The sequence below is a fragment of the Lutibacter sp. genome, from assembly GCF_013041805.1.
In the GTDB taxonomy this organism is placed as follows: Bacteria; Bacteroidota; Bacteroidia; order Flavobacteriales; family Flavobacteriaceae; genus Lutibacter.
This window is the reverse complement of the sequence record NZ_JABDRI010000042.1, coordinates 1-43,641: the sequence shown is the minus strand read 5'-3', so window position 1 is coordinate 43,641 and position 43,641 is coordinate 1. Positions and strand designations below refer to the sequence as shown.

Annotated in this window: 39 protein-coding genes; 28 read left to right on the top strand and 11 right to left on the bottom strand. The window is 30.7% G+C overall.

Going from position 1 to position 43,641, the window contains the following annotated elements; translation table 11 throughout:
* Positions 1–866, bottom strand: an 866-nt coding sequence (locus tag HKP59_RS06260; protein ID WP_291804606.1) for a DUF1028 domain-containing protein, incomplete at its 3' end; no start/stop codon positions are given.
* A 60-nt stretch (positions 867–926) separates the two neighbouring features.
* Here HKP59_RS06260 and HKP59_RS06255 point away from each other — a divergent pair.
* From HKP59_RS06255 to HKP59_RS06170, 18 genes are all read left to right on the top strand, one after another.
* Entirely contained in the window at positions 927–1,070 is a 144-nt protein-coding gene (locus HKP59_RS06255) for a hypothetical protein (RefSeq protein WP_291804604.1), read from the top strand.
* Positions 1,071–1,128: 58 nt separating this feature from the next.
* Positions 1,129–1,662: an adenylosuccinate lyase gene (locus HKP59_RS06250; protein ID WP_291804601.1), complete on the top strand. Its 534-nt coding sequence runs from the start codon at positions 1,129–1,131 to the stop codon at positions 1,660–1,662.
* 55 nt (positions 1,663–1,717) lie between these two features.
* Entirely contained in the window at positions 1,718–3,061 is a 1,344-nt protein-coding gene (gene purB / locus HKP59_RS06245; RefSeq protein WP_291804599.1) for an adenylosuccinate lyase, read from the top strand.
* Entirely contained in the window at positions 3,062–3,427 is a 366-nt protein-coding gene (locus tag HKP59_RS06240; RefSeq protein WP_291804597.1) for a hypothetical protein, read from the top strand.
* 8 nt (positions 3,428–3,435) lie between these two features.
* Complete coding sequence (locus tag HKP59_RS06235; protein WP_291804595.1) at positions 3,436–4,206, top strand: TerC family protein; 771 nt, start codon at positions 3,436–3,438, stop codon at positions 4,204–4,206.
* Positions 4,207–4,378: 172 nt separating this feature from the next.
* Positions 4,379–5,689: a TolC family protein gene (locus HKP59_RS06230; RefSeq protein ID WP_291804594.1), complete on the top strand. Its 1,311-nt coding sequence runs from the start codon at positions 4,379–4,381 to the stop codon at positions 5,687–5,689.
* 54 nt (positions 5,690–5,743) lie between these two features.
* The gene (locus HKP59_RS06225; protein WP_291804593.1) at positions 5,744–6,820 is read left to right on the top strand and encodes an efflux RND transporter periplasmic adaptor subunit; all 1,077 of its coding nucleotides are present in this window, start codon (positions 5,744–5,746) and stop codon (positions 6,818–6,820) included.
* Between the two features lie 48 nt (positions 6,821–6,868).
* Complete coding sequence (locus HKP59_RS06220) at positions 6,869–10,060, top strand: efflux RND transporter permease subunit (RefSeq protein WP_291804591.1); 3,192 nt, start codon at positions 6,869–6,871, stop codon at positions 10,058–10,060.
* Positions 10,061–10,117: 57 nt separating this feature from the next.
* Entirely contained in the window at positions 10,118–10,423 is a 306-nt protein-coding gene (locus HKP59_RS06215; RefSeq protein WP_291804590.1) for a hypothetical protein, read from the top strand.
* 11 nt (positions 10,424–10,434) lie between these two features.
* Positions 10,435–10,620, top strand: coding sequence for a DUF2892 domain-containing protein (locus HKP59_RS06210; protein WP_291804589.1), 186 nt, complete (start codon positions 10,435–10,437; stop codon positions 10,618–10,620).
* A 28-nt stretch (positions 10,621–10,648) separates the two neighbouring features.
* The gene (locus tag HKP59_RS06205) at positions 10,649–10,984 is read left to right on the top strand and encodes a hypothetical protein (RefSeq protein WP_291804588.1); all 336 of its coding nucleotides are present in this window, start codon (positions 10,649–10,651) and stop codon (positions 10,982–10,984) included.
* A 40-nt stretch (positions 10,985–11,024) separates the two neighbouring features.
* On the top strand, positions 11,025–13,229 hold the full coding sequence (locus tag HKP59_RS06200; RefSeq protein ID WP_291804587.1) for a TonB-dependent receptor: 2,205 nt from the start codon (positions 11,025–11,027) through the stop codon (positions 13,227–13,229).
* Positions 13,230–13,538: 309 nt separating this feature from the next.
* A complete protein-coding gene (locus tag HKP59_RS06195; protein WP_291804586.1) occupies positions 13,539–15,257 on the top strand; it encodes an NAD(P)H-dependent oxidoreductase subunit E in 1,719 nt (572 codons plus the stop codon).
* A gap of 11 nt (positions 15,258–15,268) precedes the next feature.
* The gene (locus HKP59_RS06190) at positions 15,269–16,531 is read left to right on the top strand and encodes a 2Fe-2S iron-sulfur cluster-binding protein (protein ID WP_291804585.1); all 1,263 of its coding nucleotides are present in this window, start codon (positions 15,269–15,271) and stop codon (positions 16,529–16,531) included.
* A 17-nt stretch (positions 16,532–16,548) separates the two neighbouring features.
* Positions 16,549–18,000 carry a Ni/Fe hydrogenase subunit alpha gene (locus HKP59_RS06185; protein WP_291804584.1) on the top strand — a complete coding sequence of 484 codons (1,452 nt, stop codon included), beginning with the start codon at positions 16,549–16,551 and terminating at the stop codon, positions 17,998–18,000.
* Positions 17,984–18,427, top strand: coding sequence for a hydrogenase maturation protease (locus tag HKP59_RS06180; protein WP_291804583.1), 444 nt, complete (start codon positions 17,984–17,986; stop codon positions 18,425–18,427). Before HKP59_RS06185 ends, HKP59_RS06180 begins: the two co-directional genes overlap by 17 nt.
* Positions 18,428–18,459: 32 nt before the next feature.
* On the top strand, positions 18,460–20,124 hold the full coding sequence (locus HKP59_RS06175; protein ID WP_291804582.1) for a SulP family inorganic anion transporter: 1,665 nt from the start codon (positions 18,460–18,462) through the stop codon (positions 20,122–20,124).
* Positions 20,125–20,248: 124 nt separating this feature from the next.
* Positions 20,249–21,880, top strand: coding sequence for a M1 family metallopeptidase (locus tag HKP59_RS06170; protein WP_291804581.1), 1,632 nt, complete (start codon positions 20,249–20,251; stop codon positions 21,878–21,880).
* On the opposite strand, the gene HKP59_RS06165 is transcribed toward HKP59_RS06170, so the two are convergent.
* The 4 genes from HKP59_RS06165 to HKP59_RS06150 all read right to left on the bottom strand — a co-directional run bounded on the left by HKP59_RS06165 (position 21,877) and on the right by HKP59_RS06150 (position 25,699).
* Positions 21,877–22,299 carry a secondary thiamine-phosphate synthase enzyme YjbQ gene (locus HKP59_RS06165; RefSeq protein WP_291804580.1) on the bottom strand — a complete coding sequence of 141 codons (423 nt, stop codon included), beginning with the start codon at positions 22,297–22,299 and terminating at the stop codon, positions 21,877–21,879. The genes HKP59_RS06170 and HKP59_RS06165 overlap by 4 nt on opposite strands.
* A gap of 6 nt (positions 22,300–22,305) precedes the next feature.
* Complete coding sequence (gene lhgO, locus HKP59_RS06160; protein WP_291804579.1) at positions 22,306–23,511, bottom strand: L-2-hydroxyglutarate oxidase; 1,206 nt, start codon at positions 23,509–23,511, stop codon at positions 22,306–22,308.
* Positions 23,501–24,805 (bottom strand): MFS transporter, encoded by a 1,305-nt coding sequence (locus HKP59_RS06155; RefSeq protein ID WP_291804578.1) that lies wholly within the window; start codon positions 24,803–24,805, stop codon positions 23,501–23,503. Before HKP59_RS06155 ends, lhgO begins: the two co-directional genes overlap by 11 nt.
* 90 nt (positions 24,806–24,895) lie before the next feature.
* Positions 24,896–25,699, bottom strand: a complete 804-nt coding sequence (locus tag HKP59_RS06150; protein ID WP_291804577.1) for a M48 family metallopeptidase — start codon at positions 25,697–25,699, stop codon at positions 24,896–24,898.
* Between the two features lie 74 nt (positions 25,700–25,773).
* Here HKP59_RS06150 and HKP59_RS06145 point away from each other — a divergent pair, with 74 nt between their 5' ends.
* From HKP59_RS06145 to HKP59_RS06125, 5 genes are all read left to right on the top strand, one after another.
* Positions 25,774–26,655, top strand: a complete 882-nt coding sequence (locus HKP59_RS06145) for an alpha/beta hydrolase (protein WP_291804576.1) — start codon at positions 25,774–25,776, stop codon at positions 26,653–26,655.
* 1 nt (position 26,656) lies between these two features.
* On the top strand, positions 26,657–27,133 hold the full coding sequence (msrB, locus tag HKP59_RS06140; RefSeq protein WP_291804575.1) for a peptide-methionine (R)-S-oxide reductase MsrB: 477 nt from the start codon (positions 26,657–26,659) through the stop codon (positions 27,131–27,133).
* A 348-nt stretch (positions 27,134–27,481) separates the two neighbouring features.
* On the top strand, positions 27,482–28,813 hold the full coding sequence (gene ffh / locus HKP59_RS06135) for a signal recognition particle protein (protein ID WP_291804573.1): 1,332 nt from the start codon (positions 27,482–27,484) through the stop codon (positions 28,811–28,813).
* A gap of 66 nt (positions 28,814–28,879) precedes the next feature.
* Positions 28,880–29,248, top strand: a complete 369-nt coding sequence (locus HKP59_RS06130; protein WP_291804572.1) for a four helix bundle protein — start codon at positions 28,880–28,882, stop codon at positions 29,246–29,248.
* Positions 29,249–29,279: 31 nt separating this feature from the next.
* Positions 29,280–30,152 carry a tetrahydrofolate dehydrogenase/cyclohydrolase catalytic domain-containing protein gene (locus tag HKP59_RS06125; protein ID WP_291804571.1) on the top strand — a complete coding sequence of 291 codons (873 nt, stop codon included), beginning with the start codon at positions 29,280–29,282 and terminating at the stop codon, positions 30,150–30,152.
* A 137-nt stretch (positions 30,153–30,289) separates the two neighbouring features.
* On the opposite strand, the gene HKP59_RS06120 is transcribed toward HKP59_RS06125, so the two are convergent.
* Both HKP59_RS06120 and HKP59_RS06115 read right to left on the bottom strand, forming a co-directional pair.
* Positions 30,290–30,715 (bottom strand): VOC family protein, encoded by a 426-nt coding sequence (locus HKP59_RS06120; protein ID WP_291804570.1) that lies wholly within the window; start codon positions 30,713–30,715, stop codon positions 30,290–30,292.
* Positions 30,712–31,071 (bottom strand): cupin domain-containing protein, encoded by a 360-nt coding sequence (locus HKP59_RS06115; protein ID WP_291804568.1) that lies wholly within the window; start codon positions 31,069–31,071, stop codon positions 30,712–30,714. Before HKP59_RS06115 ends, HKP59_RS06120 begins: the two co-directional genes overlap by 4 nt.
* A gap of 141 nt (positions 31,072–31,212) precedes the next feature.
* Between HKP59_RS06115 and HKP59_RS06110 the strand changes: the two genes are divergently transcribed.
* A complete protein-coding gene (locus HKP59_RS06110) occupies positions 31,213–32,571 on the top strand; it encodes an MBL fold metallo-hydrolase (RefSeq protein ID WP_291804567.1) in 1,359 nt (452 codons plus the stop codon).
* Between the two features lie 43 nt (positions 32,572–32,614).
* Here HKP59_RS06110 and lon read toward each other — a convergent pair whose 3' ends face one another.
* Positions 32,615–35,068: an endopeptidase La gene (gene lon, locus HKP59_RS06105; RefSeq protein WP_291804565.1), complete on the bottom strand. Its 2,454-nt coding sequence runs from the start codon at positions 35,066–35,068 to the stop codon at positions 32,615–32,617.
* A gap of 237 nt (positions 35,069–35,305) precedes the next feature.
* Here lon and HKP59_RS06100 point away from each other — a divergent pair, with 237 nt between their 5' ends.
* From HKP59_RS06100 to HKP59_RS06085, 4 genes are read left to right on the top strand one after another with little or no spacing between them, the layout of a single operon-like run.
* On the top strand, positions 35,306–35,848 hold the full coding sequence (locus HKP59_RS06100) for an RNA polymerase sigma factor (protein ID WP_291804563.1): 543 nt from the start codon (positions 35,306–35,308) through the stop codon (positions 35,846–35,848).
* A gap of 1 nt (position 35,849) precedes the next feature.
* Complete coding sequence (locus tag HKP59_RS06095; protein WP_291804561.1) at positions 35,850–36,386, top strand: hypothetical protein; 537 nt, start codon at positions 35,850–35,852, stop codon at positions 36,384–36,386.
* Positions 36,379–37,446: a hypothetical protein gene (locus HKP59_RS06090; protein ID WP_291804559.1), complete on the top strand. Its 1,068-nt coding sequence runs from the start codon at positions 36,379–36,381 to the stop codon at positions 37,444–37,446. The genes HKP59_RS06095 and HKP59_RS06090 overlap by 8 nt, the downstream gene beginning before the upstream one ends.
* A gap of 23 nt (positions 37,447–37,469) precedes the next feature.
* The gene (locus tag HKP59_RS06085; RefSeq protein ID WP_291804557.1) at positions 37,470–38,195 is read left to right on the top strand and encodes a head GIN domain-containing protein; all 726 of its coding nucleotides are present in this window, start codon (positions 37,470–37,472) and stop codon (positions 38,193–38,195) included.
* A gap of 42 nt (positions 38,196–38,237) precedes the next feature.
* Here HKP59_RS06085 and HKP59_RS06080 read toward each other — a convergent pair whose 3' ends face one another.
* The 3 genes from HKP59_RS06080 to nifJ all read right to left on the bottom strand — a co-directional run bounded on the left by HKP59_RS06080 (position 38,238) and on the right by nifJ (position 43,530).
* A complete protein-coding gene (locus HKP59_RS06080; RefSeq protein WP_291804555.1) occupies positions 38,238–39,413 on the bottom strand; it encodes a GlmU family protein in 1,176 nt (391 codons plus the stop codon).
* A 64-nt stretch (positions 39,414–39,477) separates the two neighbouring features.
* Complete coding sequence (locus HKP59_RS06075; RefSeq protein ID WP_291804552.1) at positions 39,478–39,852, bottom strand: HEPN domain-containing protein; 375 nt, start codon at positions 39,850–39,852, stop codon at positions 39,478–39,480.
* Positions 39,853–39,999: 147 nt separating this feature from the next.
* A complete protein-coding gene (nifJ, locus tag HKP59_RS06070; RefSeq protein ID WP_291804550.1) occupies positions 40,000–43,530 on the bottom strand; it encodes a pyruvate:ferredoxin (flavodoxin) oxidoreductase in 3,531 nt (1,176 codons plus the stop codon).
* Positions 43,531–43,641 lie beyond the last annotated feature (111 nt).

Genomic DNA, 43,641 nt, shown 5'->3' with positions numbered 1-43,641 from the left:
TTAGCTTCAACTAAATCTCCATTATTTGCCAAAGTTACTGCATACCAGTATTTCATTTCTAAATTATCTGGATTTAATTTTTGAGCATTCATATAATGCTCTTTTGCCAACACATTATTTCCTGTTTCGACAGCCAAATCGCCTTGATTCATATATTCATAGGCCTTGTGAATTGTTAATAGTCTTCTCATTTCCTTTAAAGGGTTCTCACTATCTTCAACGCGTAAATCAACTACTTTATCTTCCCAAGCATTACCAGAACTCTTAGCTTTAACGACTAAAATGGCTACAGATTGTTTGCCTCTAATATCACCACCTTCATTTTGAGCTGCTTCCATTGCGATTAACATTCTTTCTGCTAAACTTCCTGTTGAGTTTTTAAAAGCTTCTGCCATTGCTGGCCAAACCGTATTTTTCTCCATTAAATTTGCTTGCACTGAGAAATTATCTCCAATAATATGTCCTGCAGCTTCAATACAATTTTTACCTGTATATGCGTGCACATTTCCCTGAACATCTAAAATTGCTAATTGCCTAACGTCTCTCCCTTCGTCCAAATCCAATAATGTTTGTATTGCTAATTTTGGAGATAAACCATTTTCAAGCAAACTTAAACCTCTTGGTCCAAATGAAGGATTTATAAAAGATTGTGTTGCTACAACTCCCACTCCTGCTTTTCCCCAAGCTACTAAACTACCAACAGAAAACCAGTGAGATTGAACTGCAACACCCATATCACCTGTTATTGTATCTCTTGCCACTATTGAATACGTATGTGCAAAAGGTTCCTTTTTGGAATATACTTGCTGTGAAAAAGAGTTTATATTGAAAAATAGTATAAATAGTAAAACAGCTGATAATTTCATAATTTCGTATTTTAAAAAATAAAGATACTATTCTTTTCATATATTTAAATACACATTAGTATGGGAATGTCAAATTTTTGGTTTTATACCATTATGATTATTGTTATTGGTCACGTAATTGCTGGCTTTGTATATTTAATATATATACTATCACCTAAGAAAAAGAAAGACCTAGACGGAAACAAAGACCTAGAACAAAACTAAAACCAATACTAAAATTGTGATAGCGTCTAAAACATATTTAATTAATCAACTCACTGCAATGGAAAACGCAAAACGAGTAAATCGTTTAAGAGTTGCTAATATGGTTTTAGAAAATCCATCACTTTTTAAGCATTTACTAGATCTTACTTTTGAAATTAACAGCAAATTATCTATCAGAGCTGTCTGGGTGTTAGAATTTGTTTGTGAAAAAAAACTAGATTGGTTAGCACCGTACCTCAACTATTTTACTAAAAATATAGGACTTTTGAAGTTCGACAGTGCCGTAAGACCAGCTTCCAAGATTTGTGAATTTTTAGCAAAGGCTTATACCTCTAACAATACATCATTCATTCAATCTCAACTAAAAACTAACCATATTAATACGATTATTGAAACTTGTTTTGATTGGTTAATTGGAAATCAAAGAGTGGCAGTAAAAGCGTATGCTATGGAGACGTTATTTCTTTTTGGCAAAAATGAAGAATGGGTACATCAAGAGTTACAATTAATTCTGCAGCATAATATGATAAATGAAAGTGCTGCATACCAAGCTCGTGGAAAGAAAATTTTAAGCTGGATTCGCAAAAAATAAATCGGAGAATTCAGGTTAATTTCATTAAATTTGCAAAACATTTCAAACTAAAAAAATGCCTTTAACCAATTTAAATGCCATTTCTCCAATTGATGGTAGATACAGAAATAAAGTAGAACGTTTAGCTGATTTTTTTTCAGAAGAAGCCTTAATTAAATATCGGGTAAAAGTTGAAATTGAATATTTTATTGCTTTATGTGAAATTCCTCTTCCTCAATTAGCAAATTTTGATGGGTCCCTTTTTGAACAATTAAGAGCTATTTATAAAGATTTCTCATCAGTAGAAGCTCAAAAAATTAAAGACATTGAAAGTATTACCAATCACGATGTGAAAGCAGTTGAGTATTTTATCAAAGAAAAATTTGACGCGCTACATTTACAAGAATATAAAGAGTTTATCCACTTTGGATTAACTTCACAAGACATTAACAATACTGCAACTCCGTTATCTATAAATGATGCTTTTGATGCTGTTTATTACCCTGAACTTGCATCATTATTAGAAAAGTTACGACAATTATCAATAGATTGGTCAGATGTATCAATGCTAGCTAGAACTCACGGTCAGCCAGCATCCCCGACAAGATTAGGAAAAGAAATTCAAGTTTTTATTGAACGTATTGAACAACAAGTAAACCAATTACAAAAAATTCCATACGCTGCTAAATTTGGTGGGGCAACTGGTAATTTTAACGCGCACAAAGTAGCTTACCCTTCAATAGATTGGAAAGTTTTTGGAACCCATTTTGTTGAAAAAGTATTAGGATTGCATCACTCATTTCCAACAACACAAATAGAACATTACGACCATTTAGCTGGTATTTTTGATGCTTTAAAAAGAATCAACACAATTTTAATTGATTTTGATAGAGACATGTGGACTTATGTTTCTATGGATTATTTTAAGCAAAAAATTAAGAAAGGTGAAGTTGGCTCATCAGCAATGCCACACAAAGTAAATCCTATAGATTTTGAAAATTCAGAAGGTAATTTAGGGATTGCAAATGCTTTATTTGAACATTTGTCGGCGAAATTACCTATTTCACGTTTGCAACGTGATTTAACAGATTCTACTGTATTAAGAAATGTTGGTGTTCCATTTAGTCACACAATTATTGCGTTTAGTTCTACGTTAAAAGGATTGAATAAATTATTAATTAATAGAGAGAAGTTTGCTGAAGATTTAGAGAATAATTGGGCAGTAGTTGCAGAGGCCATTCAAACAATTTTACGCAGAGAAGCATATCCAAATCCATATGAAGCGTTAAAAGGGTTAACTAGGACCAACGAAAAAATCACCCAAAAATCTATGTCTGATTTTATTGAAAGTTTAGAAGTTTCTAACGATATAAAAAATGAGTTAAAAGCAATAACGCCAAATAATTATACAGGTATATAAATGAAAAAAATTGTTCTAATATTCGTTTTATTAGTATCACTGTTCTCTTGTGAAAGTGATGAGCTAAATCCAGATAGATTTAAAACAGGAATTTTTGAAATCCCTGAAGGAAAAGGGTATGAAAAAACCATCATTATTAGACAAGATTCACTTCAAATTGAAAAATATGAAGATCGAATAGACTCGTTATCAATAGTTTGGAAAAACAATTTTAATTATACGCTTAAAATGTTGCATCCAAAAACAGCAATTGACGAAGAACCAATGTATGTTAAGATTACAAATTTAAATAAAAACTCATACGACTTCGAGATTAGAATTGGACATTCTAACTTCATTCAAAAAGGGACACTCTATAAAAAATAAATTATACAATGGAAATTTTCTTGCAAGCTGACACTTGGATAGCGTTATTAACACTTACATTTTTAGAAATTATATTAGGTATTGACAATATCATTTTTATTTCGATTACAGCTGGAAAACTACCACCAAACCAAGTAAAAAAGGCAACTAGAATAGGTTTACTTCTTGCACTTATCTTTAGAATTATATTACTACTTGGGGTTTCGTATTTAATTTCTATGAAAGAACCTTTCTTTTCTTTTGATTTATCTTGGTTTAAAGCTGGAATTACCGGTCAAAGTGTAATCTTAGTTCTAGGAGGAGTATTTTTACTTTATAAAAGTACAAGTGAAATTCACCATAAAGTGGAGGGAACAACCACAGAAAAAAAATCTAATACTGCTAAAATTGCGTCAACTTTAGGAATGGTTATTTTTCAAATTGTTATGATTGATATTGTATTCTCATTCGATTCTGTTTTAACAGCTGTTGGTATGACAAATGGTATTGATGGAGCTTTAATAATTATGATTATTGCAGTAATTATTTCAATAGTTATTATGATGATCTTTGCGACACCGGTTGGAAATTTTGTAAATGAACATCCTACAATTCAAATGTTAGCATTATCATTTTTAATTTTAATTGGTTTTATGCTGGTAACTGAAGGTGCTCACTTATCCAATGCTGTCATCTTTAATCAGCACGTTGGCGCCATACCTAAAGGCTACTTATACTTTGCTATTGCTTTTTCATTGGGTGTTGAGGCTTTAAATATGAAAGTACGCAAAAAAAAGTAATTAAATAGTTTACAAAACTTCACAATTTGCAAGGGTTATAAAATTTAACCAATTGTTTATTATGTATTTAATTAAAATTTACTGTAACAATCATTACAGAAGTCTGTAGTATTTATTACTGTTTTAAAAAAACTCCTCAACTACATTTGCAGCGTACTAAAAAACAAAAACTATGCGAATTAAAAATAGCTTATTAATTTTATTTTCTCTTTTTAACATTTTGATAATCAATGCACAAAATGAAAAGTTAATATCTTTAGAAGAAGTAATTACTAAAGTGAGAGAAAACAATCATACTATTAAAATATCAGAACAAGACTTTAATGCTGCTAAAGCAGATTTTAATCAAACCAATTCGATATTGCTTCCAAACATCTCCGTATCGCATTCAGCGATTTCAACTACAAATCCATTAATGGCATTTGGATCTAAATTGAATCAAGAGATTTTAACCCAATTTGATTTTAACCCTGATCTTTTAAATGACCCAGATGAAATTCAAAATTTTGCAACCAAAATTGAAATTCAACAACCAATTTTTAACGCAGATGGTTTATATATGCGAAAAGCTGCAAAAGCTAAAATGAATGCTTTTGAATTACAAACTGAAAGAACTACAGATTATATTGAATTAGAAGTTCAAAAAGCTTATATGCAATTACAAATTGCGTACAAAGCAGTGGAGGTTTTAGAAAAAGCGAAAGAAGCTGCTTTAGAAAATAAAAAAATTGCCGATAACAACTTTAAGAATGGCTATATGCAAAAAGCGGATATTTTATCTGTTGAAGTACATGTTACCGAAGTTGAAAATCAATTAATTACAATAAAAAGTAATGTTAAAAACGCTTCAGATTATTTGCAGTTCTTAATGGGAGAAACAAGTGCTGAATTATTAAAACCTTCCACAAAATTAGAGGCTTTGGTAAACACTGGTATTTATGATGATGAACTTTCTTCAAACAGGGCTGATATTGAAGCCATGGAGAAAAGCACTGAGGCTTATTCAAATATGCATAAAGCTAATAAAATGAGTTATTTACCAAGATTAAATGCGTTTGGAAGTTATGAGCTATATGATGATAAATTATTTGGAACAAATGCAAAAGGATATCTTGTTGGAGCGCAATTATCATGGAATGTTTTTGAAGGGTTTAAACGTGTTGGTAAAACTCAAAAGAGTAAAGCTGAATTAGACAAAGCTGAATTAAGTTTAGATCAATATAAAAATCAAAGTGAGCTTGAATTTAGTAAAGCAAAACGTCAACTTAAAGATGCTGAAAACAAATTAAAGCTAACACAATTAGCAGTAGATCAATCGAACGAAGCTTTAAGAATAAGAACCAATAGGTTTGAGCAAGGGTTAGAAAAAACTTCAGATTTATTGATTTCTGAAACTCAATATTTACAAAAACAATTAGAATATTTACAAACAGTTTTTAATTACAACTTTACAAAAGCTTACGTAGAATTTTTATCAAAATAATAAAGCTTACAGCTAAAAATAATCAAAAAAAATAGGTTTTAAAACACTCAAAAAATGAAAAAAATAGTAAAAATAATAGCAATAACAACATTAATTTTTGCAACAAGTTGTGGAAAAGATGCAGCTTCTATAGTTGATAATAGAACGACTGTAAATGTAAAAACAAACACCCCAACTTCTTCGAAAAATAATTTATTTATTTCTGCAAGTGGAAAAGTTGAAGCAGTTCAAAATGCCAACTTAAGTACACGTATGATGGGTTATGTAGACAACATTTATGTGAATGTTGGAAACAAAGTAACAAAAGGAGATTTACTATTAAGTATAAATAGTGCAGATATTAATGCGCAAAAAGCACAAGTTAATGCTTCAATTACTGAAGCTACTGCTGCATTTAAAAACGCTGAAAAAGATTACAATAGATTTACTGCTTTATTTAAAGAGAATAGTGCTTCCCAAAAGGAAATGGATGATATGACTGCACACTTTGAAATGTCAAAAGCGCGATTAGAAGCGGCAAACCAAATGAAAAACCAAGTAAACGCACAATTATCATATTCAAATATTAAAGCTCCATTTAGTGGTGTAATTACAGGTAAATTTGTAAATAAAGGAGATATGGCTAACCCAGGAATACCTTTAATTAGTATTGAGACTCCAGGAAAATATCAAGTTATTGCAATGGTTCCTGAATCTGAAATAACTTCTATACAAAAAGAGACTTCAGTAAATGTAATTATAAAAACAACTAATGAACTTTTAAAAGGTAAAGTAACCGAAGTAAGTTCATCTGCACAAAATACTGGTGGTCAATATTTAGTAAAAGTAATCTTAGATAAAACCGATGCAAATATACTTTCAGGAATGTTCACATCAGTACAATTTCCAATTGAGAAAAATGTAAACAAAAACAGCTTATTGCTGATTCCTGAAAATGCGTTAGTTAAACAAGGTCAATTATCTGGTGTTTATACCATAGGCGAAGGAAATGTAGCTATTTTAAGATGGCTAAGAATTGGTAAAACTTTTGGCAATCAAGTTGAAGTGTTATCAGGGTTATCAGCTGACGAACAGTACATTGTCTCAGCAGATGGAAAATTGTTTAATGGAGCAAAAATAAATGTTCAATAAACAGCTATTAATCGTAAATTTTTAGTTTAAAACTTTAAACAAATTAAAATGCAAGAAGGTATATCAGGTAAAGTAGCCAATGTTTTTATTAATTCGAAATTAACAATTCTGTTAATGGTAGCGTTAATGGCCATTGGTATCTATAGTTCATTTTTAATTCCAAGGGAAGAAGAGCCACAAATTATTGTTCCAATGGCCGATGTTTTAGTTGGTTATCCAGGAGCAAGTCCAACAGAAATAGAAAGTCGTGTTGTAAAACCATTAGAAAAAGTAATTTCAAATATTAAAGGTGTTCAGCATGTACACAGTATAGCCATGAACGGACAATCTATGATGATTGTGCAGTTTTACGTTGGTGAAAATACTGAAGATTCATATGTAAAATTATATGATGAATTAATGAGACATCAAGGAATGTTTCCTTCAGGAGTTACGCAACCATTAGTAAAAACAAGGTCTATTGATGATGTACCAATGCTAGGACTAACCTTTTGGAGTGAAAATTATGACGATTTTCAAATTCGCCAAATTGCTGAAGAAGTTACTTCTGAAATTGAAAAGGTTAAAGATGTTTCCATAACTAAAGTTATTGGTGGAAGAAACCGTCAATTAAAAGTTGTACTTGATAAAGATAAAATGGCTGAGAACGGTGTTGATGCACTTGGTATTATGCAAATGATACAGGCCAACAATAGTAGTTCACAATCTGGTAGCTTTACCAAAGATGATCAAGAATATTTAATAACAACTGGTAAATTTTTAACTTCAGCTGATGATGTTAAAAACCTAGTAGTTGGCGTATACAAAAATATGCCAGTGTACTTAAAGCAAGTAGCTGAAATTCAAGATGGTCCATCAAGACCTGCTAATTATGTATCATTTGGTTTTGGAAAAGCCAATGACAATTTCAATGCAAACCCTGCTGAATATTCTGCAGTAACAATTTCCGTAGCAAAAGTAAAAGGTGCTGATGCTATGAAAATTTCAGAGAAAATTTTAACTAAAGTTGACCAATTAAAGTTAAACTTAATTCCTTCTGATGTTCACGTTGATGTAACAAGAAATTATGGTGAAACAGCTTCACATAAAGTGGGCGAATTATTGCTACACCTAGGTGTTGCTATATTAGCGGTTACTATTTTAGTAATGCTTGCTATGGGTTGGCGAGGAGGATTAGTTGTTTTCTTTTCAGTTCCATTAACATTTGCTTTAACCTTATTTAGTTATTATTTGCTCGGATACACTTTAAACAGAATTACATTATTTGCATTGGTTTTCGTGGTTGGTATTGTTGTAGATGATAGTATTATTATTGCTGAAAATATGCATAGGCATTTTAAAATGAAGCGATTACCTTTTAAACAGGCAGCAATTTATGCCATTAACGAAGTTGGTAATCCTACAATTTTAGCAACCTTTACTGTTATTGCAGCAATATTACCTATGGCATTTGTATCGGGTATGATGGGACCTTATATGAGTCCTATGCCTATTGGAGCTTCCATTGCAATGATACTTTCATTATTTGTAGCTTTAACAGTAACACCTTACTTAGGTTACCACTTATTGCAAGAAAAAGACAATGAAAAACACAAGGAAGAAGAAGGATTTGACACTGGATGGATTTATAAAATTTATAAAAAAACAGAACAACCACTTTTAGATAGTAAAAGAAACCGTTGGGTAATGTTAGGAATCACAGTGGTTTTATTATTTGGATCGATATTAATGTTTTTTACAAAGTCTGTTGCTGTAAAAATGCTTCCTTTTGACAATAAAAATGAGTTCCAAGTAGTAATTGATATGCCTGAAGGTACTACTTTAGAAAGAACAGCTGCTGTTACCAAAGAAATAGCACAATACTTATCTACGATTCCTGAAGTAACAAACTATCAAAACTATATTGGTACCTCTGCTCCTATTACTTTTAACGGATTAGTTCGTCATTATGATATTCGTGGAGGAAGTAATATGGCAGATATTCAAGTTAATTTATTACCAAAAGGAGATAGAAAATTACAAAGTCATGATATTGCTAAGATAGCCAGACCAGAAATTCAAAAAATTTCAAAAAAATATGGAGCTAATGTAAAATTAGTTGAGGTTCCACCTGGACCACCAGTTTTATCTACGCTAGTTGCAGAAGTATACGGACCTGATTATAAAGAACAAATTAAAGTAGCGTATCAAGTAAAGGAAATTCTGCAAAATACAACTGATGTTGTTGATATTGACTGGATGGTGGAAGATGTTCAAATTGAATATAGATTAGAGGTTGATAAAGAAAAAGCAATGCTAAATGGAATTGCTCCAAAACAAGTTGTAGGGAACTTAACTTACTTACTAAAAGAGTATCCAATTTCTAACTTATACGACGAAACGTCTTTCGATCAGGTAGATATTGTACTTGCGTTAAGTGATGCGGATAAAACTAGCTTGCAAGATCTTCAAAATATAAAAATAAAAGGAAATCAAGGTAATCTTGTTCCTATAAGTGATTTAGTAACTGTTAAACAAGATACGTTACAAAAAACAATTTTTAGAAAGGACCAAAAACAAGTTGTTTATATAACTGCAGATATGGCTGGAGGACTAGAAAGTCCAGTATATGCGATTTTAGGGATGAAAGAAAAATTAGAAAAAATAGAACTTCCTAAAGGGTATAAACTAAATGAATTGTATATGGAACAGCCTTCAGATGAAAGTGATTTTGCTGTTAAATGGGATGGTGAATGGCAAATTACATTAGAAGTTTTTCGTGATTTAGGTGCTGCCTTTTTAATAGTTATAATTATTATATATATGTTAATTGTTGGGTGGTTCCAAAACTTTAAAACACCAATGGTAATGATGTTAGCAATTCCACTGTCATTAATAGGAATTGTATTAGGTCACTGGTTATTTGGTGCATTTTTTACTGCTACATCATTTATTGGAATGATTGCGTTGGCAGGTGTCATGGTAAGGAATTCAGTTTTACTTATTGATTTTATAGAAATTAGATTAAACGACGGAATTCCTTTAAAACAAGCTATTATTGATGCTGGAGCGGTTAGAACTACTCCTATATTATTAACAACAGGAGCTGTTGTAATTGGTGCTTCAATTATATTATTTGACCCAATATTTCAAGGGTTAGCCATCTCTTTAGTAGCTGGAGCGATAGTTTCTACATTATTAACTCTTATTGTAGTACCAATGATTTACTATATGAGTGAAAAAAAGAAATGGGAAAAATAGTTGATGTTTCAGGTTTAGAAATAAGCCTGAAACTTTTAATTCTTAAAAAGAAAAATTATGAAATTACTAATGATTACCGCAATTGAAGCATTCGAAGAAGATATTAAGTTTTTATTAAAAAAATGCACAATTACACATTTTTCTTACACCGATGTTAAAGGTCATCGAGATTTATCAGAGGAATCTGTTGGAGAAAATTGGTTTGCTAGCGATATGAATGAAAGTCAATCTATCATTTTTTATGCATTTGTACCAAAAGAAAAAGCTGAAAATTTATTTAATTCCGTGAAGAAATTTAACGATGAACAAAGAACATCATCAAAAGTTCATGCTGTTCTTATGAATATTGAAAAATCAAATTAAAACGATCAATTATGATACAAAGAATTATTAGTGCGGTTGCAGGAACATTTATATTACTTAGTGTAATTCTTGCAATTAAAGTGAATATTAACTGGCTATGGTTTACGGCATTTGTAGGAGCTAATTTACTTCAATCTGCCTTTACAAAATGGTGTTTAATGGCTGATATTTTAAAAAAATTAGGCGTTAAAGATTAATTTTTTTGTAATATTGCAGCTCAATTTTATGAAAATTAAAGTTAGAGCTAAACATATAATTTCATTTCTATTCGTTATAACTGTATTGTTTCCTTTAACAATACAGTTTTCTCATGCATTCCAAAAACATGAGTATTCAGAAACTAGCTTAGAAAATCATGTGCAGGCTCATCTGCCAATAAATGACTGCAAATTTTTTCATGATCAAATTAATTACAATACAATTACCTTTTCTTCAAAATTCACACCTAATGAAGCCATTTTAATTGAAGAAAAAATAATTACTCAAGAAAAAGGAAAAGAATCAACTTCATTTTTTTACCGGCCATCTAGAGCTCCACCTTCACTTTTATTTTTTTTATAGAAAGTAATAATAAAAGTTTAAATACATCAATTATAGTTAAATGAAAATATATATATCTATCCTATTTATAGGATTATCTCTTATTTCCCAAGCACAAAATAAAATATCTGGTATTGTAACAAATAGTCAAAATGAACCTATAATGGGTGTCGAAATTTACGCTGAAGACCTGAATAAAGGAACATCTACAAATGAAGAAGGCTATTACGAGTTAACAAATTTGCCAACAACAAAAATTAAACTAACTGCTGCCTTCATTGGCTATCAAACTGAAACAAAACTAATTACTATTCAAAATAATGAAACTGAAATAAATTTTGTTTTAGAAGAAGCAGTTTTTAAGATGGATGAAATAATTATTTCAACAGCATTTAATAAATTACAATCACAAAATGTAATGAAAGTTGATCACGAAAGTATTAGTTCATTACAAAAAAAAGGAGTAGCAACATTAATTGAAGGTCTAACAACCATACCAGGTGTTTCTCAAATATCAACAGGTGTTTCTATTGGAAAGCCAATGATTAGAGGTTTAAGTGGTAATCGTGTACTAGTATATTCACAAGGTGTACGTATTGAAAATCAGCAGTTTGGAGATGAACACGGTTTAGGTTTAAACGATGCAGGTATTGAAAGTGTAGAAGTCATAAAAGGTCCGGCTTCATTACTTTATGGTTCTGATGCTTTGGGTGGTGTTTTATATTTTATTCCAGAAAAATTTGCAGAAGCAAATTCAATAAAAACTGATTTCACACAAAAATTATTTTCAAATACCTTAGGTAGTAATTCATCCATAGGGGTAAAAACTTCATCAAATAATTGGAAATTTTTAGTAAGAGGAACATACAATACACAATCAGATTATAAAATTCCAAACGGAGACCGAATAACAAATACACGATTTAACGAAACAGATTTTAAAACTGGAATTGGATATCAAAATTCTAAATTTTCAAGTGTAGTGCGCTACAATTTTAACAAATTAGATATTGGTATTCCTGAAGATGGTGTTTCCGAACAAACGACAAGCAAAAAAACTATTTTTCCAAAACAAGAAGTAAATAATCATTTACTTAGTTTAAATAATATTTTCTTTTTTGAAAATTCAAAAGTTGCTGTAGATTTAGGGTATATTTCAAATGAAAGAAGTGAATTTGAAGACAGTAATGAGGCTGCTTTACATATGAAATTAAATACCCTAAATTATAATACAAAATATACCTTACCCAAACTCGGAAATATTGAAACAATAGTAGGTTTGCAAGGAATGCATCAAACCAATGATAATTATGGAGAAGAATATTTAATTCCTAATGCCATTACAAATGATATTGGTTTATATGGTACAGCAAATTACGAATGGGAAATGAATGTACTTCAAGCTGGAATCCGATTTGATAATAGAAATATTTCATCTGAGGAAAATGGAATTTTTGGAGAAGAAGGTTATTTTGAAAAACTAAATAAATCGTACAATAGCTTTAATGCCTCTTTAGGATATAAAAGTAGTTTAAGTGACCGTTTACTACTGCGAGTAAATGTTGCCTCAGGATTTAGAGCGCCTAATTTAGCAGAATTAACGTCAAACGGTGTGCACGAAGGAACGAACAGATATGAAATAGGAAATAGTGATTTAAAAACTGAACAAAATGTACAAACTGATGTAAATTTTGAATACAATAGTAAACATTTTGAGTTTTTCATAAATGGGTTTTACAATCACATAAATAACTATATTTATACTTCTCCTTCTGGAACTCAAATTGAAGATAATGCCGTTTTTAATTATGTCCAAAATGAAGCAAAATTATATGGAGGAGAAATGGGAATACATTTACATCCACATCCATTGGATTGGCTGCATTTTGAGAGTAATTTTGAAACAGTAACTGGGAAAAAACAAAATGGTGATTATTTACCCCTAATTCCTGCAAACAATTGGAATAACACTATTCGATTAGAATTTGATAACAAATGGTTGGCTGAGGGTTTTGCCTCGCTAAATGTCTCAAGCACATTTAATCAAAACAATGTAAGTGGATTTGAAACAGCTTCAAACGGATACACTTTAGTAAATATTGGAATTGGCGGAAAAATACAAATTAACAAGACAACTTTTGATATTAGCTTAAATGGAAATAATATATTTGATAAGAGCTATATTTCTCATCTATCACGTTTAAAAGTAGACGAAATTAATAATATTGGGAGTAATTTTAGTGCGAGTATAAAATTTAATATTTAGCCTTAGCTAACTTATAGTTAGTGAATTATTTTTTTTACAAAATCATAAATAATAAGACAGTTTAATGTAAACTATTTTATTATTTATGATTTTTGTAGTTTACTACCAAAATATCTTCCTAAAATTATATAAAGGAATAGTAATTTTTATAAGTTCTTTATTTCAATAAGTTATATTCTTTGCTAAAATATGAATTGCTTCTAGAAAAATTTCAATTTCTCATAAATCGACTATAACAAACTGAAAGACAGTACAAAAAATAAGATTTCTTCGTAACTTTAGTTACCGCTAATTTTAATTGTTTTTCGTATGAATAGAACTAACCTATTAAACGAACTTTGGGAATATCAAAATAAACACGGATATATCTCAAAAAGAGCAATCACTCAAATTGCTAAATCTCTTAAAGTTTCAATATTAGATATAGAAGGGGTTATTAGTTTTTATCATTTTTTCCATCAAAAACCTACAGGAAAATTCATTATTTATCTAAATAACAGCATCATTTCAGAATTTAAAGGCTTTCAATATATAAAAGCCGCATTTGAAAAAGAAACAGGGTGTACATTTAACGAATATGATGAAAATCCTCTTTTTTCATTATTTGAAACCTCTTGTATAGGATTAAGTGACCAGGAACCAGCTGCGTTAATTAATTTTTATCCTTTTACTAATTTAACTGTGAAAAAGGTTAAAACAATAATTAAACAATTAAAAGAAGATGAAAAGTTAGCTACTATTTCAAGTTCTTTTATAAGTAAAATACAATACACTCCTTCAGAAGAGAAAACTATGTTGTTCAGAAATTACATAGAAGGAAATTCCCTTAAAAAAATAAGAAAATATAGCGCATCAGAAATTTTAGAAAATATTTCAAAATCAGGACTTACTGGTCGTGGAGGTGCTTTTTTTTCGACAGCACAAAAATGGAAATATTGCAAAGAAAGTAAAAGTGATAAAAAAATTATTATTTGCAATGCAGATGAAGGAGAACCTGGAACGTTTAAGGATAAAGCGCTGTTAAACAATTATCCTGGACTGATTATTGAAGGAATGATCATTTCTGCATATGTTACGGGAGCAAAAGAAGGATTCATATATTTAAGAGCCGAATATAAATACCTACTGAAAAAATTAGAAAAGACTCTTGAAAAATTTGTAGATAAAGGGTTTTTAGGTGACCATATTTGTGGAATTCCAAACTTTAATTTTTATATAAAAATTCAATTAGGAGCAGGTGCATATATTTGTGGAGAAGAAAAAGCCCTTATTGAATCATTAGAAGGTAAGCGTGGGGAGCCTAGGCTTCAAAAATACTTTCCTACTCAAAATGGATATTTAGGTTACTCAACCATAGTTAATAATGTAGAAACATTCGCTAAAGCTTCTCGAGTTATAGAATTGGGTACTACTTATATTTCAAAAATAGGAACCCAAAAAAGTAAAGGAACAAAACTATTAAGCATTTCTGGTGATGTTGCAAAACCGGGAATTTACGAGATTGAATGGGGAACAACCATTCGAGAATTATTAAAATTATGTGAAGCGCTTTCACCTTATTACATTCAAATAAGTGGTCCATCAGGGGAATGCATAAACTCTACTGAATTTGATAGGAAAATTTGTGAAGAAGATATTGCTTGCGGAGGCTCGATCATGATTTTCAATAGATCAAGAGACATCCTTCAAATACAAAAGAATTTTATGAATTTTTTCAAAATAGAATCCTGTGGCGTATGCACTCCATGCAGAGCAGGAAACCAAATTTTATATGAAAAAATTAAAAAAATTGAGCGAGGGTTATCAACTGAAAAAGATCTGGAAGAAATTAAACAATGGGCGAACATCATTAAACTTTCTAGCCGCTGTGGATTAGGTAAAACATCTCCAAATTCGTTGGTCATGGCCATTGATAAATTTAAAGATTATTTCAATTTAAAAACCTCACCTATTACTGAAAATCAATACGTTGAGTTTGATATGGAAAATGCCATTCAGGAATACGATGATGTTATTAATAACTTATAAATTACTTTGATATGGAACGTATATCATTTACCATAGACGGACGAATTTGTGCATCAGACAAAGGACTGAACCTTATAGAAGCTGCCAAACAAAATGGAATATTTATTCCAACATTATGTCATTTCAAACATCAAAACCCTATTGGTAGTTGCAGAATTTGTACTGTTAAACTCAATGGAAAAGCCATTGCTGGTTGTACTTTAAATGTACAAGAAGGAATGAATATTGAAGTCAATACTCCTATATTATTAGATACAAGAAAAGCCATTTTAGAAATGATGTTTGTAGAGGGCAACCATTTTTGCCCTTCTTGCGAAAAAAGTGGTGACTGTCAAATGCAAAATTTAGGCTATGAAACGGGCATTAGATCCGCACGCTTTCCTCATTTATTTGTTGAACGATTTATTGATGCAAAAGCAAAACGCATAGTAATAAATAAAAACAGATGTATAAAATGTAAGCGATGTTTTGAAGAAGTTACAACAAATGATGGCTATAAAGTTTTTAGCTTTATAAATAAAGGAAACAAAACAATTGTATCAGTTGATTATGAGCAAGAAGAGAAACTTACAGAATCTCAAGCTCAATATGCCATGAAAATTTGTCCTACTGGCGCCATTTTAGTGAAAGGAAAATCTTTAAGTAAGCCATTTGGCGATCGAATTTTTGACCAAGGTATTCCAGGAAAAACAATCCCATTTCTTAAAACCAATAAAAATAATAATAGTACACAAAAAAAACTTGTGGCTACCACTTCATTAGCTGGTTGCTTTGGATGCCATATGTCTATGCTCGATATAGATTTAGGATTATTAGATTTAATAGAGCTAGTTGAATTTAATAAATCTCCTTTTACAGATATTAAAAAATTTACAAAACGTTGTGATATTGGTATTATTGAAGGTGGTTGTAGTAATACACATAATTTTGAAGTGCTAAGAGCATTTCGTGAAAATTGTGACATTTTAGTCTCCGTTGGTGAATGTGCAATTTGGGGTGGTTTACCAGCACTTAGAAATACTATTTCATTAGAGGAATGCTTAAATGAAGCATATAAAAACTCCTTATCAAGTGAACAAGATGAGACTATAATTCCAAATCACGAAGAAATCCCTAAAATTTTTAATAAAGTCTATGCAAATCATGAAATCGTAAAAATCGATTATCATATACCTGGTTGTCCTCCAAACTCAAATCACATATGGAATGTGGTTAAGAATATATTATTTGAAGAAGAATATGCTATTCCATATCCTGAATTTAAATATGATTAATTGCTAAACTGTTTAAAATGAAACCAAAAAAAATCACCATAGATCCAGTAACCCGTGTTGAAGGTCACGGCAAAGTAACCATTCAATTAGATGACAATGGTCTTGTTAAAAATGCTTTTTTGCATGTAGTAGAATTTAGAGGTTTTGAAAAATTTATACAAGGTCATCCTTATTGGGAAGTTCCTATTCTCGTTCAAAGATTGTGCGGTATTTGCCCGGTAAGTCATCACTTAGCAGCAGCAAAAGCTATTGATCAATTAGTAGGTGTCGATCCTAAAAATCTATCTTCCACAGCTACAAAACTGAGAAAATTATTACACTACGGACAAGTTTTTCAATCTCATGCATTACACTTTTTCTATTTAGCCTCACCAGATTTGCTTTTCGGTATTAATGCTCCAGCAGAAAAAAGAAATATTGTTGCTGTAGCTTCTGAAAATAAAGAGCTTGCCAAAAAAGGAATTTTGATGCGAAAATTTGGGCAAGAAATTATTCATGCTTTAACTGGAAAAAAAATTCACGGAACACTTGCGGTCCCTGGTGGTGTGCATAAAACTTTTACAAATGAAGAACGTAACTATTTTTTAAATGGAAAACAAATCCCGAATATAGATACAATGATTTCTTGGTCTGAAGAAGTAATCCTTTTTATGAAAAAATATCATCAAGAAAATAGAGAATGGATTGATAATTTCGCATCGTATCCTACAAATCATTTAGGCATAGTAGATAAAACTACCGGAGCTTTAGAATTATATGATGGAAATCTGCGCTCAATAGATTTTGAAGGAAATGAATTATTAAATATTGAAGATATTGATTATAGAAATCATTTTAAAGAAGCCGTTGAGCCTTGGTCCTATATGAAATTTCCATATATGACAACATATGGCAGAGAAGATGGCTGGAATAGAGTTGGACCTTTGGCAAGAATAAACACTTGTTCACACATAGATACACCTTTAGCTGAAAAAGAAAGACAACTATTTAAACTACAGACCAATAACAAACCTAATAATATGACCATGCACTCACATTGGGCTCGGTTAATTGAATTGCTGCATTGTGCTGAAAAAATAAAAGAATTATTACTTGATGATGATATTATGGGAACTGATTTAGTAATGAAAGGTATTCCTAGAAATAAAGGAATTGGTATTATTGAAGCTCCGAGAGGCACCTTAATTCATGAGTACCACATTGATGATAAGGGATTAATTACAAAATGTAATTTAATTGTTTCCACAACCCACAATAACGAAGCGTTAAACAAAGGCATTAGAACTGTTGCTCAAGATGTATTAAGTAATCAACTTGAAATTACTGAACCAATGCTAAATCAAATTGAAATGTCCATTAGGGCTTATGACCCTTGTTTAAGTTGTGCTACTCATGCACTGGGACAAATGCCATTAATTTTGCGATTAGAAGATAACCAAGGACATTTGATTCATGAAAAAATTAGATAACACCTTAATCATTGGAATAGGAAATAATACACGCCAAGATGACGGTCTTGGTTGGAGTTTCATAGAATTACTTGAAAAAAATAATTTCAATTCAAATAATTTGGTATACAAATATCAATTAATGGTTGAAGATGCAGAGCTCATTTCAAACTATTCAAATGTAGTTTTTGTTGATGCTTGTAAATCACCATTACCTAATGGATTTTCGATAGAACGTATTTATGCTTCAAAACAAGTTTCTTTTTCTACACATGAGGTTCCTCCAAATCAAATATTAAATTTATGCCAAACTGTATATAATAAAAACCCAGTTGCAACTTTAATTAAAATTCAAGGCTATGATTGGGATATTAAAATTGGGCTTACTAAAAAAGCATTAAATAATTTAACAAAAACTATTGCTAATTTTAAACTGTTAGATTTTTAAAATCATTAAATTTGCACTTTAATTTTCTTAAAATGCAAAAAGAATATATTCCAAAATTGTTTTCCCTTTTAAAACACGGAATATCTAAGGAAACTTTAATCAAAGACATTCTATCGGGTTTAATTGTAGGAATTGTAGCACTTCCTTTAGCAATTGCATTTGCAATAGCTTCTGGTGTTTCCCCCGAAAAAGGTATAATTACAGCTATTATTGCTGGACTAATTATTTCAGTTTTTGGAGGAAGTAGAGTTCAAATTGGAGGTCCAACAGGCGCATTTATTGTAATTGTTTATGGAATTGTTCAGCAATATGGTGTCGATGGACTTACCATTGCAACTTTTATGGCTGGTTTTATTATAATTATAATGGGCTTTGCTAAATTAGGGAATTATTTGAAATTTATTCCCTACTCACTAATTGTTGGTTTTACAAGCGGTATTGCACTCATTATATTTTCTTCTCAAATAAATGACTTTTTAGGACTTAATATTTCAAATGTACCTGCTGATTTTATTGATAAATGGATTGTTTATTTTAACAGTTTTAGTAAAATTAATTGGTACTCAGTAACAATTGCTGTATCCACCATTTTAATAACATTGTATTTTCAAAAAATAGTAAATAAACTTCCAGGTTCAATTATTGCTATTTTACTTGCAACTCTTATCGTTCAATATTTTAATATTCCAGTAGCTACTATAGAAAGTAATTATGGTGAAATTCCTAGCAGTATAAGCTTGCCTTCAATCCCAAAAGTAGATTTTGAGACTGTAAAAGCATTGATACAACCTGCATTTGCAATTGCCATTTTAGGAAGTATAGAATCATTACTTTCTGCGGTTGTTTCAGACTCTATGATTGGTGGTAAGCACCGTTCCAATATGGAATTAGTAGCACAAGGTGCCGCAAATATTTTTACCGCAATTTTTGGTGGAATTCCAGCAACTGGTGCTATTGCAAGAACAGCAACAAACGTTAAAAATGGTGGAAGAACTCCAATAGCAGGAATAGTTCATGCATTCATATTACTTGCAATTATGCTATTATTTGCACCTTATGCTAAACTAATACCAATGTCGTGCTTAGCAGGTATTTTAATTGTTGTTGCCTACCACATGAGCGAATGGAGGCAATTTAAATCCATTTTAAAAGGAAATAAAATGGATATTATTATTTTACTTACTACGTTTTTTTTAACAGTAATTTTCGACTTAATTATAGCTATTGAAATTGGAATTGTACTTGCGAGCCTTATGTTTATGAAAAGGATGAGTGAATCTATTCACGTTAAAAATATTTCTTCTGAAATTAAAAAAGGTGAACATCTTTTTGATGAAGAATTATCAAATTTACCAAAAGAAGTGTTGCTCTATGAAATAAATGGTCCTTTATTTTTTGGTGCTGCAAGACAATTTCAAGAAACAATTACAGCTTTTAATAAATATTATAAAGTAATTATAATAAGAATGCGTTATGTTCCAATTATTGATGCTACAGGCTTTCAAAGTTTAAAAGAAATAGTTAAAACATTTAAAGAAAGAGGAATACTTGTTATTCTTTCTGGTATTGGATCTGATTTAAATAAAAGTTTCAGAAAAAATAATATGTTTGAGATTATAGAAAGAAAATATATTGTTCCTGATATATCTAAAGCGATTACAAAAGCAAAAAAATATTTAGAAGAAAATACAGCTTAAGAAAGTTACCATACCTATTTTCTAAAATCATCATAATTTCTAAATTCACAAAAAATATCTAATACTAAGTATTCATATTTAAATTAATTATTATCTTCAACATCTAATTTTGAAGTCATATATTATGAAAAAGATAATATTTGTTATATTTCTACTATTCGTTTCAACACAACTATTTTCTCAAAGTAAAAATTTTACGCATCAGGATACTTTAAGAGGTTCTATCACAAAAGAACGAATTTGGTGGGATTTAAAACATTATGACTTGAGCATAAAAGTAAATCCGAATAAAAAGTTTCTATCTGGTAAAAATAGTATAACATATGAAGTTCTTGAAAGCTCTCAAATCATGCAAATTGATTTACAACAACCAATGAAGATTTCAAAAGTAATTCAAAATGAAAAAAAATTAGATTTTAAAAAAGATGGCTATTCTTATTTTATCAAACTTGAAAGCAAACAGCTAGAAGGTGCAATAAACGAAATAACTATATTTTTTAAAGGTAAACCAACAATTGCTGTCAATCCACCATGGGACGGCGGACTAACGTGGGAAAAAGATTCAAAAGGTATCGATTTTATTGCTACTTCTTGTCAAGGTGATGGCGCAAGCCTCTGGTGGCCTTGCAAAGATCATATGTATGATGAGCCCGAAAGTATGGCTATCAATATTACAGTTCCAAGTCATTTAATTAATGTTTCAAATGGTAGACTGAAAACCGTAACAGATAATAATGATGACACAAAAACATATCATTGGTATGTAAAAAATCCAATCAATAATTATGGGGTAAATATGAATATTGGAGATTATGCTCATTTTTCTGAAAAATATAATGGCGAAAATGGGATACTCGATTGTGATTATTATGTTTTAAAAGAAAACCTTGAAAAAGCAAAGCAACAATTTAAAGATGTACCCAAAATGTTAGAAGCTTTTGAACACTGGTTTGGCCCATATCCTTTTTATGAAGATAGTTATAAATTAGTTGAAGTTCCCTATTTAGGAATGGAACACCAAAGCTCTGTAACCTATGGAAATCAATATCAAAATGGCTATTTAGGCAGGGACTTAAGTAATACAGGTTGGGGGTTGAAATTCGATTTTATAATTATTCATGAATCAGGTCATGAGTGGTTTGCAAATAATATCACCAACAAAGATATTGCAGACATGTGGATTCATGAGAGTTTTACTGCCTATTCGGAAAACTTGTTTTTAGATTATCATTTTGGAAAATTAGCAAGTAGTGAATATGTAATTGGAACTAGACAAAGTATTCAAAATGATAGACCTATAATTGGAAAATACAACGTAAATCATGCTGGCTCTGGAGATATGTATTATAAAGGAGCAAATATGTTGCATACATTAAGACAGTTGATAGAAGATGATGAGAAGTGGCGCCAAATTCTTAGAGGTTTAAATGCTGAGTTTTATCATCAAACAGTAACCACTCAACAAATTGAAAACTACTTAAGCGAGAAAACTAAAATTAATCTTACCGCTTTTTTCAATCAGTATTTACGAGATACAAGAATTCCTACACTTGAATATAAAATTAATGATAACCAATTAACTTATAGATGGATACATATTGTAAACGATTTTGATATGCCTATAAAAGTTTCTATCAATTCGTCTGAAAAATGGATTTTCCCATCAAAAGAATGGAAAGAATTAAAAGTTAATTCATCTATAAGAGGCTTTAAAATAGATGAAAATTTTTATGTAGAATCAAAACATTTAAATTAGTTCCCAAACGCTGTTAAAACTAATTTTCTAGAACCACCATAATCTCTATGTTCACACAAATAAATGCCTTGCCAAGTTCCTAAATTTAATTTACCATTTGATATTGGTATTTGAATTGAACTACCTAAAATAGAAGACTTCAAATGAGCTGGCATATCATCTGCACCTTCATAAGTATGCTTAAAATAGGACGAATTTTCAGGAACAATTTCATTAAAATGACTTTCAAAATCTTCTCTTACCGTGGCATCAGCATTTTCATTTATAGTTAAACTTGCCGATGTATGTTTGATAAAAACCTGTAATTGCCCTATTGAAATTTTTGAAATTTCAGGAATTTCTTTAATTATTTCTCTAGTAATCAAATGAAAACCTCTAACAAACGGTTTAAGTATAATTTCTTTTTGATAAAAATTCATATCATATTAAGTTGTAGCAACATTAACAATTTCATCCGCAATGGCCATACATGCAGTTGCCGCCGGTGACGGTGCGTTTATCACGTGAATATTACTGTTGTGCTTCATAATTTTAAAATCATCAACCATATTACCTTCATAATCTATTGCTTGGGCTCTAACACCAGCTCTTGCAGGCATTACATCATTTACTGTTATTCCAGGCATCATTTTTTGCAAAGCCTTTACAAATAATCGTTTAGAAAATGCCCTTTTATACTCATCAATACCTTTGCGCCAATGCTTTCCAAAAAGTTTCCAAGTCCCTGCATATGTCAATGCTTCATAAGTATCTATTAAACTAAAACTTGTTCTCGAATAGCCTTCCCTTTTAAAAGTAAAAACGGCATTTGGTCCACATTCTACTCCACCATTTATCATTCGTGTAAAATGTACGCCCAAAAATGGAAACTTCACATCTGGTACAGGATACACAAGATTGTTAATTTTATGGGCGGCTTCAGGTTTCAATTCAAAATAATCACCCCTAAAACCAACAATATGCATGTCTAATTTTAAATCATCTTTTTCTGCAATTCTATCTGAATGCAAACCCGTGCAAAAAATAACTTTTGGAGTAGTGAAATCACCTTTTGATGTTTGAAGTGTAGCACTATTTTCAGTTGAAATTACTTTCTCGACTTTGCAAGAAGATATCAACTCACTTTTAGAATTAATTTTTGAAATTTGATCTATAAACGTTTTTGAAACACCTACATAATCTATGATACCAGCCGTTGGAACCCAAATCGCTTTTATTCCCTCAATAAAAGGTTCTTTTTCTTTCAATTCTTCAGAAGACAAAAAACAAATTCCTTCAGTTCCATTTTTAATTCCTCTTTCAAAAATAGCATCTAATACAGGAATTTCCTCTTTTGAAGTTGCTACAATTACTTTTCCGCAAACATCATGATTCACATTAAATTCTTTTGCAAATTTAACCAGTTGAGACCTTCCATTATTACAATTTAAAGCTTTATAAGAACTAGGTTTATAGTAAATCCCAGAATGAATTACACCTGAGTTTCTCCCCGTTTGATGCAAACCAATTTCAGCTTCTTTTTCTAATATTGCTATGGATTTACTTGGATATTTTAACTGTAATTTATAAGCCGTTGCTGTTCCAACAATACCTGCTCCAACAACTATAAAATCATATTCTTTATTTGACATACTTTGACCCTTTCATAAAGCTTAAAGTTACAAAACCTGCTATAAAAAAGACAGCTAAAATTAATATAAATAAACGTAATGAACTTGTAAAGGATGTTACAATTCCTGCCAATGTCATACCAAAAACGATAGCAATCTTCTCAGTAACATCATAAAAACTGAAATACGTGGCGTGATCTTGTGTTGTATCTGGTATTAACTTCGAATACGTAGATCTAGATAATGTTTGAATTGCTCCTAAAACCAATCCTATAAAACCACCAAGCGCATAAAATTTAATATAAACATTGGGATCTTCTCTATGCAAAGTATAAGCTCCCATGCAAGCTACACTCCAAATTAAAATAGTAATTTTTAATGCCTTAATATTCCCGATTTTTTCAGATAATCTTGAAAAAAGAAACGCTCCTACTACACCAACCAGTTGAATTAATAATATTGTAATTATTAAATTACTCGTTTCCAACCCTAAATCTTTAGTTCCAAATACAGAAGCTAATAATATAACGGTTTGTACCCCAATACTATATAAAAAAAATGAAATCAATAATATTTTCAATTGACTTTGTGTTTTTATTTCTTGAAGTACTATTTTAAGTTCTCGATAACCTTTAAAAATAAAATCTTTTTCGGGTTTTCTTTTAAATGGGTTATTTGGTAAACGACTAAAAGTTACTTGCGCAAAACCTAACCACCAAATTCCAACTGTAAGAAATGAGACTCTTGCAGGAAATGTAGTATCTGTAATTCCATACATTTCAGGTTTCATAACCATAGAAAGGTTAAATCCTAATAACAAAATTGAACCAATATATCCTAGCATAAAACCTCGAGCACTAACTCTATCATGGTCTTTTGGTTCTGCGACCTCTGGTAAATAGGCATTATAAAAAACAATACTTCCCCAAAAACCAATACTAGCTAAAATTGTAAATAAGATTCCAACCCAAATTGTTTCTTTTCCTGTAAAAAAATAAAGTGACATTACTGAAAACGAGCCCAAAAAACAGAAAAATTGCATAAATTTCTTTTTGTTCCCCGTGTAATCTGCAATGGCAGATAGAATTGGAGATAGAAATGCAACTACTAAAAATGAAAAACCTAATGCATATGAATACAAGGTTGTATTGTGCCAGTTAGTTCCAAATAATTGAACAATACCTCCTTCCCCACTTGTAATCGATTCATAATAAATAGGAAAAACAGCAGTACCTATCACTAAAGAGTATACCGAGTTTGCCCAATCGTAAAATGCCCAACCATTAATTAATTTTTTATCGCCTTTTTTTAACATATTCTATCACATAAAAAACCGTTCTCATAAGTGAGAACGGTTTACAATATAGTGCAATTATTTTTTTTACTAAAATGACTTTACTAATAACTATTGAACTCCATATTTTTTAGCTTGCTCAATTGCCGTTGGCAAATATGCTCTAAGATTTTTAACACGTGATTCATTTGATGGGTGTGTACTTAAAAACTCCGGTGGAGCCTGACCTCCTGCTCTTTGCCCCATTCGAATCCAAACATTTACTGCTTCTTCAGGTTTATAACCTGCCATAATCATAAATACCATACCTAGCTTGTCAGCTTCTGTTTCGTGAGTTCTGCTATATGCTAGCATCCCAACAGTAGATCCCACTCCATAAACAGTATTCCATAAAGCTCTTGTTTTTGGATCTTTATTATTAGTCCCAATAGCCACTGCTATACCTCCTAATTGCTGTCCATAAGCGCTTGTCATTCTTTCTTGACCGTGCTTTGCAAACGCGTGGGCAACTTCGTGACCCATTACAGCAGCAATTCCATCAGTGTTATCGCAAATTGGCAAAATTCCTGTATAAAAAACAACCTTCCCTCCTGGCATACACCAAGCATTTACAGTTTCATCATCAATTAAATTAAATTCCCAGCGATAGCTATCAGCTTCAGAAACCATTCCATTGGCACGCATAAATTTATCTACAGCTTTTGAAATATTCATACCAACATCTTGAATTTCATTGGTCATTTTTACATTTGAGGAAATTTTATTTTCTTTCAAAAACCCTTCATATTGAGCAAAACTAGCTGGCAAAATTTGAGCATCGCTTACTAAATTTACTCTTTTTCTACCTGTAATTGGTACTGTACTGCAGCTTACAATAAAAAGAAATAGGACGCCTAATGTTATTATTTTTTTCATTTCTTAGTTTTTTAAAAAATTCTATTTTTATAAAGTTACAAATTCTATCTTTAGCCACAAATATAAAAGATTAAATGACTAATTCGAAAACTTCAAACACGAATCCCAAAAATGCTGTTCAAAAAATACCCTCATCTATAATTTACACAGGAAAAATACTACAATTTATTGCCCCACCATTGGCAACGTCATTTGCAATTAAACTATTCCAAACCCCAATAAGATTTCAAACTCCTGAGCGTGAAAAAATGATGGCAAAAAGTGCTCAAAAAGAGTTAATCTTTATCCCTGAATTGAACAAATCAGTAATGGTTTATAGCTATGGATATTCAAAAAGAAAAGTATTGTTAATTCACGGCTGGTCAGGAAGAGGTACACAATTATATAAAATTGCTGACAGGTTATTAGAACAAGGGTTTATGACTGTTAGCTTTGATGGGCCAGCTCATGGCGAATCTTCTGGTAAAACTACTATGATGCATGAATTTATAAAAACTACAAAAATAATTGAAGAAAAATATGGGCCATTTGAAGTTGCAATCGGACATTCATTAGGTGGTATGAGTGTATTAAATAGTGTAAAACAAGGCTTATCTATAAAAAAAGCAATTATTATTGGAGCTGGTGATATAATTACGGATATTATTTATGATTTTGTTCATAAATTAGATATGAATACAAAAATGGTTCAAAGAATAAAAAAGAAATTCTTTACTAAATTTAATGAAGATATTGATAATTATTCAGCTAGTGTAGCTGCTAAAGAAATACTAATTCCAGTATTGGTAATTCATGATACAGAAGATTATGATGTTCCTGTAAGTTGTGCCCATAATATTCGTCAAAACTTACAAAATGGTGAACTTTTAATTACAAACGGGTTAGGACACAGACGTATATTAAAAGATAAGCAGGTTATAAATCGAATTATAAACTTTATAAATAGAACGTATTAATATGAAAAAAATAATGTTAACTTTATTTGTATTAGCAACTTTTCAAAGTTATTCTCAACAAAAAACAAACAAAAAAATGATTAAAAAAGTGACCAAAACTGAAGAAGAGTGGAAGAAAGAATTAACACCTCAACAATTTTTTGTTTTACGTCAAAAAGGAACAGATGCGCCAAGTGAAGGTGGGTTAACTGCTCATTTTGAAAAAGGAACCTATCACTGTGCAGCTTGTGATGCGCAATTATTTGAATCAAATAGTAAATTTGAATCGCACTGTGGTTGGCCATCATTTGATGATGCTATTGAAGGAACTGTAAATTTTGTTTTAGATAAAAGCCATGGGATGATAAGGACTGAAATAATTTGCGCGTCTTGTGATGGACATTTAGGACATATATTTAACGATGGACCAAAAGAAACTACTGGACAACGCTATTGTGTTAATACAACTTCTATAACATTTGTGAAAGAAGAAAAGTAGATTAACATCTAAATTAGATTCAAGCTTATAATCAACATAAAGCTAACTGTCATAGTATTAAAAAAGCAGCACTTTGACTGAAATATAAGTGCTGTTTTTTATTCTAACTATATATTAAAATATCTAAGTTTATTGCTTAACTTTAATATATCAACCTTAGGTTTCCAAACTTAAAAATTGACTATCAGCTCCAATTATTATCATTTTTTTCATTTTGCTTTCATAAAATTTATGGAAATCTTCAACAATTTTATCAGGTAGATTGTAATTATTATTACTATCACCTTTTCAAAAAAATTTGATAACATTTTAGTATATTTGCATTTCTAAAAAACGAAGATAGATTCTATGTTTAATAATTTAAGTGAAAAATTAGATAAAGCCTTTCATGTACTGAAAGGACACGGAAAAATAACCGAAGTAAATGTTGCCGAAACATTAAAAGAGGTTCGAAGAGCTCTTTTAGATGCCGATGTTAACTTTAAAATTGCTAAAAACTTTACTACTATTGTAAAAGAGAAAGCACTAGGTCAAGATGTATTGACAACGCTGAATCCTGGGCAATTAATGGTTAAACTTGTAAAAGATGAATTAACAAGTTTAATGGGAGGCGAAACTGTTGGAATTAATCTTTCAGGTACACCAACTATTATTTTAATGTCTGGTTTACAAGGTTCTGGTAAAACAACCTTTTCGGGTAAACTTGCTAATTACTTAAAAACAAAAAAGTCAAAACAAGTTTTATTGGTTGGTTGTGATGTATATCGTCCAGCAGCAATAAATCAATTACAAGTTGTTGGAGAACAAATTGGAGTTGAAGTTTATGCGGAAGTTGGAAATCAAAACCCTGTTGAAATTTCGCAAAATGCATTAAAGCATGCAAAAGCAACAGGTAAAAATGTAGTTATTATTGATACAGCTGGTCGTTTAGCTGTAGATGAAGAAATGATGACTGAAATTTCTAACATTCACAAAGCTGTAAACCCACAAGAGACATTATTTGTTGTGGATTCTATGACAGGGCAAGATGCTGTAAATACAGCTAAAGCCTTTAATGACATCTTAAATTTTGAAGGAGTTGTTTTAACAAAACTAGATGGTGATACTCGAGGTGGTGCTGCTTTATCCATAAAATCGGTTGTTAACAAACCCATTAAGTTTATTGGTACTGGTGAAAAAATGGAAGCAATTGATGTTTTCCATCCAAACCGTATGGCTGATCGTATTTTGGGAATGGGTGATGTAGTGTCATTAGTTGAGCGAGCCCAAGAGCAATACGATGAAGAAGAAGCCCGTAAAATTCAAAAGAAGATTGCAAAAAATCAATTCGGTTTTGATGATTTCCTGAAGCAAATTCAGCAAATTAAAAAAATGGGTAATATGAAAGATTTGATGGGTATGATTCCTGGAGCAGGAAAAATGATGAAAGATGTTGATATTGATGATGATGCTTTTAAAGGTATTGAGGCTATTATTCATTCTATGACTCCTTTGGAAAGAGCTGAGCCAAAAACTATAAATGCGAGTAGAAAAAAGAGAATTGCAAAAGGTAGTGGAACAACTATACAAGATGTAAATCAATTGCTAAAACAATTTACTCAAATGAGTAAAATGATGAAAATGATGCAAGGTGGTGGTGGCAGACAAATGATGCAAATGATGAAAGGAATGGGGAAATAGTTGGCAGTATGCATTTTACAGTTGCAGTTGGCAGCATTTTTTTAATTAAATTTATAATAATTAACAATGAGTTTCAAAAAGTTACTTGCATATCAAAAAGCATTTGAACTTTCAATGGAAATATTTGAGTTATCAAAATCGTTTCCAAAAGAAGAAACTTATTCATTAACAGATCAAGTTAGAAGAAGTTCAAGATCAGTTTGTGCTAATATTGCTGAAGCATATCGAAAAAGATTATATCCAAAACACTTTATTAGTAAACTATCAGATTCAGATAGTGAAAATTCTGAAACACAAGTTTGGATTGACTTTTCATTTTCTTGCAATTATATTAATTCTGAACAACAACAAAAATTATCAACTAAAAGTATTGAAGTTGGAAAACTAATTAACTATATGATTAATTTTCCTGAAAAGTTCGGTGTAAAACTGTAAACTGAAACTGATTTACTGTAAACTATATAAAATGATTTTACTAGACGGAAAAAAAACATCAGCAGATTTAAAAGTTGAAATTGCTGCATCTGTGAAAAAACTAACAGCTGAAGGGAAAAAAACACCACATTTAGCCGCTATTTTAGTTGGGAGTGATGGTGCGAGTATGACCTATGTTAATGCGAAAGTAAAAGCTTGTGAATTGGTTGGTTTCAATTCAACTCTAATTGAACTTCCTGAGGAGACTACTGAAGAAAAATTATTGCAGGAGATTCACAATTTAAATACTAATAACGACATTGATGGTTTTATAGTTCAATTACCTTTGCCTAAACATATTGATGAGCAAAAAGTATTAAATGCTGTAAACCCAGATAAAGATGTAGATGGTTTTCACCCTACAAACGTTGGTAGAATGGCTTTAGACATGCCTTGCTTTTTACCTGCAACTCCTTTTGGAATTTTAGAATTATTAGAACGCTACAATGTTGAAACATCAGGAAAACATGTTGTTGTAATTGGAAGAAGCCATATAGTTGGTAGACCAATGAGTATTTTAATGAGTCAAAAAAGAAAAGCCGGTAATGCAACCGTTACTGTGGCACATAGTAGGACTAAAAACATGAAGGAATTAACATTACAAGCCGATATTATTGTTGCTGCGCTTGGAATTCCAGAGTTTTTAACTGGTGATATGGTTAAAGATGGTGTTACAATTATTGATGTTGGAATTACTCGTGTTGAAGATTCAACAAAAAAACGTGGTTACCGTTTAGCTGGTGATGTACATTTTGAAAGTGTATTTCCAAAGTCTGCTTATATAACGCCAGTTCCTGGTGGCGTTGGACCAATGACTATTGCAATGCTTATGAAAAATACCTTGCTAGCTTGTGAAAGAAAATAATTAGTTTTTTTTAGTAAATGATTTATTTATTCATTTTACTAAACTTCTTTTCTAGAAAAAAATTAAGATTTATAAAGTATGGCAACCAAATATTAGTTGCCATACTTTTTTAAAATGATACTAGAAAAATTCTAAATTTATTTGGCAAATAACTGACCCATATCTTTAAAGGATTTAAACTCTAAGGCATTACCTGCTGGATCTAAAAAAAACATAGTAGCTTGTTCCCCAACTTCACCTTTGAATCTAATATATGGTTCAATAATAAATTCAATTTCTTTCGATTTTAGATGTGCAGCAAATTTTTGAAACACATCCCACTCCAAAACTACACCATAGTGCGGTACTGGCACATTTTTACCATCAACTGGGTTAGTATGTAATTCTTCCAACTCAGATTTTGGCTTATAATGTATCACTAATTGATGACCAAAAAAGTTAAAATCCACCCAATGCTCACTACTTCTTCCTTCAGTGCATCCAATTACTTCATTATAAAATTTTCTGCATACTGCTAAATTATGCACTGGAATTGCTAAATGGAATGGCTGTATATTTTTCATTCTTCTCTATTTACTAAACCAACAGAAAACGCAGGTAAACAAACTGCTAAATACTCACACTCTTCTTCAAAAGGATTTGCATATTGAATTCTTACTCCCTTTTCAATTTTAATTGATTGACCTGCTTCTAAAACAATTTTTTCGCCTTCTATAATTATTTGTTTTTTACCTCTAATTATGTAAGTGTATTCATCAAAATTAGGGGTTTGAAAAGGTTCACTCCATCCTGGTGGAGCTATCATATGAGCTAAACTTAACTCACCATTATCTGTTGTATGACCAAAATGCTCTTCAATCAATTTACCATCTGCAGTTGGAATTACAAATGGCTCTTTTTGTATTCTATATTTCTTCATGTTTCAAATTTATAAATTATTAATGAAATCAACGATACGAATTTAAAATCATATTCTATAAAAAAACCATTTTAAAATCGTAAATTAGAGAGACAATTAGCAACCATAACTTGAAATAAATTTTAATTTAATTCAACTGAGATGAAACTAACATTTTTAGGAGGTGCAGGAACTGTAACTGGCTCTAAAGTTCTACTAGAGAGCAATTACACAAAAATACTAATAGATTGTGGATTATTTCAAGGTTTAAAAGAATTGCGTTTAAAAAATTGGGACACTCTCCCTATAAACTTAAATGAATTAAACTTGGTTATATTATCACATGCTCATTTAGATCACTCTGGATATATTCCAATATTGATTAAAAATGGTTATAAAGGAAAAATTTATTGTACAAAAGCAACAAAAGACTTAACTAAAATAATTTTATTAGATAGTGGGAAAATACAACAGGAAGATGCTGAGCGCGCCAATAAATATAAATACTCCAAGCATCAACAAGCAAATCCATTATACACTGTTAATGATGCTATAATATCTTTAAATCATTTCGAAACATTCGAACCAAATGAATGGCATACTTTTAATGATTCCATTAAATTCAAATTTATAAATAGCGGCCATATACTAGGTAGTGTATTCATTCTTTTAGATGTTAACGGAGAAATATTTGTTTTCTCTGGCGATATTGGGAGAAAGAAACCAATACTTTTGCCACAGTATGAATATATAGAAAAAGCAGATTATGTAGTAATTGAATCTACATATGGAAATAGGTTTCATAAAAATATTTCAATTTTAGATGAACTTCTTAGATATATAAAACTTACATTTTCCAAACAGGGAACTTTAATAATACCAACTTTTTCTGTAGAAAGAGCACAAGAAATTATTTATTTATTAAGTATTTTAAAGAGGCAGAATAAATTACCTAAAATTCCAGTTTACCTAGATAGTCCTATGGGTGTTAATGCAACTGAAGTATATTATTCACATACAAAAAATCATACATTAACAAGCGAAGATATTAATAGTATGCAAGCAACTGTTCAATTAATTAGTGATGTAAATACTTCTAAAAGTATTGTAAACGATAACAATCCGAAAATTGTACTAGCTGGAAGTGGCATGATAACAGGAGGAAGAGTTTTACATTATTTGGACAAATGTATTGAAGATGCTAAAAATAGTATCTTAATTGTAGGTTATCAGGCTTTAGGGACTCGCGGTAGATCCTTAATTTCTGGTGATTCAGAGATTAAATTTTTTGGAAGGTATTATAAAATTAACGCTGAAGTATTTAAAATAAATGCTTTTTCTGGACACGCAGATCAAAGTGAATTATTAGATTGGCTGCAACATTTTAAAACCCCTCCTAAATTATTATTTATTAATCACGGAGAGCCACACCAAAGCCAAGCGCTAAGCACTAAAATAAAGACAACGCTCAATTGGAAATGCACCGTTGCAAAAATGAATAAAGATTATTATTTAAACTAGATAACTATAAATTAAAAAAGCAGCCATTTGGCTGCTTTTTTAACTATAATTTTTTAACGTTTTTAACTTTTTGCTTGGTTAAAGCTAAATCAATTACTTCTTTCATCTCTGAAACATAATTAAATTTTAATCCAGTTAAATAGGATGCTTTAATTTCCTCAACATCCTTTCTATTCTCTTCAGAAAGAATTAATTCTTTAATATTGGCACGCTTTGCTGCTAATATTTTTTCTTTAATTCCTCCAACTGGCAAAACTTTACCTCTCAAAGTAATTTCTCCAGTCATTGCTAGTTTTGATTTTACTTTACGTTGTGTAAAAACTGATACTAAAGAAGTTAACATTGTAATTCCTGCACTTGGACCGTCCTTTGGAGTTGCTCCTTCAGGGACGTGAATATGTACTTTATACTCATCTAACCATTTATTTTCAATACCAAAATCACTTGCGTTAGCTCTAATGTATTCCATAGCAATAGTAGCCGACTCCTTCATTACCTTACCTAAATTACCCGTAATTGAAAGTCCTTTTCCTTTGGAAATAATAGATTCAATAAATAAAATATCACCACCAACACTAGTCCAAGCTAAGCCAGTAACTACCCCTGCAACATCATTACTTTCGTACTTATCACGTTCTAAATGTGACGGACCTAATACTTTTTCAATAGTCTCTATAGAAATTTTAGTATCATATTCCTCTTCCATTGCAATTGATTTTGCTCCAAAACGAACCATTTTTGCAATTTGCTTTTCTAAACCTCTAACACCTGATTCACGTGTATACGCAACTACTATTTTTTCCAATTGTTTTTTACCTATTTGAAGATGTTCTGAAGTTAATCCATGCTCTTTTAGCTGTTTTGGTAATAAATGACGTTTTGCTATTTCAACTTTTTCTTCAACGGTGTAACCTGAAACATTTATAATTTCCATTCTATCACGTAACGCCCAAGGAATTGTTGATAGACTATTTGCCGTTGCAATAAAAAGTATTTTAGAAAGGTCGTAATCCTTTTCCAAGTAATTATCGTAAAAAGCCGTATTCTGCTCTGGGTCAAGTACTTCTAACATTGCTGAAGATGGATCTCCGTTATGACTTGAAGATGCCAATTTATCAATTTCATCTAATACAAATACAGGATTGGATGTACCCGCCTTTTTAATGTCTTTAATAATTCGGCCAGGCATAGCTCCAATATAGGTCTTTCTATGCCCACGTATTTCAGCTTCATCACGAACACCACCTAATGACATACGAACATATTTTCTTCCCAATGCTTCTGCAATTGATTTTCCTAAAGAAGTTTTACCAACACCTGGAGGTCCATACAAACAAATTATAGGTGATTTCATATCACCTTTTAATTTTAAAACGGCTAAATGCTCAATAATACGTTCCTTTACTTTTTCTAATCCGAAATGATCTCTATCTAATATTTTTTGAGCTCTCTTTAAATCGAATTTATCTTCAGAATATTCATTCCATGGTAATTCTAATAGTAAATCCAAATAATTACGCTGAACTGAATATTCTGCAGCTTGAGGATTCATTCGCTTTAAACGGCCTAATTCTTTATCAAAAGTTTCTTGAATATCTTTATTCCACTTTTTAGTTTTAGACTTTATACGCATTTCTTCGAGCTCTTCATCATACGAAACACCACCTAGTTCTTCTTGAATTATTTTGAGTTGCTGATGTAAATAATATTCACGTTGCTGTTGATCCATATCTGAACGCGTTTTAGATTGAATATCACTTCTTAATTCTAAACGCTGCAATTCAGCATCCATCTTTTTTAATGTTAGTAAAGCCCTCTCTTTTAAATTTGTGGTTTCTAATAATTCTTGCTTTTCCTCCACTTTTAAATTCATGTTTGAAGAAACAAAATTTATTAAAAACGGTTTGCTTTCAATATTTTTTATAGCAAAAGAAGCTTCTGAAGGTAAATTTGGGTTTTCTTTAATAATACGTACGGCCATTTCCTTAATTGAATCAATAATAGCTTCAAATTCAGGCTCTTTCTCTTCTCCTCTATCTTCAACTCTTGGTTTTGCTGTAGCTTGAATATAGGGTTCTTCCTGTACAAAAGTATCAACTTCAAATCGTTTTTTTCCTTGAATAATTACCGTTGTATTACCATCAGGCATTTTTAAAACTCTTAAAATTCTAGCAACAGTTCCAACTTTATGAATATCATTTACTGTTGGATCCTCAACGCTTTCATTTTTTTGAGCTACTACCCCAATAATTTTATTTCCTTTATTTGCGTCTTTAATTAACTGTATAGACTTATCTCGCCCTGCGGTAATAGGAATTACAACACCTGGAAATAAAACCGTATTTCTTAAAGGTAATATAGGTAAAACTTCAGGAACCTCTTCTTTGTTTATTTCCTCTTCGTCTTCAGGAGTCATTAATGGTATTAAATCTGCATCTTCATCTAAAATATGCTGTAATGACATATTGTCTAAATTTAAAAATTTTGAATCGCTCATAGTCTGTATAGGGACATTTTGTCATAAATAATTTCTATAAAATAGAAGTTATATCAACAAAATTAATTTATTTTTCTGATTATCAATATATTACTTGTATAATTCATATACATTCATCTATTAAATTTCAATTGTTATGCCAATTAAGTGGAAACTTATTACTATTTTTTTTTAGTAATTTTAAATAAAACTGTAACAGTTCATAAATAGTCAAGTCTTTTTAGTAGAATTTAGTTTTTGAAAACAGAAAATCAGCATATCAACCAACTATTAGATCGTTGTAAACGAGGTGATAAAACTGCCCAATTTACAATTTACAAACAATATTATAGAGCTATGTTTAATGCGGCTTTGAGAATTATAAACGATAGTTTTGAAGCAGAAGATATTATGCAAGATTCATTTTTAGCAGCGTTTACAAAATTAGATTCATTTAGCGGAACTGTAACTTTTGGAGCTTGGCTTAAAAGAATTGTCATAAATAATAGTTTAACAGCTTTAAAAAATAAAAATAAATTAGATATTGTTTCACTTGAAAAAGTAACCCCAAAGGAAGTTGAAGAAGACGAAGTGAAACCAGATTATAATTTACTTAAAGCTAATGATATTTTAAACAAAGTTTCACAGCTAAAAAATAATTACAAAGTAGCAATTACCCTTAATTTAATTGAAGGGTACGATTATGAGGAAATCGCGCAAATTATGGATATAAGTTATGAAAATAGCAGAACAACAGTATCACGAGCAAAAAATAAATTAAGACAACTTTTATCTCAATAACATGAAAGATAATTTAGAACATATATTTAAAAATCTAGAAAATCAATTTGATCTTGAAGAACCTTCTATTGGACACTTTAATAGATTTGAAGCTAGATTGAATAAAACAACAACACCAAAGAAAAACTTTAAATTATTTTCATATGTAGCAGTAGCGGCATCAATAGTTTTATTATTTGGGGTTTGGTTAGGAACTTCATTTTCAAGTTCTGGAATGGAATTAGCAACTATTTCTCCTGAAATGCAAGAAACTCAAAGCTATTTTGTTTCAGTAATCAAAAATGAACTTGCAACTATTGAAAATGAACGAAACAATGATACTGAGCAGCTCATTAATGATGCTCTTTTACAAATAAACAAACTCGAAGATCAATACAGTAAACTTACATTAGAGCTTAAAGAAAGTACTGAAGATAAGCGAATCATTTACGCTATGATTTCAAATTTTCAACAACGTATTGATGTATTACAAAGTCTATTAATACAAATAGAGGATTTAAAACAACTAAAAACACAAAACAATGAAAAATATGTATAAAATAGTATTAATTCTTTTCTTAATACCTCTTACAATGTCTGCAACTGGTGGCGAAGGAAAATATACCGAAAACAAAGTTATTACAAAAGAATTTAATGTAAATAATAACGCCACTTTAGCAATTTCTAACAAGTATGGTAACATTGATGTGGTTTCGTGGAGCGAAAATAAAATTACTATTAGGGTTCGTATTACAACTAATGGAGACGACGAGGATAAAGTAAAAAACCGTTTAGAGCAAATTGATGTAGAATTTGAATCAAGTTCAAATAATGTGTCCGCGAAAACAATTATTGAAAAAACTTCAAGTTCTTGGAATTTATGGGGGAAGAAAAACAATGTAAGTATGCAAATTAATTATACTATTAAAATGCCTATTACTAATAATGTTAATCTCTCAAACGATTATGGTGAAATTAGCTTAGATAAATTGGAAGGGGCTGCAAAAATTAATTGTGACTACGGAAGATTAAATATTGGCGAATTATTAAATTCTGACAATAAAATTAACATTGATTACACAAACAAATCAACTATTGACTTTATGAAAGATGGTGAAATTAATGCTGATTATTCAACACTACATGTTGAAAGATCTGGTAGAACTAAATTAAATGCTGATTATTCACACATTTCATTCAAAATGGTAGCCACTCTAAATTATAGCTGTGATTATGGAGATTTAAAAATTGAAGATTGTGGAAATTTAGTTGGAAATAGTGACTATATGCACACTACTGTTGAAAAATTAAGAGGTACTGGTGATTTTAAATCAGATTATGGTTCTATAAAAATTAATGAGCTTGGTGATAATTTTAAAAGTATAGATGTTTCATCTTCCTATACACATATAAAATTTGGTATAAAACCTTCCACATCATTTAATATTAATGCTTCATTGAGTTACGGTAATTTGAAATATGGAAATGGGTTTACCTTCACCAAAGAAATAAAAAAGAATTCTTCAAACCAGTATGAAGGTTACTATGGAACTTCTAATTCAGGTAGTAATATTACGATAAAAACTAGTTACGGAAATGTAACCTTTACAAATAACTAATAAAGTATAAACAAAACAGCAACATGAAAAAATTACTAACAAGTATCGTAGCTTTACTTATTATAAGCACTAATATAAATGCACAGTTCTTTACAAAAAAAATTAAAGGAAATGGTGATATTATAACAAAAACAAGAACTGTTTCTAATTACGAAAAAATTGGAATAGCAGGTGCTTTTGATGTAAAGTTATTTAAAGGAAACGAAGGTGAAATAACTATTAAAGCTGATGAAAATTTAATGGAGTATATAATAACCGAAGTAAAGAATGGTGACTTAAAAATTAAGACTAAAAAAGGTTACAATATTAGAGGAACTAAAACAATTTTAATTTCAGTCCCTTTTGATGATATTTCTGCGGTTTCGCTTGCTGGCTCTGGAGATGTTTATTCTGATGATGTTATAGATACCAAAAATTTAAAATTAAGTTTAGCTGGTTCTGGAGATTTTAACTTAGCCGTTTCAACAAAAAATCTAAGTTCATCAATTGCAGGTTCTGGAGATATTACGCTAAAAGGAGATTCTGATGAATTTAATTGCAGTATTGCAGGTTCTGGGAATATTAATGCATATGATTTAACTGCTAAAATAGCTACAGCTAAAATTTCAGGTTCTGGAAATGTTAAAGTTCATGCTATTGAGGAAATCCAAGCAAAATCTGCAGGATCAGGAAATATTTATTACATAGGAAATCCTAGTGTGGAAAAAACTACTTCAGTTGGTTCTGGTTCAATTATAAATAAAAATTAAAAGCTCATTAAAAAAATTCCATTGAATTCAATGGGATTTTTTTTAAAAATTTCTATATTTTTTAGTAATTTCAAAAACGTGTTCTAAAATACGTTGTTCTTTCTCATCAAACAACTCATTTTTACGCTTCATCACTAAATTTGCTGTCTCACAAGCCTTATTTATTTGATAAGTAGTAAACCCAGATGCCCCACCCCAACTAAAAGAAGGGATAAAATTACGTGGAAAATTACTTCCATAAATATTTGAACTAACACCTACTACCGTTCCCGTATTAAACATAGTATTTATAGCACTTTTAGAATGATCACCCATAATTAAACCGCAAAATTGCAATCCTGTTTTATCAAAACCTTCAGTTTCATAATTCCACAATCTAACTTCAGCATAATTATTTTTTAAGTTAGAATTATTTGTATCTGCACCAATATTACACCACTCACCTATCACAGCATTTCCAAGATAACCTTCATGTCCTTTACTAGAGTTTCCAAATAAGACCACGTTGTTCACTTCTCCACCAATTTTACATTTTGGGCCTAATGTAGTTGCTCCATATACTTTTGATCCCATTTTTAATACGGAATGCTGCCCCATAGCAAAAGGTCCGCGTATTAAGCTACCTTCCATAATTAAAGTATCCCTACCAATATAAATTGGGCCAGTACTGGCATTTAAAACTGAAAATAAAATTTCAGCCCCTTCTTCTATAAAAATGTTTGCTTTATTTATATACTGTACACCTTCTGGTATTGGTTGTGATTTTCTTCCTTCAGTTAATAACTCAAAATCATCACTAATTGCCTGATCATTGAATAAAAAGATATCCCAAGTATTTTTGATTTGGAGCACATCAAAAACAAAATCAATTGACTCATAATTATCAAAATTTACTTCCTCTTGACTCTCTTTTGTAAAAAAAGCAACAACTTCATCATTTTTAAAAATGGCTTGATTTTCTTTTAATTTTTTAACTTCATTTATCAATGCTTTTGTAGGTAAAAAAGAAGCATTAATCATTACATTATTTTCTAATTCTACCATCGGGTATTTTTCTTCTAAATACTCCTCAGTTAATGTAGTTGTAGTAAAACCTAAATATTTTTCCCATTTTTCACGAATTGTTAATATTCCAATTCGTATATCTGCAACGGGCCTAGTATAGGTAAATGGTAAAAGCGCCTTCCGAACTGTTCCATCAAATAAAATATAATTCATTTCAAAAATAATTTAAGCAAATGTACAGCAAGTTTTAGGGATGTCAAACTTAAAAAAAAGTGTTTTATATAATTTTCTTTCTTTTTAAATAAGTGTCAATATTATCAGCTGTATCGAAACAAGCGCTTACTGAATTAATTTCAGAGCAGTATCGAGAGTCTATTGCTTCATTTTTACATCCTATCGCTCCCATATCAATTAATTTGAAATCATTATCAATAGCTATACATTTTTCATATAAAGATGTTATTGTTTCATTAGAATCAATTTTCACTTCATTTTTAGTTAAAAAACCTTTTAAAAAATTTTCAATAGCGAACTGTGAATTTTTACAAACCGAATAACTAACAAAATCTTCGGCAGGTTTAAACATTTCTTCCTTTGCTATTTTAAGTTTTTTTTCTGCTTCATTTAAAAAAGCTTCAGATCTTGATGTCATTTTATTTAATTTTTTGGTTAAAGTTTTTACGATGATAAATTTAATAAATTATATTATAACTATTCCATTTATACAATTTTCACAAATTTAAAGGTATAAAAAAAGTGCCAAGTATACTATACTTGGCACTTCAAAAATTACTTTATGTTATAGATTTTTATATAATTCTAATCTTTCCCATTGAACATCAACTTGTTCTTGAGCTTGCTCAAGTAACTCTGCAGCTAACTCTGCATTGTCTTTAACAACTCTAGTAAAACGAGTTTCTGTATACATAAATTCTTCAAGTGGTGCAGAAGGCGCTTTAGAGTCTAATCTAAATTTCTTCCCTTTTTTTGCTAATGGGTTGAATCTAAATAAAGGCCAATACCCTGTTTCTACCGCTTTTTCTTGATGAGTTGCACCGTCTTTTAAATCGTAACCGTGCTCTCCACAATGTGAATATGCAATAATTAAAGAAGGTCCAGGATAAGCTGCAGCTTCTTCAATAGCTTTCAATGTTTGATTGTCTTTTGCTCCAATTGCTATTTGAGCTACATAAACATTTCCATAAGAAACAGCTTGTAAAGCTAAACTTTTCTTAGATGTTGTTTTACCTCCCATTGCAAATTTAGCACTTGCTCCTAGTGGTGTAGCTTTAGACATTTGACCTCCTGTATTTGAATATACCTCTGTATCCATTACTAATACATTGATATTTTCTCCTGACGAGAATAAGTGATCTAAACCTCCATAACCAATATCGTAAGCCCAACCGTCACCACCGAAAATCCAAACGTCTTTTTTACGTAAATATTCAGATAGATTTCTTAGTTTTTTAGCTTCATACGTATCAATGGTATCTAAAATTCCGTTTAGTTCATCAATATGGTTTAACTTCTCCTCTTTTAAAGCTTCATTAGTTTCAGCATTTTCTAGAATATTATTCACTAAAATACTTCCTATTTTACTTTCTAAAGATTTTAAAAGGTCAACCGCAATTTCTTGTTTTTTACCTAATGCTAGCTTCATACCTAAACCAAACTCTGCATTATCTTCAAACAACGAATTTGCCCAAGCTGGTCCTCTACCATCTTTATTTTTAGTATAAGGTGTAGTTGGTAAATTACCACCATAAATTGAAGAACAACCTGTTGCATTCGCAATTGAAATACTATCACCAAATAACTGAGTTACTAATTTGATATATGGAGTTTCTCCACAACCTGAACAAGCTCCTGAGAACTCAAATAATGGTTGCAAGAATTGTGAACCTTTAACAGTTGAAGTTACTAATTTTGCTCTGTCATAATCTGGAAGATCAATAAAGTAATCCCAATGTGGATTTTCTACTTCTTCAACATCTGCTTTTTTAGCTAAGTTAATTGCAAACGTATTTGCAACTTCTTTACTTTCAGCCGGACAAACAGCAACACATAAATCACATCCTGTACAATCTTCAGGAGAAACTTGTAAAATATAACTTTCTGTTTCACTATTAAATGGTCTTCCTTTTGCTGGAACACGTTTTAATGAATCAGGAGCGTTTACAAGTAAGTCGTTTGAAACAACTTTAGCTCTAATGGCTGCGTGTGGACAAATAGCTACACACTTATTACATTGTGTACAAAGTTCTGCATCATCCCAAGTTGGTACAAAATCTGCAATTCCCCTTTTTTCGTATTGTGTTGTTCCTGTTGGGAAAGTTCCATCAACTGGGAAAGCACTTACTGGAAGAGAATCTCCATTACCAGATAAAATAGTTCCTAAAATTTCTTTCACAAAATCATCGGCATTTTCAGTCATCATTGGTACTAAACCATTTTCATTTGTTGTATGACGAGGATATTCAACCTTTTGAAGATTTTCTAAAGATTTATCTACCGCGTTAAAGTTCATCTCAACAACTTTATCTCCTTTATGAGAGTATGATTTTACAATAGCATCTTTAATTTTCTTTATAGCTTCATCTTTAGGTAAAACCCCAGATATTGCAAAGAAACACGTTTGTAATACTGTATTTGTACGTTTACCTAATTTAGCTTCTTGGGCTACTTTAGTTGCGTCAACTACATAAAATTCAACATTGTTATCAATAATTTTGCGTTGAACAACACCTGGTAACTCAGCCCAAACTTTATATTTAGAATGTGGTGTATTCAATAAAAAGGTTCCTCCTTCTTTAATATTTTTTAAAATATCATATTCATTAATAAAATTAGGTTGGTGACAAGCTATAAAGTTCGCATTGCTAATTAAATACGAAGAATAAATTGGGTCTGGTCCAAAACGTAAATGAGATACTGTTTGAGCTCCTGCCTTTTTAGAATCATAAACAAAATATCCCTGTACAAAATTATCTGTTGTTTCACCAATAATTTTAATAGAGTTTTTATTTGCTCCAACCGTACCATCAGAACCTAAACCATAAAACATACAATTAAAAGTATCTTTACTTAATTTGAAATCAGGGTCATAGCTTAAACTAGTATGAGTGACATCATCATTTATACCAATAGTGAAGTGGTTTTTAGGTTCTTCTTTGTCTAACTCATCAAAAATACCTTTAACCATTGCTGGTGTAAACTCTTTAGACGAAAGTCCGTATCTACCTCCAACAATTGTAGGCATAGTTTCTCCCATCTCAACAAAAGCAGTTACCACATCTAAATATAATGGTTCTCCAATGCTTCCTGGTTCTTTTGTTCTATCTAAAACAGCTATTTTTTTAACAGTTTTTGGCAATCTTTCAAGAAAATCACTTATAGAGAACGGACGATATAAACGAACAAATAAAACTCCTACTTTTTCACCTTGCTCAACTAATGTATCAACAGTTTCATTAACAGGTCCTTCTCCTGAACCCATAATTATTACAACTTTTTCAGCTTCAGGGTGTCCTACATAATGAAATAAGCTATATCTTCTTCCTGTTTGCTTATAAAATTCATCCATTGTATCCTGAACAATTTCAGGAACTTTTGTATAATAATTATTTGCTGCTTCACGTGCTTGAAAAAATACATCTGGATTTTGAGCAGTACCTCTTATTACAGGATTGTCAGAATCTAACGATTTTTTCTTCAATTTCATTACTTCCTCTTCTGGCATCATAGATTTGATAACCGAATCAGGAATTGCATCAATCTTAGAAATCTCGTGTGAAGTTCTAAATCCATCAAATATATTTAAAAATGGAACACTACTTTTTAATGTAGCTACTTGAGAAATTAAAGCAAAATCGTGTGCTTCTTGAACATTTCCAGCAAACAACATAGAAAAACCTGTTGCTCTAGTGGCCATAACATCTGAATGATCTCCAAAAATTGATAACGCATGGGTAGCAACAGTTCTTGCTGCAACATGAATAACAGATGGTAATAACTCACCTGCAATTTTATACATATTAGGTATCATTAATAATAATCCTTGAGATGCAGTAAATGTAGTTGTAAGAGCACCACCTTGTAGAGAACCGTGCACAGCACCTGCAGCACCACCTTCACTTTGCATTTCTACAATTTTAGGAATATTATCCCAAATATTTTTTTGTCCTTTTGCACTGTATACATCAACGTGCTCTCCCATTGGAGAAGCTGGTGTGATCGGGTAAATAGCGCAAACTTCATTAGTCTTGTGAGCAACAATTGCTACTGCCTCATTCGCATCACAAATTAATTTTTTCTTCTCTTCTTTCATTATACTTTATGTTTACTTATGATAATTTCTAAAATGAAATGTTGGTATGGACTCTTACAAATCATTTTATTCTACTGTTCAATTTGACAGAGTAAAACTAGAAGAATAAAG

Coding starts and splice junctions, on each gene's coding strand:
- HKP59_RS06255 (WP_291804604.1), top strand. CDS start 927: ATGGGAATGTCAAATTTTTGGTTTTATACCATTATGATTATTGTTATT.
- HKP59_RS06250 (WP_291804601.1), top strand. CDS start 1,129: ATGGAAAACGCAAAACGAGTAAATCGTTTAAGAGTTGCTAATATGGTT.
- purB (WP_291804599.1), top strand. CDS start 1,718: ATGCCTTTAACCAATTTAAATGCCATTTCTCCAATTGATGGTAGATAC.
- HKP59_RS06240 (WP_291804597.1), top strand. CDS start 3,062: ATGAAAAAAATTGTTCTAATATTCGTTTTATTAGTATCACTGTTCTCT.
- HKP59_RS06235 (WP_291804595.1), top strand. CDS start 3,436: ATGGAAATTTTCTTGCAAGCTGACACTTGGATAGCGTTATTAACACTT.
- HKP59_RS06230 (WP_291804594.1), top strand. CDS start 4,379: ATGCGAATTAAAAATAGCTTATTAATTTTATTTTCTCTTTTTAACATT.
- HKP59_RS06225 (WP_291804593.1), top strand. CDS start 5,744: ATGAAAAAAATAGTAAAAATAATAGCAATAACAACATTAATTTTTGCA.
- HKP59_RS06220 (WP_291804591.1), top strand. CDS start 6,869: ATGCAAGAAGGTATATCAGGTAAAGTAGCCAATGTTTTTATTAATTCG.
- HKP59_RS06215 (WP_291804590.1), top strand. CDS start 10,118: ATGAAATTACTAATGATTACCGCAATTGAAGCATTCGAAGAAGATATT.
- HKP59_RS06210 (WP_291804589.1), top strand. CDS start 10,435: ATGATACAAAGAATTATTAGTGCGGTTGCAGGAACATTTATATTACTT.
- HKP59_RS06205 (WP_291804588.1), top strand. CDS start 10,649: ATGAAAATTAAAGTTAGAGCTAAACATATAATTTCATTTCTATTCGTT.
- HKP59_RS06200 (WP_291804587.1), top strand. CDS start 11,025: ATGAAAATATATATATCTATCCTATTTATAGGATTATCTCTTATTTCC.
- HKP59_RS06195 (WP_291804586.1), top strand. CDS start 13,539: ATGAATAGAACTAACCTATTAAACGAACTTTGGGAATATCAAAATAAA.
- HKP59_RS06190 (WP_291804585.1), top strand. CDS start 15,269: ATGGAACGTATATCATTTACCATAGACGGACGAATTTGTGCATCAGAC.
- HKP59_RS06185 (WP_291804584.1), top strand. CDS start 16,549: ATGAAACCAAAAAAAATCACCATAGATCCAGTAACCCGTGTTGAAGGT.
- HKP59_RS06180 (WP_291804583.1), top strand. CDS start 17,984: ATGAAAAAATTAGATAACACCTTAATCATTGGAATAGGAAATAATACA.
- HKP59_RS06175 (WP_291804582.1), top strand. CDS start 18,460: ATGCAAAAAGAATATATTCCAAAATTGTTTTCCCTTTTAAAACACGGA.
- HKP59_RS06170 (WP_291804581.1), top strand. CDS start 20,249: ATGAAAAAGATAATATTTGTTATATTTCTACTATTCGTTTCAACACAA.
- HKP59_RS06165 (WP_291804580.1), bottom strand. CDS start 22,299: ATGAATTTTTATCAAAAAGAAATTATACTTAAACCGTTTGTTAGAGGT.
- lhgO (WP_291804579.1), bottom strand. CDS start 23,511: ATGTCAAATAAAGAATATGATTTTATAGTTGTTGGAGCAGGTATTGTT.
- HKP59_RS06155 (WP_291804578.1), bottom strand. CDS start 24,805: ATGTTAAAAAAAGGCGATAAAAAATTAATTAATGGTTGGGCATTTTAC.
- HKP59_RS06150 (WP_291804577.1), bottom strand. CDS start 25,699: ATGAAAAAAATAATAACATTAGGCGTCCTATTTCTTTTTATTGTAAGC.
- HKP59_RS06145 (WP_291804576.1), top strand. CDS start 25,774: ATGACTAATTCGAAAACTTCAAACACGAATCCCAAAAATGCTGTTCAA.
- msrB (WP_291804575.1), top strand. CDS start 26,657: ATGAAAAAAATAATGTTAACTTTATTTGTATTAGCAACTTTTCAAAGT.
- ffh (WP_291804573.1), top strand. CDS start 27,482: ATGTTTAATAATTTAAGTGAAAAATTAGATAAAGCCTTTCATGTACTG.
- HKP59_RS06130 (WP_291804572.1), top strand. CDS start 28,880: ATGAGTTTCAAAAAGTTACTTGCATATCAAAAAGCATTTGAACTTTCA.
- HKP59_RS06125 (WP_291804571.1), top strand. CDS start 29,280: ATGATTTTACTAGACGGAAAAAAAACATCAGCAGATTTAAAAGTTGAA.
- HKP59_RS06120 (WP_291804570.1), bottom strand. CDS start 30,715: ATGAAAAATATACAGCCATTCCATTTAGCAATTCCAGTGCATAATTTA.
- HKP59_RS06115 (WP_291804568.1), bottom strand. CDS start 31,071: ATGAAGAAATATAGAATACAAAAAGAGCCATTTGTAATTCCAACTGCA.
- HKP59_RS06110 (WP_291804567.1), top strand. CDS start 31,213: ATGAAACTAACATTTTTAGGAGGTGCAGGAACTGTAACTGGCTCTAAA.
- lon (WP_291804565.1), bottom strand. CDS start 35,068: ATGAGCGATTCAAAATTTTTAAATTTAGACAATATGTCATTACAGCAT.
- HKP59_RS06095 (WP_291804561.1), top strand. CDS start 35,850: ATGAAAGATAATTTAGAACATATATTTAAAAATCTAGAAAATCAATTT.
- HKP59_RS06090 (WP_291804559.1), top strand. CDS start 36,379: ATGTATAAAATAGTATTAATTCTTTTCTTAATACCTCTTACAATGTCT.
- HKP59_RS06085 (WP_291804557.1), top strand. CDS start 37,470: ATGAAAAAATTACTAACAAGTATCGTAGCTTTACTTATTATAAGCACT.
- HKP59_RS06080 (WP_291804555.1), bottom strand. CDS start 39,413: ATGAATTATATTTTATTTGATGGAACAGTTCGGAAGGCGCTTTTACCA.
- HKP59_RS06075 (WP_291804552.1), bottom strand. CDS start 39,852: ATGACATCAAGATCTGAAGCTTTTTTAAATGAAGCAGAAAAAAAACTT.
- nifJ (WP_291804550.1), bottom strand. CDS start 43,530: ATGAAAGAAGAGAAGAAAAAATTAATTTGTGATGCGAATGAGGCAGTA.